Source organism: Variovorax glacialis, assembly GCF_051216375.1.
GTDB lineage: Bacteria > Pseudomonadota > Gammaproteobacteria > Burkholderiales > Burkholderiaceae_C > Variovorax.
Genome location: NZ_JBPJZT010000025.1, coordinates 1 through 50,585, shown reverse-complemented (window position 1 = coordinate 50,585; position 50,585 = coordinate 1). Strand labels below are relative to the sequence as shown.

Annotated in this window: 45 protein-coding genes and 2 tRNA genes; 21 read left to right on the top strand and 26 right to left on the bottom strand. The window is 65.5% G+C overall.

Translation table 11 applies throughout. From position 1 onward, the window contains the following. Positions 1 to 273 precede the first annotated feature (273 nt). The gene (locus ACSFBL_RS32900) at positions 274 to 2,172 is read left to right on the top strand and encodes an ATP-binding cassette domain-containing protein (protein ID WP_435520017.1); all 1,899 of its coding nucleotides are present in this window, start codon (positions 274 to 276) and stop codon (positions 2,170 to 2,172) included. 74 nt (positions 2,173 to 2,246) lie between these two features. Beyond that, positions 2,247 to 3,995 carry a phospholipase D family protein gene (locus tag ACSFBL_RS32895; RefSeq protein WP_435520016.1) on the top strand — a complete coding sequence of 583 codons (1,749 nt, stop codon included), beginning with the start codon at positions 2,247 to 2,249 and terminating at the stop codon, positions 3,993 to 3,995. Positions 3,996 to 4,010: 15 nt separating this feature from the next. Here ACSFBL_RS32895 and ACSFBL_RS32890 read toward each other — a convergent pair whose 3' ends face one another. Then, complete coding sequence (locus ACSFBL_RS32890; protein WP_435520015.1) at positions 4,011 to 5,435, bottom strand: aminotransferase-like domain-containing protein; 1,425 nt, start codon at positions 5,433 to 5,435, stop codon at positions 4,011 to 4,013. 102 nt (positions 5,436 to 5,537) lie between these two features. Here ACSFBL_RS32890 and ACSFBL_RS32885 point away from each other — a divergent pair, with 102 nt between their 5' ends. From ACSFBL_RS32885 to ACSFBL_RS32850, 8 genes are all read left to right on the top strand, one after another. Beyond that, on the top strand, positions 5,538 to 6,137 hold the full coding sequence (locus tag ACSFBL_RS32885) for a LysE family translocator (RefSeq protein ID WP_435520014.1): 600 nt from the start codon (positions 5,538 to 5,540) through the stop codon (positions 6,135 to 6,137). Next, positions 6,134 to 7,063, top strand: coding sequence for a DMT family transporter (locus tag ACSFBL_RS32880; protein ID WP_435520013.1), 930 nt, complete (start codon positions 6,134 to 6,136; stop codon positions 7,061 to 7,063). The genes ACSFBL_RS32885 and ACSFBL_RS32880 overlap by 4 nt, the downstream gene beginning before the upstream one ends. Before the next feature lie 24 nt (positions 7,064 to 7,087). After that, the gene (locus ACSFBL_RS32875) at positions 7,088 to 8,302 is read left to right on the top strand and encodes an aminotransferase-like domain-containing protein (RefSeq protein ID WP_435520012.1); all 1,215 of its coding nucleotides are present in this window, start codon (positions 7,088 to 7,090) and stop codon (positions 8,300 to 8,302) included. Between the two features lie 25 nt (positions 8,303 to 8,327). Then, complete coding sequence (locus tag ACSFBL_RS32870) at positions 8,328 to 8,969, top strand: glutathione S-transferase family protein (RefSeq protein WP_435520011.1); 642 nt, start codon at positions 8,328 to 8,330, stop codon at positions 8,967 to 8,969. Between the two features lie 7 nt (positions 8,970 to 8,976). Then, positions 8,977 to 9,882, top strand: a complete 906-nt coding sequence (locus tag ACSFBL_RS32865; RefSeq protein ID WP_435520010.1) for a PhzF family phenazine biosynthesis protein — start codon at positions 8,977 to 8,979, stop codon at positions 9,880 to 9,882. Between the two features lie 8 nt (positions 9,883 to 9,890). Next, the gene (locus ACSFBL_RS32860) at positions 9,891 to 10,577 is read left to right on the top strand and encodes a VOC family protein (protein WP_435520009.1); all 687 of its coding nucleotides are present in this window, start codon (positions 9,891 to 9,893) and stop codon (positions 10,575 to 10,577) included. Between the two features lie 2 nt (positions 10,578 to 10,579). Beyond that, the gene (locus ACSFBL_RS32855; protein ID WP_435520008.1) at positions 10,580 to 11,212 is read left to right on the top strand and encodes a LysE family translocator; all 633 of its coding nucleotides are present in this window, start codon (positions 10,580 to 10,582) and stop codon (positions 11,210 to 11,212) included. A gap of 170 nt (positions 11,213 to 11,382) precedes the next feature. After that, complete coding sequence (locus ACSFBL_RS32850; RefSeq protein WP_435520007.1) at positions 11,383 to 12,057, top strand: histidine phosphatase family protein; 675 nt, start codon at positions 11,383 to 11,385, stop codon at positions 12,055 to 12,057. Here the strand turns inward: ACSFBL_RS32850 and cutA are convergent. The 3 genes from cutA to ACSFBL_RS32835 form a co-directional block, all read right to left on the bottom strand. Next, on the bottom strand, positions 12,048 to 12,386 hold the full coding sequence (gene cutA, locus ACSFBL_RS32845; RefSeq protein ID WP_435520006.1) for a divalent-cation tolerance protein CutA: 339 nt from the start codon (positions 12,384 to 12,386) through the stop codon (positions 12,048 to 12,050). The two genes, ACSFBL_RS32850 and cutA, sit on opposite strands and share 10 nt — an antisense overlap. Positions 12,387 to 12,502: 116 nt before the next feature. After that, positions 12,503 to 12,844 (bottom strand): hypothetical protein, encoded by a 342-nt coding sequence (locus ACSFBL_RS32840; protein ID WP_435520005.1) that lies wholly within the window; start codon positions 12,842 to 12,844, stop codon positions 12,503 to 12,505. 21 nt (positions 12,845 to 12,865) lie between these two features. After that, complete coding sequence (locus ACSFBL_RS32835; protein ID WP_435520004.1) at positions 12,866 to 13,111, bottom strand: GlsB/YeaQ/YmgE family stress response membrane protein; 246 nt, start codon at positions 13,109 to 13,111, stop codon at positions 12,866 to 12,868. A gap of 142 nt (positions 13,112 to 13,253) precedes the next feature. Here ACSFBL_RS32835 and ACSFBL_RS32830 point away from each other — a divergent pair, with 142 nt between their 5' ends. Then, a complete protein-coding gene (locus ACSFBL_RS32830; protein ID WP_435520003.1) occupies positions 13,254 to 13,883 on the top strand; it encodes a YbhB/YbcL family Raf kinase inhibitor-like protein in 630 nt (209 codons plus the stop codon). Between the two features lie 10 nt (positions 13,884 to 13,893). Here the strand turns inward: ACSFBL_RS32830 and ACSFBL_RS32825 are convergent, their stop codons facing one another. Next, positions 13,894 to 14,712 (bottom strand): creatininase family protein, encoded by an 819-nt coding sequence (locus ACSFBL_RS32825; RefSeq protein WP_435520002.1) that lies wholly within the window; start codon positions 14,710 to 14,712, stop codon positions 13,894 to 13,896. A 9-nt stretch (positions 14,713 to 14,721) separates the two neighbouring features. Further along, complete coding sequence (locus ACSFBL_RS32820; RefSeq protein ID WP_435520001.1) at positions 14,722 to 15,645, bottom strand: LysR family transcriptional regulator; 924 nt, start codon at positions 15,643 to 15,645, stop codon at positions 14,722 to 14,724. An 83-nt stretch (positions 15,646 to 15,728) separates the two neighbouring features. On the opposite strand from ACSFBL_RS32820, the gene ACSFBL_RS32815 reads away from it, so the two are divergent. Then, positions 15,729 to 16,739 carry a zinc-binding alcohol dehydrogenase family protein gene (locus tag ACSFBL_RS32815; RefSeq protein WP_435520000.1) on the top strand — a complete coding sequence of 337 codons (1,011 nt, stop codon included), beginning with the start codon at positions 15,729 to 15,731 and terminating at the stop codon, positions 16,737 to 16,739. A gap of 6 nt (positions 16,740 to 16,745) precedes the next feature. Here the strand turns inward: ACSFBL_RS32815 and ACSFBL_RS32810 are convergent, their stop codons facing one another. Then, positions 16,746 to 18,140: a PQQ-dependent sugar dehydrogenase gene (locus ACSFBL_RS32810; protein ID WP_435519999.1), complete on the bottom strand. Its 1,395-nt coding sequence runs from the start codon at positions 18,138 to 18,140 to the stop codon at positions 16,746 to 16,748. Between the two features lie 98 nt (positions 18,141 to 18,238). Here ACSFBL_RS32810 and ACSFBL_RS32805 point away from each other — a divergent pair, with 98 nt between their 5' ends. From ACSFBL_RS32805 to priA, 5 genes are all read left to right on the top strand, one after another. Then, a complete protein-coding gene (locus tag ACSFBL_RS32805) occupies positions 18,239 to 18,982 on the top strand; it encodes an alanyl-tRNA editing protein (RefSeq protein ID WP_435519998.1) in 744 nt (247 codons plus the stop codon). 46 nt (positions 18,983 to 19,028) lie between these two features. After that, positions 19,029 to 21,224 carry a protein-disulfide reductase DsbD family protein gene (locus tag ACSFBL_RS32800; RefSeq protein WP_435519997.1) on the top strand — a complete coding sequence of 732 codons (2,196 nt, stop codon included), beginning with the start codon at positions 19,029 to 19,031 and terminating at the stop codon, positions 21,222 to 21,224. 105 nt (positions 21,225 to 21,329) lie between these two features. Next, complete coding sequence (locus ACSFBL_RS32795; protein WP_435519996.1) at positions 21,330 to 22,022, top strand: thioredoxin family protein; 693 nt, start codon at positions 21,330 to 21,332, stop codon at positions 22,020 to 22,022. A gap of 58 nt (positions 22,023 to 22,080) precedes the next feature. Next, complete coding sequence (gene hemE / locus ACSFBL_RS32790) at positions 22,081 to 23,184, top strand: uroporphyrinogen decarboxylase (RefSeq protein ID WP_435519995.1); 1,104 nt, start codon at positions 22,081 to 22,083, stop codon at positions 23,182 to 23,184. A gap of 370 nt (positions 23,185 to 23,554) precedes the next feature. Beyond that, positions 23,555 to 25,666, top strand: coding sequence for a replication restart helicase PriA (priA, locus tag ACSFBL_RS32785; RefSeq protein ID WP_435519994.1), 2,112 nt, complete (start codon positions 23,555 to 23,557; stop codon positions 25,664 to 25,666). Between the two features lie 18 nt (positions 25,667 to 25,684). On the opposite strand, the gene ACSFBL_RS32780 is transcribed toward priA, so the two are convergent. Continuing rightward, on the bottom strand, positions 25,685 to 25,891 hold the full coding sequence (locus ACSFBL_RS32780) for a hypothetical protein (protein ID WP_435519993.1): 207 nt from the start codon (positions 25,889 to 25,891) through the stop codon (positions 25,685 to 25,687). Positions 25,892 to 26,097: 206 nt separating this feature from the next. Between ACSFBL_RS32780 and ACSFBL_RS32775 the strand changes: the two genes are divergently transcribed. Beyond that, positions 26,098 to 26,793, top strand: coding sequence for a hypothetical protein (locus ACSFBL_RS32775; protein ID WP_435519992.1), 696 nt, complete (start codon positions 26,098 to 26,100; stop codon positions 26,791 to 26,793). Positions 26,794 to 26,802: 9 nt separating this feature from the next. On the opposite strand, the gene ACSFBL_RS32770 is transcribed toward ACSFBL_RS32775, so the two are convergent. After that, the gene (locus tag ACSFBL_RS32770) at positions 26,803 to 27,813 is read right to left on the bottom strand and encodes an AEC family transporter (protein WP_435519991.1); all 1,011 of its coding nucleotides are present in this window, start codon (positions 27,811 to 27,813) and stop codon (positions 26,803 to 26,805) included. Between the two features lie 100 nt (positions 27,814 to 27,913). Between ACSFBL_RS32770 and ACSFBL_RS32765 the strand changes: the two genes are divergently transcribed. The 3 genes from ACSFBL_RS32765 to ACSFBL_RS32755 are packed head-to-tail and all read left to right on the top strand — an operon-like array spanning position 27,914 to position 31,625. Beyond that, positions 27,914 to 30,013 carry an ATP-dependent helicase gene (locus ACSFBL_RS32765; protein WP_435519990.1) on the top strand — a complete coding sequence of 700 codons (2,100 nt, stop codon included), beginning with the start codon at positions 27,914 to 27,916 and terminating at the stop codon, positions 30,011 to 30,013. Beyond that, on the top strand, positions 30,010 to 30,486 hold the full coding sequence (locus ACSFBL_RS32760) for a hypothetical protein (protein ID WP_435519989.1): 477 nt from the start codon (positions 30,010 to 30,012) through the stop codon (positions 30,484 to 30,486). Before ACSFBL_RS32765 ends, ACSFBL_RS32760 begins: the two co-directional genes overlap by 4 nt. Further along, the gene (locus tag ACSFBL_RS32755; protein ID WP_435519988.1) at positions 30,483 to 31,625 is read left to right on the top strand and encodes a phospholipase A; all 1,143 of its coding nucleotides are present in this window, start codon (positions 30,483 to 30,485) and stop codon (positions 31,623 to 31,625) included. Before ACSFBL_RS32760 ends, ACSFBL_RS32755 begins: the two co-directional genes overlap by 4 nt. A 55-nt stretch (positions 31,626 to 31,680) precedes the next feature. Here ACSFBL_RS32755 and ACSFBL_RS32750 read toward each other — a convergent pair whose 3' ends face one another. From ACSFBL_RS32750 to ACSFBL_RS32670, 17 genes are all read right to left on the bottom strand, one after another. Further along, positions 31,681 to 31,974 (bottom strand): DUF1090 family protein, encoded by a 294-nt coding sequence (locus ACSFBL_RS32750; protein ID WP_435519987.1) that lies wholly within the window; start codon positions 31,972 to 31,974, stop codon positions 31,681 to 31,683. Positions 31,975 to 32,294: 320 nt separating this feature from the next. Continuing rightward, positions 32,295 to 32,370: transfer RNA gene (locus ACSFBL_RS32745), tRNA-Phe, on the bottom strand. Positions 32,371 to 32,388: 18 nt separating this feature from the next. Further along, entirely contained in the window at positions 32,389 to 33,084 is a 696-nt protein-coding gene (locus tag ACSFBL_RS32740) for a response regulator (protein ID WP_435519986.1), read from the bottom strand. Positions 33,085 to 33,161: 77 nt separating this feature from the next. Beyond that, positions 33,162 to 35,495: a sensor histidine kinase gene (locus tag ACSFBL_RS32735; protein ID WP_435519985.1), complete on the bottom strand. Its 2,334-nt coding sequence runs from the start codon at positions 35,493 to 35,495 to the stop codon at positions 33,162 to 33,164. Next, complete coding sequence (locus ACSFBL_RS32730) at positions 35,492 to 36,067, bottom strand: DUF4390 domain-containing protein (RefSeq protein WP_435520019.1); 576 nt, start codon at positions 36,065 to 36,067, stop codon at positions 35,492 to 35,494. The genes ACSFBL_RS32735 and ACSFBL_RS32730 overlap by 4 nt, the downstream gene beginning before the upstream one ends. Positions 36,068 to 36,107: 40 nt before the next feature. After that, positions 36,108 to 37,454, bottom strand: coding sequence for a 16S rRNA (cytosine(967)-C(5))-methyltransferase RsmB (gene rsmB / locus ACSFBL_RS32725; RefSeq protein WP_435520018.1), 1,347 nt, complete (start codon positions 37,452 to 37,454; stop codon positions 36,108 to 36,110). 49 nt (positions 37,455 to 37,503) lie between these two features. Beyond that, a complete protein-coding gene (locus ACSFBL_RS32720) occupies positions 37,504 to 38,085 on the bottom strand; it encodes a LemA family protein (protein WP_435519984.1) in 582 nt (193 codons plus the stop codon). A 93-nt stretch (positions 38,086 to 38,178) separates the two neighbouring features. Then, positions 38,179 to 42,420 (bottom strand): DNA-directed RNA polymerase subunit beta', encoded by a 4,242-nt coding sequence (rpoC, locus tag ACSFBL_RS32715; protein WP_435519983.1) that lies wholly within the window; start codon positions 42,418 to 42,420, stop codon positions 38,179 to 38,181. A gap of 21 nt (positions 42,421 to 42,441) precedes the next feature. After that, complete coding sequence (gene rpoB, locus ACSFBL_RS32710) at positions 42,442 to 46,566, bottom strand: DNA-directed RNA polymerase subunit beta (protein ID WP_435519982.1); 4,125 nt, start codon at positions 46,564 to 46,566, stop codon at positions 42,442 to 42,444. Positions 46,567 to 46,814: 248 nt separating this feature from the next. Then, on the bottom strand, positions 46,815 to 47,189 hold the full coding sequence (gene rplL / locus ACSFBL_RS32705; protein WP_435519981.1) for a 50S ribosomal protein L7/L12: 375 nt from the start codon (positions 47,187 to 47,189) through the stop codon (positions 46,815 to 46,817). A 43-nt stretch (positions 47,190 to 47,232) separates the two neighbouring features. After that, on the bottom strand, positions 47,233 to 47,763 hold the full coding sequence (rplJ, locus tag ACSFBL_RS32700) for a 50S ribosomal protein L10 (RefSeq protein WP_435519980.1): 531 nt from the start codon (positions 47,761 to 47,763) through the stop codon (positions 47,233 to 47,235). A 282-nt stretch (positions 47,764 to 48,045) separates the two neighbouring features. Then, positions 48,046 to 48,747, bottom strand: coding sequence for a 50S ribosomal protein L1 (gene rplA / locus ACSFBL_RS32695; RefSeq protein ID WP_435519979.1), 702 nt, complete (start codon positions 48,745 to 48,747; stop codon positions 48,046 to 48,048). Next, a complete protein-coding gene (gene rplK / locus ACSFBL_RS32690) occupies positions 48,748 to 49,179 on the bottom strand; it encodes a 50S ribosomal protein L11 (protein WP_028252759.1) in 432 nt (143 codons plus the stop codon). 129 nt (positions 49,180 to 49,308) lie between these two features. Next, positions 49,309 to 49,905: a transcription termination/antitermination protein NusG gene (gene nusG, locus ACSFBL_RS32685; protein ID WP_435519978.1), complete on the bottom strand. Its 597-nt coding sequence runs from the start codon at positions 49,903 to 49,905 to the stop codon at positions 49,309 to 49,311. Then, a complete protein-coding gene (gene secE / locus ACSFBL_RS32680; protein ID WP_435519977.1) occupies positions 49,905 to 50,288 on the bottom strand; it encodes a preprotein translocase subunit SecE in 384 nt (127 codons plus the stop codon). The genes nusG and secE overlap by 1 nt, the downstream gene beginning before the upstream one ends. Before the next feature lie 103 nt (positions 50,289 to 50,391). Beyond that, positions 50,392 to 50,467, bottom strand: a tRNA-Trp gene (locus tag ACSFBL_RS32675). An 11-nt stretch (positions 50,468 to 50,478) separates the two neighbouring features. Continuing rightward, on the bottom strand, positions 50,479 to 50,585 hold a 107-nt coding region (locus ACSFBL_RS32670), incomplete at its 5' end, for an EF-Tu C-terminal domain-related protein (protein ID WP_475539795.1).

The following is a 50,585-nucleotide window of genomic DNA, read 5'->3' as shown; positions in this document are numbered from 1 at the left end:
TTTTCAATCCCGCCAAGTCCGAAGACTTTTTTTCTCCGCCTCCTCCAACCCCCTCATCACCACCCCCACCAGGGAAGCAGCAGCGCTGGGTCGTTTTCAGCTGAGCCTTGGATTATGACGTGTTTTTTTCAACCTCGTCAATCATCTTCGGATTTTTCTCGGCTTCGTCAGAGAGGCACAAGAGCCAAGCTCTGACCGGGCACGCCTTCGCGTTTCCAGCCGAGCCGACGAGTATAGGCCATGCCGAGCGGTCGATCCGATAATCCGGCCCACATGGCACTCATCACACTCCTCGACGCCCAACTGGCGTTCGGTCACGTCCCGCTGCTCGATCATGCGGACTTCGCTCTCATCGAATCAGAGCGCATCGGCCTCATCGGCCGCAATGGCGCCGGCAAGTCATCCCTCCTCAAGATCCTGGCGGGACTCGAGAAGCCTGATGACGGAACACTGCAAGTGCAGCAAGGCGTGCGTGTCACTTATGTCGCGCAGGAACCCGTCCTCGACATGGACGCCGACGTATTCACCGCAGCAAGTGCAGGACTCTCGGAAGTCATCGCGGTTCGCGACCAGTACCTCTCGGGCGCTCCGGGCCTCGACCTCGACGCGCTCCAGTCTCAGATCGAAGCGTTCGACGCATGGAACTGGGAGCAACGTGTCGACGAGACGCTGCATCGCCTGCACCTCGACGGCACCGCCCGCATCGGCTCCCTGTCCGGCGGCACCCGCAAACGCGTCGCCCTCGCGCAGGCCCTTGTCGCCGCACCGGATGTGCTCCTGCTCGACGAACCGACCAATCACCTCGACCTCGACTCGATCGAATGGCTGGAGCAACTGCTCATCGATTTCAAGGGAAGCGTGGTGACCATCACCCACGACCGCAGCTTCCTGAATCGCGTCGCCACGCGCATCGTCGAACTGGATCGCGGAAGGCTTGGCTCGTACCCAGGCAACTTCGAACAGTACCTCGTTCAGAAGGAAGAGCAACTCGCACAGGAAGCCGTCATCAACGCGAAGGCCGACAAGCTGCTCGCACAGGAAGAGGTATGGATCCGCAAGGGCGTGGAGGCCCGCCGCACGCGCAGCCAGAGCCGCGTCGGCCGCCTCGAGGCACTGCGGGCGAGCCGGTCCGCGCGGCGCGAGGTTCTCGGCAGCGTCAACATGGACGTGGCCACGGGTCAGTCCAGCGGCAAGATCGTGGCCGAACTGACCGACGCTTCGAAGTCGTTCGGCGAGAAGACCGTCATCCGGAAATTCAGCGGCACGATCCTTCGCGGCGACAAGGTCGGGTTGATCGGCCCGAACGGCGCCGGCAAGACGACCCTGCTGAAGCTGATCCTCGGCGAGTTGGAGCCCGACAGCGGCAAGGTCCGACGCGGCGCCAACATTCAGGTGGCCTACTTCGACCAGATGCGCAATGCGCTGAATCTCGACGCGACGCTGGAGGACTTCATCAGTCCCGGGAGCGAATGGATCGAGATCGGCAACCAGCGAAAGCACGTCAAGAGCTACCTGGCCGACTTCCTCTTCTCACCCGCACGTGCGCATTCCCCGGTGCGTTCGCTCAGCGGCGGCGAGCGCAATCGCCTGCTGCTCGCGCGCCTCTTCGCGCGTCCCGCCAACGTGCTGGTTCTCGACGAACCCACGAACGACCTCGACATCGATACGCTCGAACTCCTGGAAGACCTGCTGCAGAACTACGACGGCACCGTCTTCCTCGTCAGCCATGACCGCACCTTCCTCGACAACGTGGTGACAAGCACGATCGCCTTCGAGGGCGATGGCCGCTGGCGCGAATACGAAGGCAGCGTGCAGGACTGGCTGATCCAGTCGAAACGCGCCCGCGAAATCGCCGAGCAAAGGGCCGCGGCATCGCCTGTCGCGCCGACCGCCCCAACGCCCGCGCCGCCGGCGGCGGACACGCCCCGCGCAACACGGAAGAAGCTCAGCTACAAGGAACAGCGAGAGCTCGAATCGCTTCCCGCGCAAATCGCCGCCCTGGAGGACGAACAGAAGCGCATCACCGGAATCCTCGAACTCGACGGCGGCTCCATCTACGCCAGCGATGCCTCGCGCGCGGCGGAGCTCGGCGAACGCCATGCCCGCATCGATGACGAACTCCTTGCCGCACTCGAACGCTGGGAAGAACTCGGCACTGTGCGCCAGGGATAACGGCGCCTTTGTCCGACTTGCGGCACGGGCGGGCCGCGCTATATATGCGGGACCTCAGGCTCACCCTACACCGCATGTCGTCACTACTCAGGCACGTCGCCGCCGTGCTGCACCGCTCCCTTGCGATCGGGGCAGTCGTGTTCTGCCTCTCCTCGTGCGCGGAGCTTCCCAAGAACGTCGATCGGCCGGTTACTACTGCCCTGGCGGCACCAGCGGGCACGCCGCTGGCGACGCTTGTGCAAAGCCGCCGCGAAGCCGCGAAGGGCGGATACGACTCCGGCTTCATGCTGCTGGACGGTGCGCCCGCGGCCTACGGCAGCAGGCTCGCGCTGGTCGAGGGTGCACAGAAAACACTCGACCTCCAGTATTACGCGATCCACGCCGACGCCAGCACCGCACGCCTGCTGACAGGCGTACGCGACGCGGCACGGCGGGGCGTGCGCGTACGCATCCTCTTGGACGATTTCCACAGCACCGGCCGCGACGCACTCGTGATGCGGCTTGCCTTCGAACCCAACGTCGAGATGCGGATGTTCAACCCGCTCGCCGGCGCGCGGGCCTCGACGGTGGGGCGCCTCTTCAACTCGCTCGACGACGCGTCGCGCATCCAGCAGCGCATGCACAACAAGCTCTTCATCGCGGACAACGTGCTGGCCGTCACGGGTGGCCGCAATCTCGGTGACGCCTACTTCGGCAATGCCAACAAGGCCAACTTCATCGATCTCGATGTCCTGGTCGCGGGGCCCATCGTGCAGGATCTCTCGCGCAGTTTCGATGCCTATTGGAACAACGAACGCGCCTATCCGGTTCAGTCACTGGTGACCCGCGAGGAACTCGATGAGATGCGCGAGCGCACACGACAGTCCGACGCGGCCCAGCGCGACCGAACGGACGCCAACGGTTCGCCAGCGCCAGCGAACGATGACAAGCCAGACCAGGCGCCGACCGCCGAACAGCGCGCCCATGCTTGGGACCAGAAAGCGCTGGACCTGAGCACGGCGAATTTCGTGTGGGCGCCCGCGGCCGTTCTGGCCGATCGTCCGGGCAAGATTCCAGCGGACAACGCCAGCCAGAACGCCGATACCGGCAAGGCACCAGGCCTGGTGGTGTCGCGGCCGTCAGGCCGCCCGTCCGGGGCGCCAGCCAGCGATTCGCTTGGCGCCGCCGCCAGTACCGCCGCGAGCGGGGACACCGTGGTCGAAGGCCTGCTGCAAATGATCGGGCTGGCCCGGAACGACCTCCTGATCATCTCGCCCTACTTCGTCCCCGGCCCCGACATGAAGCAGGCATTCGCTTCGGCACGAGCGCGCGGCGTACGGATCCGGGTGCTGACGAATTCGCTCGCTTCGAACGATGCGCCCGTGGCCCACGTGGGCTATGCGCGGCATCGCGAAGAGTTGCTCGCGATGGGCATCGAGCTCTATGAACTCCGCAGCGAGCAGGCGGGACTGAGCAACGCGTTCGGCAGTTCCGGTCGCAACGTCTCGGGCGAATCGCGATCGATGCTGCATTCGAAGGTGCTGGTGATGGACGGTCGCTTGCTGGTCGTGGGCTCGATGAACCTCGACCTGCGCTCCCAGTTGCAGAACACAGAAATTGCGCTGCTCATTCGAAGCGACGAGCTTTCACACGTGGCCGCCGGCAAGATCGAGACCGCACTCACCGAGGGTGCATGGCATGTCGAGCTCGACGGCGGGCACCTCGTCTGGCGCGCGCCGCAAGGCAGCGGACTCCAGGACACGACCACCGAGCCCGACGCCAGCGCCAGTCTCCGGCTGATGCTCAAGATGTTCGGACCACTCGCGCCCGACAGGCTCCTGTGAGCCCCGACGCCCCGTTCAGACCTGGCCTTTGACGCGCGCGAACACCTTCCAGAACGTCGCATCCTGCGCGGTCGCGAAGTTGATTCGCATCAGGGTACTGGGCGGCCTCCTCGCATGGAACAGGGAACCCGGCGCCAGGAGGTAGCCCTCGTCGAGCATGCGCTGCGTGAGCGCGTCGGTATCGACGCCGGTGTCGACCCAGCCGAAGAGTCCGGCCGGCTCCGAGGCGAGCTTGCAGCCGGCAGCCAGCGCCAGCTTCACGGTTCGCCCCCTGGCCCCATCCAGACGCAGTCGAATGCGCTCCGCGTGGCGACGCAGTTGCCCCTGGTCGATGCACCAGGCCAAGGCCCGCTCGAACAGCGAGGGGGTCGTCAACGTGGCAAGCAGCTTGGTTTCGAGCAGGCGCCCGACCAGCGGGGGCGATGCCGCGAGGAAGCCGATGCGCCAATTGGGCGCGAGGATCTTCGCGAAGCCGCTCACGTAGATGGTGCGCTGCAGGCCATCGAGTGCGCTCAACCGGGTCGCATGTTCGGGCGCCAGGTGGCTGTAGGTGTCGTCCTCGACGATGTGAAAGTCGTGCTTGTTCGCGAGTTGGAGCACGCGGTGCGCGCTGCCCGGGGTGAGGCTGTAGCCGGTCGGGTTGTGCAGCACGCTGACGCTCACGAAGAGCTTGGGCTTATGGCCTTCACCGGCGTTGCAGTAGCGCTCCATGACCTCCAGATCAGGGCCGTCGGCCTTGCGGGGCACGGGAAGGATGCGCATGCCCAGCGCTTCGAGGCGCGCGAATTCGAGCGCCCAGCCCGGCTCCTCGACTATCACGGGATCACCGGCGCGCAGCAGGGTGCGGCTCACGATGTCGAGCGCGTGCGTCGCGCCGACTGTTGTCAGGATCTGCTCCGGCCCCGCGGGCACGTTGATGCTGCCCAGCTTGATGGCGAGGCTGCGACGCAGCCCGCTGTCCCCTTCGGGCTCGCCGTACTGCAACGAAAACTCCTGCAGGGACTTCGTACCGGTGACGCGTCGCACCGCGGCGGGCATGAAGGTCGACTCCATCCAATCGGGCGGAAAGACGCCCATGCCGGGTTGGGGCTTGTCGCTCGGCCGGTGGAACATGCCGCGGATGAGCGTGCTGGCATCCGCGACGACCGTCGGGCGCGGCGGTAGCGGGGCCACAGGATTCGTGCTCGATACAGCCGCGCCGGTGGCAGCCACAGCGTCGCGCACATAGAAGCCGCGTTGCCGGCGGGCTTCGACCAGGCCCTGGGCGAGAAGCTGATCGTAGGCTGCAACCACGGTGTGCGGGCTCACCCCCTGCTGGCGCGCACACTCGCGCACCGAAGGCAAGCGCGCGCCGGGGGCGAGCAGGCGATTGCGAATACGCTCCGCAAATCGGTCTGCGAGTTGCTCAGTCAGGGACTGCGTGGAGGTGCGTGTCAGCATGCGCGTCGGCGTTCTGTGTCGATGGTCAGGCCGATACAGACACGCCTCTTGTATGGCAATCTGTACTGGAACTGTAATGGTGCTCAGTTTAAAGTGTGTCTCATGAACTGGCAAGAATTCACTGCGCTGCTGGTGTTGGCCACGGCGATGAGTTTCTCACCGGGCCCGAACACCACGCTCTCCACTGCGCTGGGGGCCAACGGCGGTCTGCCGCGGGCCATGCGTTTCATCTTCGCGGTGCCCGTCGGCTGGACGCTGCTGCTCGCACTGTGCGCCGCCGGCATCGGCGCCCTCGTCGTCGCGGTGCCTTCGCTCCGCTGGATCATCAAGGCGCTCGGCATCGTCTACCTGCTGTGGCTGGCGTGGAAGCTCAGCGGCAGCGCGGCGCTCGGACAGGCGGACGGCGAGCAACTCCAGGTCGGCTTCAAGCAGGGCGTGATGCTGCAGTTCCTCAACATCAAGGCATGGCTCCTGGCCCTGACACTCGTCGCAGGCTGGATCGCGGGCCAACCGGATGCGTTGCGGCGTTTTGCGATCGTGGCGCCGGTCATGCTGGTCTACGCATTCGCCAGCAACTTCGTCTATGCACTGGCCGGCGCGCTGCTGCGCAACTGGCTGGCCCGGGGGCGACGGCTCCTGTGGTTCAACCGCGCGATGGCGGCGGTCCTCGTGCTCACCGCCTGGTGGATGATCAGCGTATGAAGATCAAGGACGAAACGCTCGGCATGTGGCTCGGCGTCCTGGGGGTGGCCTTCTTCGCCGTCACGTTGCCGATGACGCGCCTCGCCACCGGCACGCAGGCCGCGCCGCAACTCTCGCCCTTGTTCGTGACACTCGGGCGCGTAGGACTGGCAGGCGTGCTGTCGGCCATCTTCCTGCTCGTCACGCGCGCACCCAGGCCTAAGCGCCATCAATGGAAGCCATTGGGCATGGCGGTGCTCGGCAATGCGATCGGTTTTCCCTTGCTGCTGGCCTACGCGCTGCGCGTGGTCAGTGCCAGCCATGCAGCGGTGATCACGGCCCTTCTGCCATTGGTCACGGCGGCCTGCGCCGCATGGGTGCTGCATCAGCGCGCGCGGCTCGGCTTCTGGCTGTGCGCGATCGCAGGCAGCCTGCTCGTGGTCGTTTTCTCTCTGCTTCGCGCACAGTCGCATGGCGCGGGCTTCGGTTTCGAGTGGGCGGACGTTCTGCTTGTCGGCGCAGTCTTCGCCGCTTCCCTGGGCTACATCTACGGCGCGCAGGTCACGCCGGCGCTGGGTGCCGAGCGCGTGATCTGCTGGGTCTGCGTGCTGGCATTGCCCGTCTCGCTGCCGGGCACGTTGTGGCTCTGGCCGGAGCAGTCGGTCGCCGTGTCCGCATGGGTCGGCTTCGTCTATGTCGGCGTGTTCTCGATGTGGGTGGGCTTCTTCGCCTGGTATCGCGGCCTCGCTTTGGGCGGCGCGCTGCGCGTAAGCCAGACACAATTGCTGCAGCCATTTCTCTCCATACTCGCCGCCGTGCCGCTGCTCGGCGAGCCCCTCGACATCGTGACCCTCGGCTTCGCCGCCGCCGTGGTCGCGACGGTGGTCGCGGGGAAGAAGCTCTCGCAGCCGCGCACTCCGGCCGTCCTCGCGACGGCCTCGCGATAACGAATCGCACATCAAGGAAACGACATGAACTGGAAACTCGCCGCCCGCGCCGAAAAGATGAACCCCTCGGTGATCCGTGAAATCCTCAAGGTGACTGAGCGCCCGGGCATCATCAGCCTCGCGGGCGGTCTGCCGTCGCCCAAGACCTTCCCGATCAGCGACTTCGCCGAAGCCTGTGCGGAGGTGCTGCACAAGGACGGCCAGGCGGCGCTGCAATACGCCGCCAGCGAAGGCTACGGTCCGTTGCGCGAAGCCGTCGCCGAGATGCTGCCCTGGGCGGTCGATCCCGCACAGGTGCTGATCACCACCGGCTCGCAACAGGGCCTCGACCTGATCGCCAAGGTGCTGCTCGATCCGGGCAGCCGAGTGCTGGTCGAGACACCGACCTACCTCGGCGCGCTGCAGGCCTTTTCGCCGATGGAACCGGAGCCGGTCAGCGTGGCCAGCGACGACGAGGGGGTGATCGTCGAGGACCTCGTCGCCAAGGCAAAGGACGCGCGCTTCGTCTACCTGCTGCCCAACTTCCAGAACCCGACGGGCCGCACCATGACCGAGGAACGCCGCGCGGCGGTATCGGCCGCGGCGGCGAAGGCCGGGCTGCCGATCGTCGAGGACAACCCCTACGGCGAGCTTTGGTTCGACGAAGCGCCGCCGCTGCCGCTCACGGCGCGCAATCCGGAAGGCTGCATCTACCTCGGCTCGTTCTCGAAGGTGCTGGCGCCGGGCCTGCGTCTGGGCTTTCTCGTTGCGCCCAAGTCGATCTACCCCAAGCTGCTGCAGGCCAAGCAGGCCGCCGACCTGCACACGCCGAGCTTCAACCAGCGCATGGTCTCCGAAGTGATGAAGGAAGGCTTCCTGGCGCGGCACGTGCCGACCATCCGCTCGCTCTACAAGAGCCAGCGCGATGCCATGCTGGCCGCCCTCACGCGCGAAATGCAGGGGCTGGAAGTCGAGTTCAGCAAGCCGGCCGGCGGCATGTTCCTGTGGGTGCGCATGCCAGAGGGCATCGATACGGTCGCGCTCCTGCCGAAGGCGGTGGAGCGCGGCGTCGCTTTCGTGCCGGGCGCGCCCTTCTATGCGGGCGCCAGTGACCCGCGCACGATGCGTCTGTCCTTCGTCACGGCGAGCGTCGACGAGATCGACACAGCGATCGCCGCGCTGGCCGAGACCGTGCGTGAACAACTGGCGCAGAACGCGGCGGCCGAGGTGCAGCGTCAACTGGCCGCGAGCCCGACCTGAGTCGAACGATCACGGAGCGACCGACATGCTCAACATCTGGGGCCGAATCAGCTCGATCAATGTCCGCAAGGTGGTGTGGTGCGCACAGGAACTCGGCCTGGACTTCCAGCGCACCGAGGCCGGCGGCAAGTTCGGCGTGGTGCAGACGCCCGAATACCAGCGGATGAATCCCAATGCGCTGGTGCCCGCCATCGACGACGGCGAAGGCGGGGAACGCGTCACGCTCTGGGAGTCGAACGTGATCGTGCGCTATCTCTGCGCGAAACATTCGCTGGGCAAGCTCTACCCCGATCTGCTGGCGGAACGTTTCGATGCCGAGCGCTGGATGGACTGGCAGCAAACCACGCTGAACCCGGTCAGCGCCGGCGCCTTCCGTCAGTGGGTCCGCACGCCGGCAGCGCAGCGGCAACCCGAGGTGATCGCGCATTCGGTCCATGCCACCGAACCCCTGTTCGCAATGCTCGACGCCCACCTCGCCACGCGCGCCTTCATGATCGGTGACCACTTCACGATGGCGGACATCCCGGTCGGCTGCGAGGCGCACCGCTGGTTTGGCCTGCCCCAGACCGAATACACGCGCCCTGTCTGGCCCAACGTCGAACGCTGGTTCGGCGACCTGCGCACCCGCGCGGGCGCGCGCGGCGTGCTCGACCTCGCACTCGAATGAACACACCATGAAAACCCGTCCCTTCAAGCAGGTCGACGTCTTCACGTCGACGCCGTACTTCGGCAACCCGCTCGCGGTGGTGCTCGATGGCACCGATCTCGACGACACAGCGATGCAGCGCTTCGCCGCCTGGACCAACCTTTCCGAAACCACCTTCCTGCTGCCGCCGACCGAGCCGACGGCCGACTACCGCGTGCGCATCTTCACGCCGGGCGGCGAGCTGCCTTTCGCGGGTCATCCGACGCTCGGAAGCTGCCACGCATGGCTGCAGGCCGGCGGCAAGCCGAAGGCCGGCTCGCACATCGTGCAGCAGTGCACGCAAGGACTGGTGCCCATTCAGCGCGACGGCGAACGCCTGGTCTTCGCCTCGCCGCCGTTGAAGCGGAGTGCGCCCAGCCCCACGCTCCTTGCCAAGATCGCTGCCGCACTCGGACTGCGCGCGCAGCAGATCCTCGCGGCACAGCTGCTCGACAACGGACCAGTCTGGCTCGGCCTGCTGCTCAACGACGCGGACACCGTGCTCACGCTCAAGCCCGACCACCGCATGCTGCGCGAGCTCGGCCAGAAGGTCGGCGTGGCGGGGATCTGGCCCCGGGACGAATCGCCGCCGCTGATCACCCGCTCGAACCGCGAGGCCCGCGCCTTCGCGCGCACCGAGGAAACCGCTGCCGGCGTCGAGGTGCGGGTTTTCGCAGCACCTGTCGGCATCGAGGAAGACCCCGTCACGGGAAGCTTTAATGCCAGCCTCGCGCAGTGGCTCATCGCCGAGGGCCTGCTGCCGGAGCGCTACATCGCCGCGCAAGGCCAGACACTGGGCCGGGCGGGACGCGTTCACGTCCATCGAGATGCGGACGGCCAGGTCTGGGTCGGCGGGTCATCGGTGACCTGCGTGGACGGGAGCGTCACGCTCTAGGAGGCGTCGTGAACGCGCGCGTCGATCACCTCGTCATTGCCGCCCGCAGCCTCGACCAGGGCGTGCGCTGGTGCGAGGCGACTTTCGGCGTCGAACCAGACGCTGGCGGCGTGCATCCGCTGATGGGCACGCGCAATCGCCTGCTCAAGGTTGCGACCGCGGACTTTCCACGCGCGTATGTCGAGATCATCGCCATCGACCCGAAGACCAGGCCTGCCCGGGCGGCCGGCACTCACCGCTGGTTCGACCTGGACGACGCGGCGCTGCAGATGGCCCTGGCGCGCGGTGGTCCGCGGCTGATCCACTTCGCCGCCGAAGTGCCCGACGCCGATGCCGCCGCGCAGGCGCTGGCCGATGTGCGCATCGATCGCGGAGAGGTGCTCGAGGCATCGCGCGACACGCCGGCCGGTCGACTGGCGTGGAAGATCACGGTGCGGGACGACGGCCAGCGCCTTTTCTACGGCGCGCTGCCAACGCTGATCGAATGGGGTCCGGTGCATCCGATCGACAGCATGGCCGAGTCGGGCGTCAGGCTGCGCTCGCTGGATCTCGCCCATCCGCGCAAGGCGGACCTGGCCGTCGCACTGCAAGCCATTGGCCTTGAAGGCGTGTCGCTCGCGACGGGCGCGCCGAATCTCCGCGCCGTGTTCGACACGCCGCGCGGCATCGTCACGCTCGAATCCGGAGGAACCTGAACATGCTGACCGCCACCGAGCTCGCCTGGTTTTCGGTTGCTGCACTGGTGCTCGTGCTGACGCCGGGCCCGAACATGATCTATTGCGTCTCGCGCACGCTGTGCCAGGGGCGCGCCGCCGGGCTGATCTCCCTGGCCGGCGTGCTGCTGGGCTTCGTGGTGCATCTGATGGCGGCCGCGCTCGGCCTGACGGCGCTTCTGGTCGCGGTGCCCTTCGCCTTCGATGCGATTCGCCTGGCCGGCGCCGCCTACCTGCTCTGGCTCGCATGGCAGGCCGTCAAGCCCAACGGTACGGCGCCCTTCGAGGCCCGCCTCCTGCCGGACGACCCGCCGGCCAAGCTCTTCAGCATGGGCTTCCTGACCAACGTGCTGAATCCCAAGGTGGCGATGTTCTACCTGTCGTTCTTCCCGCAGTTCCTGCATCCGGAGCGCGGCTCGGTGCTGCTGCAGAGCCTGGCCCTGGGCGCCGTGCAGATCGGCGTCAGCGGTGCGGTGAACGCGACGCTCGTGATGACTGCCGCCAGCATCACCGCCTTTCTCTCGAAGAGCGAAGGCTGGCTGCGCGCGCAGCGCTACGTGATGGGCAGCGTGCTCGCGGCGCTGGCCGTGCGCATCGCCCTCACCGATCGCAAGTAGCGCGCCGCCGCCGCGCCAGCCCTACCAGCGCACATGCACGCCGACGGCGCCCTCGATCGAGGCTTCCACCTTGCACGTACCGAGGGCGTGATTCCAGACACTGCCTGAATCGATAGCACGCGTCGCCGTCGCGACGGGCGCGTCCGCGGTTCGTAGGCAGAATTCCGCGCATGGGAACCCTCTACCTCGTGCGCCACGGACAGGCCAGCTTCGGCGCGGCGGACTACGACAACCTCAGCGAACTGGGTCGCAAGCAGTCCGTCCGGCTCGGCGAGTACTGGCGCGAGCGCGGAATGACCTTCGATGCGGTCATCACCGGCACCTTGAGGCGCCACCGCCAGACATGGGCAGGGATCGCGGAGGGCCTGGGCCTGCAGCGCGAGGACGTGCTCCCCTGGCCGGGCCTCAACGAATACGACGCCGAGGCCGTGATCGCGACCATCCATCCGGAAAAGCTGCAAAAGGCCGACACGCCGGAGCTGTACCGCCATCACTTCCGGCTGTTGCGCAAGGGTTTGGGCGCGTGGATGCAGGGCCACGCGGCGCCGCGCGGGATGCCCAGCTACGTCGACTTCCTGGCCGGCGTGACCTCCGCGCTCGACCATGTCCGCGACAGGCACCACGGCGCCAAGGTGCTGGTCGTGTCGAGCGGCGGCCCCATCAGCACCGCCGTCGGGCACGTCCTCGGCACCAGTTCGGAAACCACGATCGAGCTGAACCTGCGCATGCGGAACACCGCGGTCACGGAATTCGCATTCACGCCGAAGCGCCACATGCTCGTGACCTACAACACCCTCCCCCACCTCGACGGCCCGGCCTACGAAGGTTGGGTGACCTATTCCTGAGCTGCCTCCGGCGGCGTGCTCCCGGCTTCAAGCCAACGCAGGTAGTCGACCGAACCCGCCGTGATCGGCACCTGCACGATCTCCGGCGTCTGGTAAGTGTGCCGTTCCCGGATGAATGCTTCGAGCGTTGCGTAGCGCGCGCGCAGCGTCTTGATCTGCAGCACCCATTCCGGTTCGCGATGCAACGCGCCCTCCCAGACATAGAGGCTCCGCACCCGCTGAATCTGCACGCAAGCCGCCAACCGCGCCGCGACCACAGCCGCCCCAAGCGCCTCAGCCTCGTCTTCGGTCCCGATACTGGTCATCACGAAACAAGCAGTGCTGTCCATAACAAGCGCCTCATCCAGTTCCAGAAATACCGCGGAACCGGCTCCGCCGGGCCGCAGGTATTGCCCCCTGCAAGGGGGTGGAGAGTGACACGAAGTGCACGAGCCTGGGGGTGTGCTCATGCCTGCCAAACGCCATACCCCGCCTCCCGCAACGCGATGCCCAGCTCGACCTCCATGTCGCGCGCGGCTTCGTACGGCATCGGGTTGTACATCGCATAAAGCGCCGGCAACAGTCGCAGCCCGTACTCGCGCACGAAGCTGTTGGCCTGGATGCCGGCCTTGTGCTTGTCGAAGCGCACATCCGGATCGAGTCCGGTCATGCCCACGTAGACGAAGGGCATGCCCAGCCGGTAGTCAGGATTGGCCCGTCGGAAACGCGCCACGTTCCACACGCGGTCGTCGAGTTCGACCACGTAGACGTGGTGGTGGTGACGACCGCGCGTCTTGCGAACCGGCATCCGGCGCGCCGTCCGCCGATCTCACTTGCGCTTGATCAGTCCGTAGATGAAGAGCAGGACGATCGCGCCCACCACCGACGCGATGAAGCCCGCGCCCTGGCCGGCGGTGTACCAGCCCATCGCCTGGCCCACATAGGTCGCGATGAGCGAACCGGCGATGCCGATCAGCGTGGTCACGATGAAGCCGGCCGAGTCGTCGCCGGGTTTGATGGCGCGCGCCACCAGGCCCGCGACAAAGCCGATCAGAATGGTCCAGACGATGCTCATACGGATCCTTGGTGTGTTTTTGCGGGCCGAGGCACCGCGGGACGCGGTGCGATTTTCATGATAGCGGAGCCCGGATGCGTAGCGCCCGCTCTGCTGCCCCCGTCCTACACGCATCCGGAGCATCCCACGCTATACCTTCCGAATGCTCGAAAAGCTTCCTGACGCGATCGGCCACGCGCTCCACGACGTGCGCGCCGGCCTGGACGAAATCGCATTCAACACGCTGGGCCTTCGCGAGGGCATGGCGTCCATCACCGTGTCCAGCCTCGCCTTCGCCGACCACGCGCCGATACCGCCGCGCTACACGGCCGACGGTGAGGGCATATCGCCGCCGGTGCAGTGGATCGGCGTGCCGGCCGGCGCGGCCTCGCTGGTGCTGATGGTCGAGGACGCCGATTCGCCGACGCCGCATCCCATGGTGCACGCGATCGCGGTCGATCTCCCTGCAGGCGACGGGAGCCTGCAGGAGGGCGCGTTCCCGAGCGGCGATCAGGAGGGCAGCGGTCTCCATGCCGGACGCAATTCGTATCTACAGTCCGCGTGGCTGCCGCCCGACCCCCCGCCAGGTCATGGCGTGCATCGATACGCCTTCCAGGTCTTTGCGCTCGACACGCCGCACGAGTTTTCGACGACGCCCGGCCGGGACGAAGTGTTCGATGCGCTCAGGGCGCATGCCATTGCGAGCGGCCTGCTCATCGGCACCTGCGAACGCCCGGACGGTTCGATCAAGATCGAGGATGCCGCGCCCGCGGGGCCAATGATCGCGGGCTGAGGCCGGCGCGTCAGCGCAAGGGTTCCGTGTGGGCCGTGCTCAGCGGCAGGCGGGAAACTTCGGCGAGCAAGGCTGCCAGCTGGGTGGCGGCGGCGCCGACCAGCGCTCGCCCTTTCTCCGCCGTTGCCGCGGCCGCGTTGCCTGCGGCGCCGTCGGGGTTGTAGTCCTCCATTGCCCAGCCCAGCTTCGCGCTGCGGCCATTGCCGAGGATCGCGTAGTCGGCGGCTCGCTGGCGGGAGGTCGAGCCGAAATCACGCGCGGCCCCCATGGCCACCCTTTCGGGAGCGAGCGCTAGCATCATCGAGGTCTCCATGTCCCCCGCATGCACGCCAAAGCGATGCTCGTCAGCGCTGAACTGCGCGCCCGCATCGCCGAGCGGCAGGTTGAACCAGCTCACGCTGTAGACGATGAGGCCGTGCGCCGCGCGCAGTTCGCGGGCGACGATGTCCATCGCGCCGGTGTGCCCGCCGTGCGCATTGAAGAGCACCAGCTTCCTGACGCCCGATCGCGCCACGCCGGCGCCGATCTCGCTCCAGAGGCGGATCAGGGTCTCGGACGAGAGCGTCAGGGTGCCGGGGTAGCGCGCATGTTCCGGACTCAGGCCGATCTGCTGCGTGGGGAGAAAGAGCACCGGCAAGTGCGCGGCCAGCAGCGGCAGCGCGGCTGCCACGATGCCGTCGGCCAGGGTCGAGTCGACATTGAGCGGCAGGTGCGGGCCATGCTGCTCGGTCGCGCCCAGCGGCAGCACGGCCACCGTTGTCGCCGGGTCGAGCGCGTCGAAATCGCGCGTCGTGAGTTGGGACCAGAAGCGGCTGGCAAGTGCGGTCATGCAGTGATCTTAGTGTTCCCGGCCGGCGAGCGGCGCCGGCAGGGCCGCGAACTTGAGCGCGAGGAAATCGACCAGCGCCCGCACGCGCGACGGCACGAAACGGCCGCTCGGGAGCAACGCGTGCAGGGGATAGGGTTCGGTGTCCCATTCCGGCAGCAGGCGGACCAGCGCACCGGACGCTTCGTCCTGCCGGACGTCCAGGAAGGACTTGAGCGTGATGCCGCGGCCGGCCACCGCCCATTCGCGCGCCAGCGCCGCATCGTCTGCCACGCGATCGCCGTCGACGCGCACTTCCGTCCACTGGCCATCCCGCGCAAAGCGCCACAGTCTCTGGCGACGGCCGCTGCGGTGGAAAGTGAGGCAGTTGTGCTGAAGCAGATCCTGCGGCGTCCGGGGTGCCGGGTGGCCGCGCAGGTAGTCGGGCGAGGCGCAGAGGACGGGGCGGGAATCGGCGAGCCGCCGCGCCACCAAGCGCGAATCCGCGAGCGCGCCGTAGCGCAGCGCCACGTCGACCTCGTCGCGGGTGACATCGAGCGGCCGGTCGCCGACGGAAAGTGCAAGCTGCACGCCCGGGTGGGCATCGAGGAATTCGTCAAACCAGGGCAGCAAGGTGCTGCGGGTCAGATCGGATGGCGCGGCGATCCGCAAGGTTCCGACCAGCGCACCCCGGTCCGCGGCCACCAGCGATTCGCCCTCCGCCAGCAACTCGAAGGCGCGCACGGCGTAGTCGAGCAGCGTCTGGCCCTGCGGCGTCAGTCGCATGGCGCGGGTCGAACGCTCGAAGAGGCGCGCGCCGAGCTGGGCCTCCAGGCGCTTGAGGGTGGCGCTGGCCGCGGCCGGCGTGACGCCTAGCGCGCGCGCAGCGGCGGTCAGCGTGCCAGTTCGTGCGGTGTGAACCAGCACCTGCAGATCAGCCAGATTTTCAATCTTCATTTGAAAGTGAAGCTATTCGAAGCCAGCTTATCAAAAGTCGGGCAGACGCCTAGAGTCAGGTATCCAACCAAACAGGTCCCTTCATGAAAGCTGTCGGCTACCGCCAATCCCGCCCCATCGACGACCCCGCCTCGTTGGAGGATCTGGATCTGCCAGATCCGAAAGCAGGTCCGCGCGACCTGCTCGTTCGCGTGAAGGCGATCTCCGTGAATCCGGTCGACACCAAGGTGCGCAAGAACGCTGCCCCGGAGCCGGGGCAGGCGAAGGTACTGGGTTGGGACGCGATCGGCATCGTGGAAGGCGTCGGTTCGGCGGTCCGTCAATTCAAGCTGGGCGACCGCGTGTATTACGCCGGGTCGATCACCCGGCCAGGCGCGAACAGCGAACTGCATGCGGTCGACGAACGGATCGTCGCCCTCGCACCCAGGAGCCTCGACGATGCACAGGCAGCGGCGTTCCCGCTCACCACCATCACGGCCTACGAGCTGTTGTTCGACCGCCTGCGCGTACCCAAGGGCGGCGGCGCGGGCCAGACCTTGCTGGTCACGGGCGGCGCCGGCGGCGTCGGTTCCATCCTCATCCAGTTGGCACGCCAGCTCACGCAACTCCGGGTGATCGCGACGGCTTCACGGCCCGAGACCCGTCAGTGGTGCCTGGCGTTGGGCGCGCATGCAGTGATCGACCACTCGAAGCCGCTGTCCGCCGAACTCAAGGGGGCCGGCATCGGCGAGGTCGACATGGTCGCAAGCCTGACGCAAACCCAGCAGCACTACGCGGAGATCATCGAGAGCCTCAAGCCCCAGGGCCAGCTTGCGGTGATCGACGACATGCCGGTGCTCGACGCGATGGCGCTCAAGACCAAGTGCATCTCGCTCCACTGGGAAATGATGTTCGCGCGGTCGCGGTTCGAGACGCCGGACATGGCGCGCCAGGGCGAACTGCTGGCCGAGGTCGCGGAACTGGTCGATGCCGGCCGCATCCGCACGACGGCCAATGCCAGTTTCGGCACGATCAACGCAGCCAACCTTCGCAAGGCGCATGCGCTGATCGAAAGCGGCAAGGCGCAGGGAAAGGTCGTGCTCGAAGGGTTCTGAGCGGCGCTAGTTTCTCTTCACGCGCCAGACGGCGTTGCCAACGTCGTCCGCCACCAGCAGGGCGCCATGCTTGTCGAGCGTCACGCCGACGGGGCGGCCCTGTGCCTTGTCGTCGGCATTCAGGAAGCCGGTGAGGAAATCCACCGGCGCCCCGCTCGGCCGGCCGCCGATGAAGGGGACGAACACCACCTTGTAGCCCGACAGCGGCTTGCGGTTCCATGAGCCGTGCTGGCCGATGAAGACGCCGCTCGCGAACTCGGCGGGCATGCCCCGCGCGCTGGAGAAGGTCATGCCGAGCGGCGCCACGTGCGAGCCCAGCGCGTAGTCGGGCACGACGGCCTTCGCCACCATGTCCGGCCGCTGTGGATTCACGCGGGCATCGACATGCCCGCCGTAATAGCTCCAGGGCCAGCCGTAGAAGGCCCCTTCCGTGACCGAGGTGAGGTAGTCGGGCACGAGGTCGCTGCCGATCTCGTCGCGTTCGTTGACCACGGTCCACAGCACGTTGGTGTCGGGCTCCCAGCCCATGCCGTTGGGGTTGCGCAGGCCGCTGGCGAAAAGCCTTTTCTGGCCGCTGGCGACGTCGACCTCCCACACTGCCGCGCGCCCCTCTTCTGCCGGAAGGCCGTTCTCGCCGACGTTGCTGTTGGACCCGACGGTCACATAGAGCTTCGTTCCTTCGCGGTTGGCGATGACGTTCTTGGTCCAGTGATGGTTGATGCCGGCTGGAAGGTCGATCACCTTGGTGGGCGCGGCGGCGATCGTGGTCTGCCCCTCGGTGTAAGGAACCTTGACCAGCGCGTCGGCATTGGCGATGAACAGGTCATTGCCGACGAGCACCACGCCGAAGGGCGAATTGAGGCCTTGCATGAACACCTGGCGCGTCTCGGCGACGCCGTCGCCGTCGGCATCGCGCAGCAGAGTGATCCGGTTGGGGCTCGGCACGCCCGCGCCGGCGCGCTTCATGACGGAACCCATCACCATCGCGCGGACCTGGGCCATGAGGCCCTCGCCGCCGTCGTGGCTGCCTTCGGGCTCGGGCGGCTTGTTGCTCTCCACCACCAGGACATCCCCGTTGCGCAGGACGTACACCCAGCGCGGGTGATCGAGGCCCCGGGCCAGCGCCGTCACCGTGAAGCCCTCGAGGGCCGTCGGCACGGCGGTGTCGGTCCAGCCGACCGCGGGTGCGATGTTCACGGTGGGCATCAGGGTCTTGTTGGGCGCCGGGAGCTGCGGCGTGGGGCCGATGCCGGCTTCCGGTGCCAGCCGGGCAGCTTCCCCGCAGGCAGTCAGCAGCAAGGCGGCGGTCAATGAAAGAAACAGCGACGCGGCGCCCGCGGTGCGGGTGACGGGTCTCCGGGTCCAAAGGCCTTGGAAGAGTGGGCGCGGGTGGGATTTCATCGATCCGATGATCCGGGCACGACCGCCGGCGGCTGTCGGCTGTGGGCGCTTTCCGGCGTGGGCGCACCCCCGGGCGGTGTCGCCGCTACCATCGGGCGATGACCGACGACCTGTTCCGTTCCGACGCCTACCTGCGCGAGTGCGAGGCCCGCATCCTGCGTATCGAAGACGATGGCATCGTGCTCGACCGCACCGTGTTCTATCCGCTGGGCGGTGGACAGGCAGGGGACAGCGGCTGGCTGGTGCTTGCCGACGGACGCGAGATCGCGGTTGCCGACACCCGCAAGGCCAAGGATGCCGAGGGCAAGCCGACCGACGAGATCCTTCATGTGCCGGTGCCCGGGCAGGATGCGGCCGGCGCGCTGAAACCGGGCGGCACGCTCTCCGCACGCATCGACTGGGAGCGCCGGCACAAGCTCATGCGCTTTCACACGGCCACCCACCTGCTGTGCCACCTGGTGCCGCAGCCGGTCAATGGCTGCTCCATCACGCCCGAATACGCGCGGCTGGACTTCCACATGACCGACCCGCTCGACAAGGAAGCGCTGACTGCCGGGCTGATCCGCCTGGTGGAAGCTGGCCATCCACTTGCCGTAGGCGCGATCACCGACGCCGAGCTCGATGCCAATCCGGCGCTGGTCAAGAGCATGAGCGTGCAGCCGCCACGCGGCACGGGCACGGTCCGCACCATCCGCATCGGCGGCGACACGGCATCGATCGATTTCCAGCCCTGCGGCGGCACGCACGTGGCGAACACGCGCGAGATCGGCGCCGTGGTGGTGACCAGGATCGAGAAGAAGAGTGCGAACAGCCGGCGGGTCGTGCTCGGATGGGCCGCTTGAGCATGGGCCGGAACTTCGACCCTGCGACCTGCTCCGATTGACCGGCATGGCGCTTTTCTCCCCCCTCCGTTCCCCTCTCCGTCTCGCGGGCTTGCTCCTCGTCTCGCTGGCGGCGTGCGTGCCGGCCGCCGCGCAGTTGTCGTCTCGCGTCGGGTCGGTCGTCACGACACCGCACGTGCGGGCCGAGTTGATGGCCCACGCGCCGGATGGCGTCTCCCCCGGCGCACCCGTGTGGGTGGGTCTCCAGATCACGCATCAGCCCGAGTGGCACACCTACTGGAAGAACGCCGGCGACTCCGGCTTGCCGACCGAACTCGCCTGGTCGCTGCCGCCCGGCGTCTCCAATGGCGACATCGCGTGGCCGGTGCCGCGGAAGATCCCGATCGGCAACCTCGCCAACTACGGTTACGAAGGCACGGTGCTGCTGCCGGTCCCGCTGACCATCGCGCCGGACTTCAAGCCGCCCACGGCGCTCACGGGCGCGGCCGAACTGGACGTGCGGCTGAAGGCATCCTGGCTGGTCTGCCGAAAGGAATGCATCCCCGAGGAGGGCGAGTTCCAGCTCAAGTTGCCGCTGCATGGATCGACGGCGCTCCACAAGACCGAATTCGATGCCGCGCTCGCGGCCCAACCCTCGCCGCTCCAGAAACCCGGCGTGATCGCGATTGACGGAAACAAGCTTCAGATCCGGCTCGAAGGCCTGCCGCCAGCGGTGCAAGGCAAGACGCTGGAGTTCTTCCCGGAAACGCCTGAGGTGATCCACACCGCAGCCGTTCTCGACAAGGACTGGACGCAATCCTGGCAAGGCGATGCCTGGACCGCGACCGTGCCGCTCGCCGACCAGCGCAGCGGCAGCCCCACGGTGATGCCGGTGGTCGTCGCGTTGTCGGAGGCCGATCGGCAAGCCGGCCAATCCGGCGCCTGGCGCGCCGAGGCGCCTGTGAGCGGCGCATGGCCGACCGTCGCCGCCAGGGCGCAGGTTTCGCCGGCGCTGCAAGCGGCACTCGAAGCCAACACCGCCCCACCGCCGCTCACGCAATCCAGCGGCACCCTGTTCGCCGCATTGCTCGGCGCCTTCATCGGCGGCCTGTTGCTGAACCTGATGCCTTGCGTGTTCCCGGTGCTGGCGATCAAGGTGCTTAGCTTCACGCGGCACGCGGAGGACCGCCGGGGACACCGCATGGCGGCCATGGCCTATGCGGGCGGCGTCATCCTCTCCTGCCTCGCGCTCGGCGGCGCCATGATCGCGCTTCGTGCGGCGGGCACACAGTTGGGTTGGGGTTTCCAGCTGCAGTCGCCCGCGGTCGTGGCCGTGCTGGCGGGCCTGTTCACGCTGATCGGCCTCAACCTGGCAGGCGTCTTCGAGTTCGGCCGCGTGGCGCCGACTTCGCTCGCCACCGCGCAGGCGCGACATCCCGTGGTCAACGACTTCCTGTCGGGCGTGCTCGCCGTGGTCATCGCCTCCCCTTGCACGGCGCCGTTCATGGGTGCGTCGCTCGGCTTTGCGATCGGGCTGCCCGCCGCGCAGGCCTTGCTGATGTTCGCGGTGCTCGGTTTCGGTCTGGCGCTTCCCTATCTCGCGGCGGGTTTCGTTCCGGCGGTCGCCCGTTTGCTGCCCAAGCCGGGCCGGTGGATGAACACCCTGCGCCGTCTCCTGGCGTTTCCGATGTTCGCGACCGTGGCCTGGCTGGTCTGGGTCCTCGGCCAGCAGAGCGGCATCGACGGCGCGGGCGCGCTCCTGGGCTTGCTGGTCTGCCTGGCGGCCGTCGTGTGGGCGCTGACCCTACGTGGCCGCACGCGCATCGTGATCGCGGGCCTGATGGTCGCGACGACGGCGGCGCTGGCCGGGGCGATCGGCGGCAACGTGCTCCGGCCCGCGGAGCCGGTCGCGGCGGCGGCGAACGAGCGCTGGCAACCCTGGTCCACCGCACGTGCGAACGAGCTTGCAGCCGCGGGCCGGCCGGTGTTCGTGGACTTCACGGCCGCCTGGTGTGTAACTTGCCAATACAATAAGAGAAGCACACTGGCCGACGCCGAATTGCTGGCCGAGTTCGATGCGAGGAACGTCGCCATGCTGCGCGCCGACTGGACGCGCAGGAATCCCGCGATCACCGCGGCCCTGGCAGCGCTCGGCCGCAGCGGCGTCCCGGTCTATCTGCTCCAGGCGCCCGGCAAGGCACCGGTGATCCTGACGGAAATCCTGAGCAAGGACGAGGTGCGCGAGGCACTGGCCTCGCTGTGACAATGCTTAGACCCTGAGGCGGTACGGGTTGTCACAAGCGGATGAAGAATCCGCTCTAAGCTGTGGTGGTTGTTGAGATTTATCCACAGGAGGTCAAAGCTGACCATGGCTTCACCGTCATCTTCCGAATCGCGTTCCGTCCGCGCCGCGCGCAATGCCCGCGCCGCCCTCGACCGGGCTTCCCGCCGGGCGATCATGACCGCCGCGGTGGCCCTCGGCGCCACGTTCCTGATGAATTCGCAGGCCCTCGCCGCACCCGCCGTGGGCCAACCGGCCCCCGATTTCGTCGGCGTCGACACCGCCGGCAAGCAGCACCGCCTCTCCGACTTCGCGGGCAAGTTCGTGGTGCTCGAATGGACCAACCCCGGCTGCCCCTTCGTGCGCAAGCATTACGGCAGCGGCAACATGCCTGCCACCCAGAAAGCGGCGACGGCCAAGGGCGTGGTCTGGCTGGCCATCAATTCGACCGAACGTGCCGCCAGCGACTACCTGAAGCCGACGGCGCTCGATGCCTGGATGAAGGACCAGTCCGCCGCACCGACGGCCGTGCTCATGGACGAGGACGGCGTGATCGGCCGCACCTATGGCGCCCGGACGACGCCCCACATCTTCATCGTCGACCCGAAGGGCACGCTGGTGTATGCGGGCGGCATCGACAGCATTGCGTCATCCCGGCCCGACGACATCAAGACCGCCACCAACTACGTCAACCAGGCACTCGGCGAGGCTTACGACGGCAAGGGCATCAGTGCCGCAACGACGCGGCCCTACGGCTGCTCGATCAAGTACAAGAGCTGAACCTGTCGGTCGTCGTCCTTCCCGCATGGCCCGGCGGGGCCCCTGCGACAATCGCGGGATGCCATTCGCCCCCCTGAAGAACGATACCTTCCTGCGCGCCTGCTGGCGCCAGGCCACTGACCACACGCCCGTCTGGCTCATGCGACAAGCCGGGCGTTACCTTCCGGAATACGTGGCGACGCGTGCGAAGGCAGGCAGCTTCATGGGCCTCGCGACCAACACCGACTACGCCACCGAGGTCACGCTGCAGCCCCTCGAGCGCTATCCGCTGGATGCGGCGATCCTTTTCTCGGACATCCTGACGGTGCCCGACGCCATGGGCCTCGGCCTGTCGTTCGAAGCGGGCGAAGGTCCGCGCTTCGCGCGACCGGTGCGCGACGAGACATCGATTTCCGCTCTCGAAGTGCCCGACATGGACAAGCTCCGCTATGTCTTCGATGCGGTCGCGTCGATCCGCCGGGCGCTGGACGGCCGCGTGCCACTGATCGGGTTCTCGGGCAGTCCCTGGACGCTGGCCTGCTACATGGTCGAGGGCGCGGGGTCGAGCGACTACAGGCTGGTCAAGACGCTTCTCTACAGCCGACCGGACCTGATGCACCGCCTGCTCGCAGTCAACGCGGATTCGGTGGCCGCCTACCTCAATGCGCAGATCGACGCGGGCGCGCAGGCCGTGATGGTGTTCGACAGCTGGGGCGGTGTGCTCGCCGACGGCGCCTTCCAGGAATTCAGCCTCGCCTATACGGCGCGCGTGCTGTCGCAACTGAAGCGCGAAGGCGCCGACGGACGACCCGTGCCGCGTATCGTGTTCACCAAGGGCGGCGGCCTCTGGCTGCAGGACATGCGCAAACTCGACTGCGAAGTTCTCGGTCTGGACTGGACCGTCAATCTCGCCGAGGCGCGGGCACGCGTCGGCGAGGGACCCGAGGGCAAGGCGCTCCAGGGCAACATCGACCCCAACGTCTTGTTCGCGCAGCCTGCGCAGATCGAAGCGGAAGTGACGAAGGTGCTGCAGAGCTTCGGTCGACCGCACATGGACCCCGCGACGAGTGGCCCCACGCACATCTTCAACCTCGGCCACGGCATCAGCCAGTTCACGCCGCCGGACCACGTCGCCGCCCTCGTTGCGGCGGTTCACGCCCAATCTCGCGCGCTGCGCGCATGAACGTATTGTTATCACTTGTAAGCACCGAGAACGACTGTCCGGCGCTTGTCAAGGACTAAAAAGCGTGAGGAGGGACTGACTTATGCACAAATCGCTTGTTGCGGTGCGAAAAAAAAAATTTGCGCGTTCGCAGCTGCTCCTAAACCGATAGCGCGGCTAAGTCGTTGATTCATATAGCTTTTGAACTTTGCTTTTTTTGCGTGCATTCCAGCGAGGCCCTTGATTTTCAAGGGCTGGCGGCGAGTCAAGCCCCGATATCAACAAAGTTATCCACAGAAAATCTGGATGGACTGCAAAGCGCAGATAAATCAACAACTTAGGTCGTTTTGCTCAAAGTCGCTTTAACAAACCGCCGTAGCGGGAGCCCGTCTTGAAGTGGCGCGTCGACGTCGCCGTGCAGACTCCGGCGCACAGTGCACTAGGGGATGTCCTTAGCTACGTGAGTGTTGTGCCGATGGTTCGCGGCGCCCTGGTTCGGGTGCCGCTGGGGCGTCGCGAGGTCCTGGGCGTCGTCTGGGCGGTCGAACCGGACGATGGCGAAGGTTCGAGCGATATCGAACTCAAGCCGGTCAGTGCAGTGCTGGATGCCCTTCCTCCACTCGGGGACGCGTGGCGCGACCTGGTGGCTTTCGCCGCCCGCTATTACCAGCGTTCCCTGGGCGAAATCGCGCTGGCGGCGCTGCCGCCGCAACTCAGGGACCTGACCGCCGTTCAGCTGGCACGGCGACTGAAGCGCCAGGGGCCTTCGGGCGTAGCGGAGGCCACGGGAGAGATTCCACAGCCGGTCGCGCTCACCGAGGAGCAGTCCCGGGTGCTGGCCCGCTTCGACGCAGAAGCCGGTCCCTTCCTGCTGTTCGGCAGCACGGGCAGCGGCAAGACGGAGGTCTACCTGCGCGCCGTAGCGACGCTGCTGGCGCAGGATGCGAACGCCCAGGCGCTGGTGATGGTGCCCGAGATCAATCTGACGCCGCAGCTGGAAGCCCGCTTCAAGGAACGTTTCGAAGGCCTGTTCGGCGCCTCGGCGGTGGTGTCGCTCCACAGCGGCATGACGAACCCGCAGCGGCTGGCGAGCTGGCTCGCCGCGCACAGCGGCACGGCGCGCATCGTTCTCGGCACGCGCATGGCGGTGTTCGCCTCGATGCCGGGTCTGAAGCTCATCGTCGTCGACGAGGAGCACGACCCCAGCTACAAGCAGCAGGAAGGTGCACGGTATTCGGCGCGCGACCTGGCGGTGTGGCGCGGCCAGCGCGAGGACGCGAAAGTGATCCTCGGCTCTGCCACTCCCTCGCTCGAAAGCTGGCACCAGAGCCGTCCGGCGCAAGAAGATGATCCGGGCGGACGCTATGTCCGGCTGGCAATGCCCTCGCGCATCGGCACGAGCACCCTGCCGGCGGTGCGGCTGGTCGACATGAACCTGCAGCCCCCGAGGACAGTACTGTCCGGCGCGCTGCTTGATGCCATCGGCCAGCGGATCGCACGCGGCGAGCAGAGCATGGTGTTCCTGAATCGGCGGGGCTATGCACCCGTGCTCGCCTGCGGCGACTGCGGCTGGAAGAGCGAATGCCCGCACTGCAGCGCCTACCGGGTGTTCCACAAGATCGACCGCACCCTGCGTTGTCATCACTGCGGCTTTACCGAGCGTGTGCCGCGCGCCTGCCCGGCCTGCGGCAACCTGGACATCGCGCCGGTGGGGCGCGGCACGGAGCGGCTCGAAGAACACCTGGGCGAACTGTTCTCCGCCGTGAGGCGGCCCGATGGCGGGGAAGTCCGCGTCGCCCGCATCGACGCGGACAGCACGCGCAAGCAGGGTGCGCTCGAATCGCAGCTCGCGGCGGTCCACGCCGGGGAGGTCGACGTGTTGGTCGGCACGCAGATGATCGCCAAGGGTCACGATTTCCGGCGCATCACGCTTGTGGCGGCGATCAATCCCGACGGCGCGCTGTTCTCGAGCGACTTTCGGGCCCCGGAACGCCTGTTCAGCCTGCTCATGCAATCGGCCGGGCGGGCGGGACGGGATGCGGCGTATCTGGCCGCGCAGGGCGCGACGGCGGAGATGTGGATCCAGACACATCACCCGCAGCACCTGCTTTTCGCGGCGTTGCGCCGGCATGACTACCCCGCCTTTGCTCAACGTGAACTGGAAGATCGCGTCGCCGCAGGCATGCCGCCTTTTGCTTTTCAGGCGCTGTTGCGGGCCGATGCCCGTAGCCAGGATGCAGCCCAGGCGTACCTCAACGCGGCGAGCGCGTCAGCCGATGTGCTGGAGGGGGCCGACCGTGTGACGCGCTATCCGGCCGTTCCGCTGGCGATCCAGCGCGTGGCGAATGTGGAACGTGCGCAGATGCTGATCGAAAGCGCGTCGCGCGCAGCGCTCCAGCGCGTTCTCTCGGGCTGGCAACCGTTGCTGCACAACCTGCGTCGTGCACCCGAAGGCAAGGGTGTGATTCGCTGGCTGGTCGACGTCGACCCGCACAGCATCTGATTCAGCCTGCGCCTCGCTTCAGAGCAGGCCGACCGGCTCCTTGCCGACCTCGACATATTGAAGGGCGGAACGGCGTCGTCGATGCGCACCCGGCCACATCAACAGCACGAAGCTGAGCACGCCCGTCGCGAGCGCGCTGCCCGCGCCAAGGGCGCCTACATGCCATAGCCAGATGGTGCTGACGAGCCAGACCATCCACAGGACCCCGCGCAACCATGTCGTCATGCCAACTCTCCCGATTCAGGGATTCACTTTAGCAGCGCTTTTGAAAACCTAAGCACTACCCATAAGCAATAGCTACGACTATTGCCCTATTTGCGAACCCTGGGCGTAGGAAATACTCTGAAACAACAGTTGACGATCCGCCGACGCGCTGTCCAATCTACGAATCTGGCGGGATTCAACTGAAACTCGCGAAAAGGGGGTGCGTCGTGAAATCGCCATTCAGGTTCATGTGGGTTTTTTCCCTCGCGTGCATGGCATGGAGCGCATACGGGGCCGAGCTGGAACTGGATGGCACCCGGCTGGTCGTCAACGGGATGCTCGACGGCAGCGCCATCAAGGAATTCGAGGAGCACCTGGCCACCGGCAAGGTACGGACCGTGGTGTTCGAGAATTCGCTCGGAGGCACCCCCGAGGTTGCGCGCGACTACGCCGAAGCGATCCGCGCGACCGGCGTGAACACCGAGGCGAAAGGCCAGTGCCATGCCGCCTGTGCCTACGCCTTCCTCGCCGGCAAGGAGCATCGCTTCGGCCGCGGCTTCCAGGTGAATGGCCTGCTGCTGCCAGTGTCCCAGCGCCCCCGGCCCTCGGACCTCGTCAGCCGCTGGAACGGGGAAGACAGCTACCGGACCTTGGCTGAATTCACCGGCCCGGCCGCCAATCCGGCGTCGGCCGGTGCGCCGCCAGCGACCGTGACGGCATCGAACACCCAGGGGGCCGCCTCGCCGCCCACGACGAGGGAGGGCTGGCAGCCGGACCAGGGCGTGCTTTTCACTTCCACGCCCACGTTGTTCGGCCGTGTCTACAACAGCTTCTATTGCGATGGCACGCAAGGCCGCGACATGTCGCGCTGCGAGCTGCTGCCTGACGCCGACCCGTACAAGCTCGGCGTGTTGACGCCGTAGGCTGTTCGCCTAGCGCATCCAGCCGACCGCCAGCGGAAAGCTGAAGAAGGCGGCGACGGTCGTCCAGAGGATGATGCGGGCCACGCGACCGTTGTCGGCCCCGAAGCGCTCGGCGAGCATCGAGACGTTGCTCGCACTCGGCAGCGCGGCGATGAGCACGATCGTGACCAGCGCCGTGCGGTCCAGCGGCAGGCCAAGCGCCATCACGCCCGCGGCGACACCGTAGACGAGCAGCGGATGGACCAGCAGCTTGATCGAGACCACCGGCAGCACGTCGCGCAATGGCGCCTGTTGCGGCGCAGCCGTCGCACTGCCCATTGCGGCTGCAACCACCGCGCTGGCGCGATGCTCGCGCGCCAGCAGGGCCGACCGCGCCAGCACGGCACCAATCGTGAACAACGCCACCGGCGATGCCGCCTCGGCCAGCATCGCGACCGTGTGATCCACAGGGCCTGGCAGTGAAAACCGGCTCGCCGACGCCGCGGCGCCCAGCAGGATGGACCAGGGCATCGGGTTCTGCAGGATCCCGCGCAGTGCCTGCCGCGCAGCCTTGGCGGCGCCGTGCTCGTCCGCGCCATCGAGGCGCGACAGTGCGATGCACAAGGACGAGGTCACGATCATGTCGAAGGCGATGGTGATGATCGTGGGCGATGCCGCCTGCGCGCCGAGGATCGCCACCAGCAGGGGAATGCCCATGAAACCGGTATTCGGAAAGGCCGCCACCAGGGCGCCGAAGGCTGCGTCGTTCCAGCCGACGCGCTCGTTGCGACTCAAGGCGACCGTCGCGCCGACCACGATCAGTGCGCTCACGCCCCATGTCAGCGCGACCGTGCCATTCAACAGCTGATCGATCGGGGCGCCCGCGCCGAAGCGAAAAAGCATGCAAGGCAATGCGAAATAAAGGACGAAGACATTCAGCCCTGGAATCGCCGCCATCGGCAACGCGCCGCTCCGGCCAGCGGCATAGCCAGCGGCGATCAGCGCGAAGAATGGAAGGGTGACAAGAAATATCTGGAGCACGCGGCGATTGTGCTTGGCACGCCTAGCACATCGGCCAGGCCGGGCGCGCGCGACGCGACCCGTATCATTGGCCGCTTTGCGCCCCTCCGTTTCCCCATCCATGTCTTCCGGTCTCAATCTAGCGCAGCAAGAAGCGGTCAACTACATGCACGGACCCTGCCTCGTTCTCGCGGGCGCGGGCTCGGGCAAGACGCGGGTGATCACGCACAAGATTGCGCGCCTGATCCAGGCCGGGCTGGAACCACAGCGCATCGCCGCCATCACCTTCACCAACAAGGCGGCCGCCGAGATGCGCGAGCGCGCCAAGGGGCTGATCGGGCGCGATGCCCGGAAGGTGGTGGTCTGCACCTTCCACGCGCTCGGCGTGCGGATGATGCGCGAGGACGGCGCCGTGCTGGGCCTGAAGCCCGCCTTCAGCATCCTCGACAGCGACGACGTGACGAAGATCCTGAAGGACGCCGGCGGCACCACCGACGCCGCGACCGCCCGCATCTGGCAGTGGACTATCAGCAAGTGGAAGAACATGGGCCTGAACGCCGCGCAGGCCGAGGCGCAGGCGGCGGACGACAACGAACGCATCACCGCCCGCATCATGGGCCGCTATGAAGAGCGGCTCGCCGCCTACCAGAGCGTGGACTTCGACGACCTGATCGGCATGCCGCTCAAGCTGCTGCAGGACTTCGACGAAGTGCGCGCCAAGTGGCAGGCCGCCCTCGGCCACATCCTCGTGGACGAATACCAGGACACCAACGCCACGCAGTACGAAGTGCTCAAGGCGTTGGCGGGGGAACGCGGTCGCTTCACCGCGGTGGGCGACGACGACCAGTCGATCTATGGCTGGCGAGGCGCCACGCTCGACAACCTCCGCAAGCTGCCGATCGACTACCCCAGCCTGAAGGTCATCAAGCTCGAGCAGAACTACCGCAGCACGAGCTCGATCCTGCGCGCGGCCAACAACGTCATCGGCCCCAATCCCAAGCTGTTTCCCAAGACGCTGTTCAGCGAACTCGGCGAAGGCGAGCCCGTACGCATCGTCGATGCCGACAACGAGGCGCACGAAGCCGAGCGCGCGGTCGCCCGCATCCAGAGCCTGCGCGCCGGCGATGCCACCTCGCAGGGGCCGCATTTCAAGGAATTTCGGGACTTCGCGATCCTCTACCGCGCCAATCACCAGGCGCGTGTCTTCGAGCAGGCGCTGCGCAAGGCCCAGATTCCGTACAAGGTCTCCGGCGGCCAGAGCTTCTTCGATCGCGCCGAGATCAAGGACCTGTGCGGCTGGTTCCGGCTCTGGGTCAACAACGACGACGATCCTGCATTCCTGCGCGCAGTGACGACGCCCAAGCGCGGCATCGGGCATACGTCGCTCGCCAGCCTCGGGACTTTCGCGAGCCAGTACAAGCTCAGCCTGTTCGAAGCCCTCTTCAGTTCGTCCCTGCCGAGCGTCATGCCCAAGCGCGCCCTGGAAGGCCTGCATGAGTTCGGCCGCTACATCAACGACCTCGAATACCGGGCCCGCCGCACGATGGGCGCCGAGGATGCGCGCGCATTCCTGGCCGAGTGGCTCAAGGAAATCGACTACGAAAAGCATCTGTACGACGGCGAGGACAGCGAGCAGGCCGCCGCGAGCCGGTGGACCAACGTGCTGGAGTTCTGCGACTGGATGTCGCAGCGCTGCGGCGGGCAGATCGACGACGCCTCGGGCGCCACCGTCGAAAGCGAACGCAAGAGCCTGCTCGAAGTCGCGCAGACCATTTCGCTGCTGTCCACCATCAGCGAGCGGGAGCAGGACCAGAACATGGTCACGCTGTCGACGCTGCACGCTTCCAAGGGCCTGGAGTGGCCACACGTGATGCTCGTCGGCGTGACCGAGGGCTTGCTGCCCTTCAAGCTCGACGACGACGAAGGCCGGCAGGAAAAACTCAGCGAGAACACGCTGGAGCGGCTTCAGGAAGAACGTCGCCTGATGTACGTGGGCATCACGCGCGCGCAGCGCAGCCTGGCCGTGAGCTGGACCAAGCGCCGCAAGAAGGGCCGCGAGATGGTCGCGGCGCAGCCGAGTCGCTTCATCGCCGAAATGGCGCTCGACAAGAAGACGATGAAGGAAGACCCGCGCGAGAAGCTCAAGGCACTGCGCGCGGAATTTGCCAAGAAGGCGCAGGACAACGCTGCGGCTGCCGCGGCGGCCGCATCGGCGCCATGAAATACGCGTGGATGGCCAGCCTGGCCGCTGCCGCCTGCCTCGCTTGGGGCGGCGCCGCAGCCGGTGGCCGGCAAGAGACGCCAGCCGCAGCATGCCCGACGCGCGGCAGCGAGATGCCGCTCGAAGCACTGTTCGGCACGTGGGAGGCGCGCATAGACGGCCAGAAGGGCGTCGCAAAAGTCAGGCTGAACAAGCATCCGGACTACGCAGGGGTGCGCGGAACAATTTCGCGGGGCGGGGACGGTTCGCCCACCGCGGTGGCCCAATTGGCGGGGGACATCGACGACGAAGGCATGCTGAGCCTCGACGAATCGCAGGATGGCCGCGCCATCAGCGGTGTCTGGCTGGGCGAATTGCAGCCGTGGTCGTGCGGCAAGGAGTGGAAGGGCATCTGGCGTGACGCTGCGAGCGACACGACGCATCCCTTCGTGCTGAACAAGATTGGCAGCAGCAACCCGGCAACTGAACGATGAATCAACGCATACATCTTTTCTGCGCTCTTTTCACCGTGATCTGCGCCACCGGCGCGCAGGCCCAGGCCGTCGACAAGCCGCCCAGTCCCCTGGCCGAAGCCCAACTGACATGGCAGACCTGCCAAAGCCTCGCGGGCAGCGCCAACAACGAGGCTCGGCTGGCCTGTTTCGATCGCTGGGCCCAGCAGCAGACCTTGCCCGCCGCGGCGGTGCCGGCAGCGCCACCCGTCCTCGCCGAAACCCTGCCGCCGGTCAATTCCGAGATACCGGCGACGCGCGTGGTCACCATTGCCACGGAGGACGGCTGCCGCGACCGCCAGTACTCGCATCTCTCGCGCTTCTGGGAACTCGAAGCGGGGAGCAGTTGCGGCACCCTCGGCTTCCGTGGCTACCGTCCGCTCAGCGTCGGCATTGGCGTAGCGGCCCGCGATCCCGAGACCGCGATGTCGCCGGCGCCCAACCACAACGGGGTCGACCGGCCCTACCAGGCCCAGGACATGCGCATCGGCCTGTCGCTGCGCACCAAGCTCGCACAGGGAATGCTCACGGGGGACAACCCGGCCAAGAAAGACGGGCTCTGGTTCGCCTACTCGCAGGCGTCGACCTGGCAAGTGTTCAACGAAGATCTCTCGCGGCCCTTCCGCACAACCGATCATGAGCCGGAGCTGATCTACAGCTACCCGACCGACGTCCAATTGCCGGGCGGCTGGCGCATCCGCTACACCGGCCTGGGCCTGGTGCACCAGTCCAACGGCCAGGACCTGCCTTACTCGCGCAGTTGGAACCGGGTCTACCTGATGGGCGGGATGGAACTGGGCGACCAGTTCGTCATCACCGGACGCGTCTGGAAACGCATCTCCGAAAACCCGGCCGATGACGACAACCCCGACATCACCAAGTACCTCGGCAACGCGGATATCCGGGCCGCCTGGCAAGTCGACCGCCTCAACCAGCTTGCCATCTCGGCGCACGGTGGCAAGGGCGCGGTCCGGCTCGAATGGTTCAAGGCGATCGGCGACCCGGTCAAGAGCAATCTGCGCTTCACGGCATCGCTCTTCTACGGCTACGGCGACACGCTGATCGACTACAACCGGAAGCGCACGGTGTTCAACATCGGGCTCGCGCTGGTCGACTTCTAGACGAACTTCCGAACCGGGCGCGCAGCGTCGGCGCTGCCGTCTGCGCGCTGGTCGGTCATTTCTTCTCGGCGAGCAGCTTTCGCAGGTCTTCCTCGGCGCGGTCCAGGTCGATGCGCATCTGAAGAATCACGTTCTTCTGGCGCATGACGCGCGCCTCGTGCGTGTCCTTGGCGGCGATCTCCTCGCATCGCGCCTGCAGGGCATGCAGGTTCTCTTCGATCTGCCGCCTGCGCAGCATCTGCCCCCGGGATCGCGCCGCGCGCATGTCCTTTTCCAGCGCGGCCTGTTGCGCGTAGCAATCGGCCTCGGTCGGTTTCGGCTGAGCGGACGCCGGTGTTGCGAAGAGCATCGCGACCGCAACCGAAGCAATACACAAGTGAATACGCATGGGGCTATACCAAGTCGAGGGAAGCGCCATCTTGCACCAAGAGTCGGCCTTCCAGCCAGTGCGTCGGACGGCGAGCGAGGTTCGCAATGTTCGATCTGCCGCAACGCGTTGGAGTGATATGCCATGCAGAGCGATCCGAATCCTTCGCTCACGATCCGCCGTTTGATCGAGGGCTACCAGGTGTCCCCGGTGCGGTGATCGACGCGGGGGTTTCGCCGTGAACGAAGCGATCCCGCAATGACAAAGCCCCTGAGTCGAGGACGAATCAGGGGCTTGGAATTTGGTGGCCTGGGGCGGAATCGAACCACCGACACGCGGATTTTCAATCCGCTGCTCTACCAACTGAGCTACCGGGCCTTGGTGTGCAGCCTGCGATTATACAGCGCTCCGACGCCCTCTCGAAAGATCGACGCCAAGTTGCTTCAGTTTTCGATAAAGGTGGGTGCGCTCGAGACCGGTCTTTTCGGCCACGCGCGTCATGGAACCGTTCTCCATGGCGAGGTGGAACTCGAAGTAGGCCTTTTCGAAACCATCGCGCGCATCTCGCAGCGGGCGATCCAGGTCGAAGCTCTGCGTGGACTGTGGGCCCAGGTCCGCCGCCGGCAATTGCGGCGCAGCGGGTACCAGTGCGCTGTCGCCCACGGTCGTAACGACGGCGGCGAAGCTGCTCGCGGGTGGCACCACGCTGGCTGCGGCGCGCCTTGCGCTCTCTCGTGCAAGACCCTGCTCCACAGCCTTCAACAGCTTCTGCAAGGTGATCGGCTTCTCGAGGAACGCGAAGGCACCGATGCGCGTGGCATCGACCGCGGTATCGATCGTCGCGTGGCCGCTCATCATGACGACCGGCATGCTCAGAAGGCCGGCTGCGGACCACTCCTTGAGCAGCGTCACGCCATCGGTGTCGGGCATCCAGATGTCGAGTAGGACGAGGTCGGGTCGGGCACGCTGTCGAGCGGCGCGCGCTTCGGCTGCGTTCTCGGCGAGTTCCACGTTGTGGCCTTCGTCATTGAGAATTTCGAAGAGCAGGTCTCGGATGCCCAGCTCGTCGTCGACCACGAGGATGTTTGCCATTGTGCTTAGTTGTGCGCCGTCTGTCTTATAAGGTAATGGTTCGCTTGCCGGTCCGCCGTCTGCGCGCTCAACGTGCTTCAGGTGACGGACGACTTCGAATCTTCGGTGTGAGCGACCGCTCCCTGCGGCTCAGCTGCAAGCGCGAATGATAACGAGACTTGCGCGCCAGCCACAGCCCCATCGGAGACCCGATTGGAAAGTTCGATGCGTGCGCCGTGCTCATCGGCGATTTTCTTGACGACCGCCAACCCGAGTCCGGTGCCCTTGGCCTTGGTGGTGACGTAGGGCTCGAAGGCGCGCTTGAGGATGTGCTCGGCAAAGCCGGGGCCGCTGTCCTGCACCGTGAGGCGTACCCGCCGGCCGGAGTCCGCGAGCCGCGTACGAATGACGACTTCGCCCGGATGGCCCGTGCGATGCGCTGTCGCTTCCGCCGCATCCTGGGCGTTTTGCAACAGGTTGTGAATGACCTGGCGAATCTGCTGCGCATCCGCGCGAATCGGCCTGCAACGTTCGTCCAGTTCGGATCGCAGCACGACGGTGGCGCTGTCCGGCGGATAGAGGTGCAGCACATCGGCGACGAGCGCATTCAAGTCGACGGGCTTCAGCTCGGCCGCGGGCAGGCGTGCGTAGTCGCGGAACTCGTTCACGAGGCGCTTCATGGCATCGACCTGGTCGACGATCGTCTTGACGGACTTGGTCAGGATCGCCTGCTCGGGCTGTGCGACCTTGCCCGAGAGCTTCATCTCCAGCCGCTCGGCCGAGAGCTGGATCGGTGTGAGCGGATTCTTGATCTCGTGTGCAAGGCGCCTCGCGACCTCCCCCCAAGCCTGTGCGCGCTGCGCCGAGACGATTTCCGATATGTCGTCGAAGACGAGAAGCCTGGCCGCATCGGGCAGTTCGGCGCCGCGGGCGACGATGTTGATCGTGTCCTGGTCCATCGCATCGCCTTCGGGGTGAAGTTCGAAGGCGTGCTGCCAATGGTCGAGCCCGTGCTGCATCCGCTCGACCTCGAAGTCGTCGAACTGCTGCTGCACGTTCTGCGCGAACTCGCCAAGCCCCGGCACGTCGGCCAGCCGCTGACTTTCGAAGGCGGCCAGCGGCGCACGCAGTACGCGGGTGGCGCCCGGGTTGGTGGACATGATGACGCCCTGAGTGTCGAGGACGATCACGCCCGAGGTCAGGTTGTCGAGAATGGTCTGCAAGTTGGATCGGGCCGCGTCGAGCTCACCCATGGTCTTTTCGACCGCGCCGCGTGCATCGGACAGCTGCTGGGTCATGACGGCGAAGGATCGCGTGAGGCCGCCCAACTCGTCCTTGCCCTGCAGCACGGCAGTGGGTCGCAGGTCGCCGCCGGCGACCTGCCGCACGCCATCGGCAAGCACCAGCAGCGGTCGCGCCAGCTGGTTGCCGAAAAGCACCGCAAGGAGCACCGCACCAAAGACCGCGAGGAACAGCGTCAATGTCAACGTGCCGATGTACATCCGGCGCAGGCCCTCGCGGGCAAGCGCTCTTTCCTGGTACTCGCGGTTGGCTTCCTGCACGGCGAGCGCGTTCGCGACGACCGCCGGCGGCAGCGGCTGGGTGACCTGCAGGAAGCGCGGCTCGGTATTGAATTCGAAGCCTTGCCGCTGAACCAGCGCCAGCGCACGGACGTTGGCCGGGGGCGGCGCTGCGGCGCCCGGTGCAGGCGTTTCGTCCAGACCTTCGATGTGCGCAACCGCCCGGTCGGCCCGCACCTGCCGAAGCTGCTGCGGCGTGGGTCGCTGGTCCGGATTGAGCTGGAAGCGCGACAGGCCGGCGCCCGCGACGAGTTGGCCATTGCCCGTCCAGAGGACGACATCGGTGGCGCCGAGCTGGTCGCGAATGCGCTCGAGCACAAGACCGGCGCCCGCATCGGACACGTTGGCCAACTGGCCGCTCGCCGACTTGGTCTTGTTCATCAGGTCTTCCGACAGCGAATCCAGCGTGGCACGACCGAGGTTGAGGCCGGCGTCGAGCGCGCCCTCGACCTTGACGTCGAACCAGCTTTCGATCGATCGCGCGACGAACTGATAGGACACGACGTACACCAGCATGCCGGGCACGACACCCACCAGCGCGAAGATCGCGGCCAGCTTGATCAGCAGGCGGCTGCCGAACTTGCCCTGGCGCAGACGCCGCAGGAGCCTGAACGCCACCCAGCCGATGACGAGGATGAGCACCACCGCGACGACGACGTTGATGCCGAAAAGGCGCGCGTAATTCCGCTCGTAGAAGGCCCGGTTGTTGGTGGCCTGCGCGAGGAGGAACATGAGCACGAGACCGATCGCGGTCACCAGCGCCGCGCCGACGCCAATGGCCCAGCGGACCGCACGCGAACGCCGACGCACCGCCTGCGGCGGCCGGGTGCCACCGCGCGATTCGTTGCTCACTTCGCCTTCTCCAGCGGAAGCTTCGCGCTCTTCTCGATGGATATGTTCCAGTCGGACTGGCCGACGGCGCCGATCTGGAAGGGCCTCGGAAGCTGGGAGGTGTCGAGCCTGAAGCGAAAGGTCACGGGATGGGTCGCTTCGTCGCCGATCTCGGTGGCATCGCCGAGGCGCATCCTTCCGACCCTGCGCACGCCGTCGAGAGCGTCGGCCAGGGTGTCGAAGTTCTGGTTCAGCGAGACGCCGAAACCTGCATTGGTGATGGGCACGGGAGATACGTTGAGGCGCCAGCGGCGACTCAATGGCTGGTAGGCGAGTCGCATGTGCCGCGCGGCCTGTGCAACTTTGAGGTCCGTCCAGTACCAGCGTTCCCGGTAGATCTCGGCCTCGGCCACGAAATAGATGGCTATGCCCTTGTCGAGCACCTCCTCGATGGCGGGCGGCAGCTCGAACTGCACCTGCGAGGTGAGATAGACGCCGTCGTCCGCCTGCTCGAGGCGCATCTGCGTGACCGCCGTCGCGTGGGGGTCGGCGGCCGCGGTACCGGGCAGCCATCCCAGCAGTCCGGCGATCATGATCCACGCGGCCAGCCAGGCCGGCGCGCGGCGGCCGGTCCTAGTGCTTCTCAAGCAATGCGTAGAAGAAACCGTCGTGATCACCCAACGGATTGTCCGGGACGCCACGGGCATTCACCCCGCTTTGGGGGAGCAAATGGCCCGGCGAGGGCAGCAAACGGGCATCGGTGTTGTGTGCAAGGAACGCCTCGATCTGGTGCGAGCCTTCCTCCCTGAACACCGAACAGGTGCAATAAAGCAGGCGGCCACCTTGCCGCACAAGGGGCCACAACGCCGCCATCAGCATCGCCTGCTGGAGCGCAAGCTGCTCGATGTCGCTTTCCCTGCGCAACCACCGGACGTCCGGGTGCCGGCGGACGATCCCCGAAGCGGTGCATGGCGCGTCCAGAAGGATGCCGTCGAACAGCACGCCATCCCACCACGCGGCGGGACGCGAGGCGTCGGCAACGATCACCTTGGCGCTCAACCCGAGCCTCGAGAGCGTTTCGTCGATGCGCCGGCTTCGCGCGGCGTCGACTTCCAGGGCCGTGACTTCGATGGCCCCGGGAGCGGCAAATTCGAGGAGGTGCGCCGTTTTGCCGCCAGGCGCCGCACAGGCATCGAGCACCTTCATCGGTGAGGCGTCTTGCGGGCTAAGGCCCTCGAGCAGGAGTGGCGCGGCGAGCTGGGCAGCAGCGTCCTGCACCGAGAACTCGCCGTCGAGGAATCCCGGAAGCTGCTGGACCGGGCGGGCGCGGGTCAATTGCAGCCCGGAGGCGCCCACGGGAATCGCATGCAGGCCACCTGCCTCCAGCGCGCGCTGGAAGGACCCGACGTCTGTCTTCTGCGCGTTGACCCTGAGAGTCATCGGCGCCTGCTGGTTGTCGGCGGTCAGGACACGCTGCCACTCGCGCGGATGGTGTCGCTTGAGCCGCTCGATCCACCAGCGCGGATGATTCCATTGCGCGACGGGCTCGCGTTCCGTCGTCGCGACGAGTTCGTCGCGCTCCCGCAGGAAGCGCCGCAGGCAGGCGTTGACGAAGCTCGCCTGGGCGCGGGTGCCGGGATTGCGCTTGGCGGCCTCCACGGCCTGGTCGACCAGCGTGAAGGGCTCATAGGGGGAACGCCCGGCATCCCAGGCAAGGGCGAGCGCGGTGCAGAGAAGCGCATCGGCCGCCGGCGGCGGCGTGCGCTTGGCCAATTGGCGACGCAGCGCCTCTGCGCGACCAAGCCAGCGCAGCACCTGAAAGCCCAGTGCCTGCACGCCCGGCCGCAGGGTCGGATCGACCGCCTCGAAGGCGACCGATCCAGACACGCCGCTGCGAATCGAGGCGAGCGCCGAAGCGGTGAGCTGCAACTGGCGCCAAAGGGGGGGCGAATCGGGAAGGGAGTCTGAAGGATCTGGCAACTTGAGTCGATGGTAATGGCAGGACGCGGCCCACCGCACCGTGCGGGGCCTAGCGCAGCGGGGCCGCGGGTCGGAGCTGCATGATCCACGCCACCAGCAAGGCCGGAAACTGTGAAATGGCCGCGTTGTAGTGGGCGACTGCCAGATTGAACTGACCGCGTGCAATCTCCGCCGCTGCCGAGGGCTCGGGCCATGCGATGGGGGCCGCACCCTCGGTCGGCTCGTCATGGCCATTCAGCGGGGCGGGCCTGGACAAGGTTCCGTCCGCCTCGAAGCTGATCACGGCATCGGGGTGCATGTGCTGCCATGCCACGACCAGGACATGCGTCGCCGTTCCGAGCGCGGCGATGCCGGCCGGATCGAGCGGTCGCACACGCGTCGCCGCAAGGAGGGTCGCGAGCTGGGTGGCCGCTGCGTTGATCGAGGCACCCGGCTGAAGGCCCGGCGCAGCGGTCTCCTCGGTCTGGCCAAGCCGCGACTGCACGAAATCGAGTTGACGCACCAAAGCAGCGTCAAGGGCTGCATACGCCTGCAATGCGGCCGAGCGCAGCCGGACCAGGCGGTTGTACGCGCCGACGAACCAGAAGAGCGCCAAGGCCCCGGCGACCCAATACGGCAAGGAATCGGGCATCTGGCTCACGGTGGCGTCGGGCAGAAAAAAGCCCCCGATCCGCGGGCGGAAGGGGGGCGTTCGAGACCGGTCATGGCCGGTGATGCTAACCAGTTATTCGGTGGCAGCGCCTTCGCTGGCGTCGACCGTGGTTGCATCGTCGGCGTCGGCGGCGGCGGTGGATCCGGACAGCTCGGCCGCTTCCGCTTCGGCGATCGCGCGCCGCTCGGCTTCGTCCATGGCGTCCTTGACCTTGCGGGCCTGGTGGTACGCCATGCCGGTGCCTGCGGGGATCAGGCGGCCGACGATGACGTTTTCCTTCAGGCCGCGCAGTTCGTCGCGCTTGCCCATGATCGCGGCTTCGGTCAGCACGCGCGTCGTTTCCTGGAACGATGCGGCGCTGATGAAGCTGTCGGTCGAGAGCGATGCCTTCGTGATACCCAGCAGCAGGTTGGTGAACGTCGCGGGAAGCTTGCCGTCGGCGCGCAGGGCGTCGTTGGTGTTGAGCATCTCGCTGCGTTCGACCTGTTCACCGGCGATGTAGTTGGTGTCGCCCGGGTTCTCGACCACGACGCGGCGCAGCATCTGGCGAACGATCACCTCGATGTGCTTGTCGTTGATCTTCACGCCCTGCAAGCGGTACACGTCCTGCACTTCGTCCACGATGTAGCGCGCGAGTTCTTCCGAACCCAGCAGGCGCAGGATGTCCTGCGGGTCCGCCGGGCCGTCGACCACGCTTTCGCCCTTGTTCACCACCTGGCCTTCGTGCACCAGGATGTTCTTTTCCTTCGGCACGAGGTCTTCCCAGACCTTGCCGTCCGGATCGGTGATCTGCAGGCGGATCTTGCCCTTGGTCTCCTTGCCGAACGACACGGTACCGGTCATCTCGGCCAGCATGCCCTTGTCCTTCGGCGAACGCGCCTCGAACAGCTCGGCCACGCGCGGCAGACCGCCGGTGATGTCGCGGGTCTTCTGGCCTTCGACCGGAATACGCGCCAGCACTTCGCCGGGGCCCACGTCCTGACCGTCACGCACCTGCACCAGCGCACCGATCGGGAAGCCGATCGTCACCGAGTGGTCGGTACCGGGGATCTTGACCTCGGCACCGGAGGCGTCGATCAGCTTCACTTGCGGACGCACGACCTTCGCAGCGCCGCGGCGCTTCGGGTCGATCACGACCAGGGTCGACAGGCCGGTCACTTCGTCGACCTGCTTGGCAACCGTGAGGCCTTCCTCGACGTTCTCGAACTTCGTCAGACCGGCGAACTCCGTGATGATCGGGCGCGTCAGCGGATCCCAGTTGGCCAGCACGTGGCCCGCCTTGATCTGCTGGTCGGCCTTGACCGCCAGGATGGCGCCATACGGCACCTTGTGGCGCTCGCGCTCACGGCCGTGCTCGTCATGAATGACGATCTCGCCCGAACGCGCGATCACGACCAGCTCGTTCTTGCTGTTGGTCACGTAGCGCATCGTGGCGTTGAAGCCGATCACGCCGTTGGACTTGGCTTCGACGCTCGAGGCGACTGCCGCACGCGATGCCGCACCACCGATGTGGAAGGTACGCATCGTGAGCTGCGTGCCAGGCTCGCCGATCGACTGCGCCGCGATCACACCGACCGCTTCGCCGTTGTTGACCAGCCCGCCGCGGCCGAGGTCGCGGCCATAGCACTTGGCGCAGAGGCCGAAGCGGGTCGCGCAGGTCAGTGCCGTGCGAACCTTGACTTCGTCGACGCCTTCAGCTTCGAGCGCTTCGATCACGTCTTCGTCGAGCATGTCGCCCGCCTTGGCCAGCACTGCACGCGTTTCCGGATGCAGGATGTCCTCGGCCGCGGTACGGCCCAGGATGCGCTCGCGCAGCGATTCGATCACTTCACCGCCTTCGACGATCGCGCGCATCACTGCGCCGTCCTGCGTACCGCAGTCCTGCTCGATCACGACCAGATCCTGCGTCACGTCGACCAGACGACGTGTCAGGTAACCGGAGTTGGCGGTCTTCAGTGCCGTGTCAGCCAGACCCTTTCGGGCACCGTGGGTGGAGATGAAGTACTCCAGCACGTTCAGGCCTTCGCGGAAGTTCGCCGTGATGGGCGTCTCGATGATCGAGCCGTCAGGCTTGGCCATCAGACCCCGCATGCCGGCGACCTGGCGAATCTGCGCAGCGGAGCCGCGCGCGCCGGAGTCGGCCATCATGTAGATGGAGTTGAAGGATTCCTGCTCGACTTCCTTGCCGTGGCGATCGGTGGCCCTCTCCTTGGAGAGCTTGGCCATCATGACCTTCGACACTTCGTCGCCGGCCTTGCCCCAGATGTCGACCACCTTGTTGTAGCGTTCGCCGGAGGTGACGAGACCCGAGACGTACTGCTGCTCGATCTCTTTCACTTCCTTCGCGGAACGCTCGATGATGCCGTGCTTCTCGGCCGGCACCAGCATGTCGTCGATCGCGATGGAGATACCGGCCTTGGTTGCCAGACGGAAGCCGTTCTGCAGCAGCTTGTCGGCGAAAACAACCGTTTCCTTCAGGCCGCACTTGCGGAACGAGACGTTGATGAGCTTGGAGATTTCCTTCTTCTTCAACGCCTTGTTGATGTTCGAGAACGGCAGGCCCTTCGGCAGGATCTCGGACAGCAGCGCACGACCCACGGTCGTGTCCACCAGCGAGGTCGACGGGATGAATTCGCCCGTTTCCTTGTCCTTGGTGTACTCGGTGATACGAACGGCCACCTTGGCGGTGAGTTCGACCACATTGGCGTCGAGCGCGCGCTGGACTTCACCGATGTCGGAGAAGACCAGGCCTTCGCCCTTGCCGTTGATGCGGTCGCGGGTCGTGTAGTACAGACCCAGCACCACGTCTTGCGACGGCACGATTGAGGGCTCGCCGTTGGCCGGGAACAGCACGTTGTTGGACGCCAGCATCAGCGTGCGGGCTTCCATCTGCGCTTCCACCGACAGCGGCACGTGGACGGCCATCTGGTCGCCGTCGAAGTCGGCGTTGAAAGCCGCGCAAACCAGCGGGTGCAGTTGAATCGCCTTGCCTTCGATCAGGATGGGTTCGAAGGCCTGGATGCCCAGTCGGTGCAGCGTCGGTGCGCGGTTCAGCATCACCGGGTGTTCCTTGATGACTTCCTCAAGGATGTCCCAGACCACCGGCGTGCCGGATTCAACTTCCTTCTTCGCCGCCTTGATGGTGGTGGCGATGCCCATGGCTTCGAGCCGCGAGAAGATGAAGGGCTTGAACAGCTCGAGCGCCATCAGCTTCGGCAGGCCGCACTGGTGCAGCTTGAGCGTCGGGCCCACCACGATGACCGAACGGCCTGAGTAGTCGACGCGCTTGCCCAGCAAGTTCTGGCGGAAGCGACCGCTCTTGCCCTTGATCATGTCAGCCAGCGACTTCAGCGCACGCTTGTTGGCGCCCGTCATGGCCTTGCCGCGACGGCCGTTGTCCAGCAGCGAATCGACCGCTTCCTGGAGCATCCGCTTTTCATTGCGCGCGATGATTTCCGGCGCCTTCAGTTCGAGCAGGCGACGCAGGCGGCTGTTGCGGTTGATGACGCGGCGATACAGGTCGTTCAGGTCAGAGGTCGCGAAACGACCGCCGTCCAGCGGCACCAGCGGACGCAGGTCCGGCGGCAGCACGGGCAGCACTTCAAGCACCATCCAGTTGGGCTTGATGCCGGACTTGCGGAAGGCTTCCAGCACCTTGAGGCGCTTCGAGTTCTTCTTGACCTTGACTTCGGAGCCGGTCAGGTCGCCGCGCAGCTTTTCGATCTCGCTGTCGAGCTCGATGCCTTCCAGCAGGTCCTTGATGCCTTCGGCGCCCATCTTGGCAACGAACTCGTCGCCGTATTCCTTGCGCTTCGCGTCGTAGTCGTCCTCGGACATGATGCCGAACTTCTTCAGCGGGGTCATGCCCGGATCGGTGATCACGTAGGCTTCGAAGTACAGCACGCGTTCGATGTCGCGCAGTGTCATGTCGAGCACGAGGCCCAGGCGCGACGGCAGCGACTTCAGGAACCAGATGTGGGCGCAAGGCGCGGCCAGGTCGATGTGACCCATGCGCTCGCGACGCACCTTCGTCTGCGTGACTTCAACGCCGCACTTCTCGCAGATCACGCCGCGGTGCTTCAGGCGCTTGTACTTGCCGCACAGGCACTCGTAGTCCTTGATCGGGCCAAAGATCTTGGCGCAGAACAGGCCATCGCGCTCGGGCTTGAAGGTCCGGTAGTTGATGGTCTCGGGCTTCTTCACTTCGCCGAAAGACCACGAACGGATCTTCTCGGGCGAAGCCATGCCGATGCGGATGGCATCGAAATGCTCATCGGGTGTGAATTGCTTGAACAGGTCGAGTAGCGATTTCATAAGACTCTTTCCCTTTTCAAATTAAGAACGCTCGAGCTCGATGTCGAGCCCCAGCGAACGAATTTCCTTGACCAGCACGTTGAACGACTCCGGCATGCCGGCTTCGATCGAGTGTTCGCCCTTGACGATGCTTTCGTACACCTTGGTACGGCCTTGCACGTCGTCGGACTTCACCGTGAGCATTTCCTGGAGGACATAGGCAGCACCGTAGGCTTCGAGCGCCCACACTTCCATTTCCCCGAAACGCTGACCACCGAACTGCGCCTTGCCGCCCAGCGGCTGCTGCGTGACGAGCGAGTACGGGCCGGTCGAACGGGCGTGCATCTTGTCGTCCACCAAGTGGTGCAGCTTCAGGAAGTGCATGTAGCCGACAGTCACCGGACGCTCGAACTGGTCGCCAGTACGGCCGTCGTACAGGTACGCCTGCGTACGCGACTCGGTCAGTCCCTTGAGCTTGGCGATCTCGTCCGGGTAGGCGAGCTTCAGCATGCCGCGGATTTCCTCTTCCGAGGCACCGTCGAACACCGGCGTCGCGAAAGGCACGCCCTGCGACAGGTTCTCCGCCATCTCGAGCACATCGGTATCGCTCAGCTTGCTCAAGTCTTCCTTGCGGCCCGACCCGTTGTAGAGCTCGTCCAGGAACTTGCGCAGTTCGGCCACCTTGGCTTCGGCTTGCAGCATGTCACCGATGCGCTGGCCGACGCCCTTGCCGGCCCAGCCCAGATGCACTTCGAGCACCTGACCCACGTTCATCCGCGACGGCACGCCCAGCGGGTTCAGGCAGATGTCGCACGGCGTGCCGTCGGCCATGTGGGGCATGTCTTCGACCGGAACGATCTTCGACACCACACCCTTGTTGCCGTGACGGCCGGCCATCTTGTCGCCAGGCTGCAGGCGACGCTTGACGGCCAGGTAGACCTTGACCATCTTCAGCACGCCCGCAGGCAACTCGTCGCCTTGCGTGAGCTTCTTGCGCTTTTCCTCGAAGGCGAGGTCGAAGCTGTGGCGTGTCTGCTCAAGCGAGTTCTTGATCGACTCGAGTTGTGCCGCAACTTCGTCTTCCGCCGGACGGATGTCGAACCAGTGGAATTTCTCGATCGACGACAGATAGGCCTTGTCGAGCTTGGTGCCCTTGGCCAGCTTGTTCGGGCCGCCGTTGGCCACCTTGCCGGTCAGGAGCTTCTCGATCCGGTCGAACGCGTCGGCTTCGACGATGCGAAGCTGATCGTTCAGGTCAAGGCGGAAGCGCTTCAGTTCGTCATCGATGATCTGCTGGGCGCGCTTGTCGCGCGTGATGCCTTCCCGGGTGAACACCTGCACGTCGATGACGGTGCCTTGCGAGCCCTGGTCCACGCGCAGCGAGGTGTCCTTCACGTCGGAAGCCTTCTCGCCGAAGATCGCACGCAGCAGCTTTTCCTCAGGCGTCAGCGTGGTCTCGCCCTTCGGCGTGACCTTGCCCACCAGCGTGTCGCCGGGCTGCACTTCGGCGCCGACGTAGATGATCCCGGATTCATCCAGGCGATTGAGCTGCTGCTCGGCCAGGTTCGGGATGTCGCGCGTGATTTCCTCGGCACCCAGCTTGGTGTCGCGAGCCATCACCACCAGTTCCTCGATGTGGATCGAGGTGTAGCGGTCTTCGGCCACCACGCGTTCACTGATCAGGATCGAGTCTTCGAAGTTGTAGCCGTTCCAGGGCATGAACGCGATCAGCATGTTCTGGCCGAGCGCGAGCTCGCCCAAGTCGGTCGACGCGCCATCGGCCACCACGTCGCCCTTGGCGATCTTGTCGCCGCGCTTGACGATCGGACGCTGATGGATGTTCGTGTTCTGGTTCGAACGCTGATACTTGATCAGGTTGTAGATGTCTACGCCGACTTCACCGGCTGCCGCTTCGGCGTCGTTCACGCGGACCACGATGCGGGTCGCATCGACGTAGTCCACGATACCGCCGCGGGTTGCAGTCACCACGGTGCCCGAGTCGACCGCGGAGACGCGCTCGATGCCGGTACCGACGAACGGCTTCTCCGGACGCAGGACAGGCACGGCCTGGCGCTGCATATTGGCGCCCATCAGCGCGCGGTTCGCATCGTCGTGTTCCAGGAAGGGCACGAGCGAGGCAGCCACCGAGACAATCTGCGCGGGGGACACATCCATGTACTGCACGCGTTCGGCGCTCACCAGGATCGATTCGCCGGTTTCGCGAGCGGAAACCAGGTCGCCGGTCAGCTTGCCGTCCTTGTCCAGCGCTGCGTTGGCCTGAGCGATGACGTATTTGCCTTCCTCGATGGCCGAGAGGTAATCGATATCCATCGTGACCTTGCCGTCCACCACGCGACGGTACGGGGTCTCGATGAAGCCGTATTCATTCAGGCGGGCATACAGCGCCAGCGAGTTGATCAGGCCGATGTTCGGGCCTTCAGGCGTTTCGATCGGGCACACGCGACCGTAGTGGGTCACGTGCACGTCGCGGACTTCGAAGCCTGCGCGCTCGCGGGTCAGACCGCCCGGGCCAAGGGCCGAAACGCGACGCTTGTGCGTGATCTCGGACAGCGGATTGGTCTGGTCCATGAACTGGGACAACTGCGAGGCACCGAAGAATTCCTTCAGCGCAGCCGAGATCGGCTTGCTGTTGATCAGGTCGTGGGGCATCAGCGGCTCTTGCTCCGCTTGGCCCAGACGCTCCTTCACGGCCTTTTCAATCCGCGCGAGACCGGTGCGGTACTGGTTCTCGGCGAGTTCGCCAACGCAACGCACGCGACGGTTGCCCAGGTGATCGATGTCATCGACTTCGCCGCGACCGTTGCGCAGGTCGACGAGGATCTTGACGACAGCGAGGATGTCCTCGTTGGTCAGCACCATCGGGCCGGTCGATTCGTCGCGGCCGACCTTGGCGTTGAACTTCATGCGTCCGACGCGCGACAGGTCGTAGGTATCTGGGTTGTAGAACAGGCGCTGGAACAGAGCCTGCACCGCATCTTCCGTCGGTGGTTCCCCGGGGCGCATCATGCGATAGATGGCAACGCGCGCGGCGAATTCATCCACCGTTTCGTCGATTCGCAGCGTTTGCGAAATGTAGGCGCCCTGGTCGAGTTCGTTGGTGTAGATCGCCTGGACGTCCTGCACGCCGGCGGCGCGCAGCTTCTTCAGCAGCGCTTCGGTCAACTCGTCGTTGGCCTTTGCCAGGATTTCGCCCGAGTCGGGGTCGACGATGTTGCGGGCGATGACACGGCCGACCAGGAAGTCTTCCGGCACGCTGATATGCGTCGTGCCCGACTGCTCGAGTTCGCGCGTGTGGCGCGCGGTGACGCGCTTGTCCTTGGCAACCACGACCTTGCCGGACTTGTCGGTGATATCGAAACGCGCAACTTCACCACGCAGGCGCTCGGAGACAAACTCCATCTGCGCGCCGCTGTCCATCAGGCGGAAGTTGTCGTTCACGAAGAAGTTCGCCAGGATCGATTCCGGGTTCAGGCCGATGGCCTTCAGCAGGATCGTGACCGGCATCTTGCGGCGACGGTCGACGCGGAAGTACAGCATGTCCTTCGGGTCGAACTCGAAGTCGAGCCACGAACCGCGGTAAGGAATCACGCGCGCCGAGAACAGCAACTTGCCCGAGCTGTGCGTCTTGCCCTTGTCGTGCTCGAAGAACACGCCCGGCGAACGATGCAACTGCGACACGATGACGCGCTCGGTGCCATTGATGATGAACGAGCCTTTTTCAGTCATGAGCGGAACTTCGCCCATGTAGACCTCTTGCTCCTTCACTTCCTTGACCACCTTCGACTGCGAAGTCGATGATTCGCGGTCATAGATGATCAGTTGGACCTTCGCGCGAACGGCCGAGGCGAAAGTCAGGCCGCGGGTCTGGCATTCCCTGACATCAAAGGCAGGTTTCGCGAGGTTGTACTCGAGGAATTTCATCTCCACAAAACCGTTGTGCGAGACGATCGGGAACGCCGCGTCAAACGCTGCCTGAAGACCTTCCACGGTCCGTTTCTGGGGAGGGACACCGGCTTGCAGGAAAGCGGTGTATGCGTCCTTCTGCATTTGCAGGAGGTAGGGAATTTCGACGACGCTATCGCGATTGCCGAAGTTCTTTCGGATGCGCTTGCGTTCGGTGTAACTGTACGTGGACGTTTGGGCCATGAGAGCTCCGGAGCTTGAGATCTTCAGCGACTTGTCAGCGGCGCTTTCGCGCCTCTGCTTGGCGGCTGGCCACTACCAGCCGATGGCGGACAGTGATGCGTTGCACATCACCCGAACCAAGGGGTCTTCTGCAGTCGGGGTCAGAAGACACTCAAAAATCGCTGAAAACGGCGGCTTTTGGGTGCGCTCTGAAAGCGGCAAAGGCTGGAGGGCCTTGCGGCACACTCCAGCCCTCCGGTGGGACCGAATTACTTCAGTTCCACCTTGGCGCCAGCATCTTCCAGCTTCTTCTTGGCGGCTTCGGCGTCTGCCTTCGGCAGGCCTTCCTTGACGGCCTTGGGAGCGGCTTCCACCAGATCCTTGGCTTCCTTGAGGCCCAGGCCGGTGATTTCGCGCACGGCCTTGATCGCCGACACCTTGTTCGCGCCTGCGTCGAGCAGAACAACGTTGAACTCGGTCTTTTCTTCGGCGGCCGGGGCGGCAGCGCCACCGCCAGCAGCGGGAGCGGCCATTGCAGCGGCGCTCACGCCGAACTTCTCTTCGATGGCTTTCACCAGGTCGTTGAGTTCCAGGACCGTCATGCTGTCGAGCGCGGTCAGAAATGCGTCTTTATCGAATGCCATTTTGATTTCCTAACAATTGGGTTGAATATTTCGAACGCAAGGCCTAAGCAGCTTGCGCTTCAGCCGGAGCTTCGGCCGGTGCATCGCCACCACCACGCTTCTCTGCCAGCGCGGCCAGAACACGGGCCGTGCGCGAGATCGGGGATTGCATCAAGCCCAGCAGTTGCGCCAGCAGCACTTCCTTCGAAGGGATGTTGGCCAATTGCTTTACGCCTTCGACGTCCAGGGCCTTGCCACCGAATGCGCCACCGCGAATCACCAACTTGTCGTTGGTCTTCGCGAAATCGGCCACCACCTTCGCGGCGGCCACAGCGTCTTCGGAGAAGCCATAGATCAGCGGACCGGTCATCTGGTCACCAACAATCTCAAAAGCGCTACCCGCGACAGCACGGCGTGCCAGCGTGTTCTTCAACACGCTGAGGCTCACGCCTTTGCTGCGCGCATCGTTGCGCAGTTTGGTCATATCGGCCACCGTGATGCCACGGTATTCCGCCATCACGAGCGTTTGAGCTTTTGCGGCGAGGCTGGTCACATCACTGATGACCGCTTCTTTCTCACTGCGATTCAGACTCAAGGTCTACTCCTTTTAATGCGCCCTTCAGCTTGAGCCTCCGAGCGCGCTTCATGCAGCGACCAACTGTTTCGGAAACAAATTCCTCTGCAGCGGGATCGCCATCTGCGCTGGCTGCCTCACGAAATGCGAAGCGATTAAGTGCAGCACGCACCGCACACCAGCGGTCTTGGATGGCCCGAGGCCGCTCGTCGCAGCCTCGACCCACCACATCGCCCCGCTGACGCTTTACCGACAAGGGGGCAAATTCTCAGGGCCTCGCATCCGCGAGGACCTTCCATACACTCAGCCCTGCTGAGCGATGGTTTGCGTGTCCACGCGGACGCCCAAACCCATCGTCGACGACACGGCAACCTTGCGCAGATACACACCCTTGCTGGTCGCCGGCTTGGCCTTGACCAGGGCTTCGATCAGCGCAGCGAGGTTGCCCTGCAGCTTTTCGTTGTCGAACGAACGGCGACCGATCGTGCCGTGCACGATGCCCGCCTTGTCGACGCGGAATTGCACCTGGCCAGCCTTCGCATTCTTGACGGCGGTAGCGACATCGGGCGTCACGGTGCCGACCTTCGGGTTGGGCATCAAACCGCGCGGGCCGAGGATCTGACCGAGCGTACCGACGACGCGCATTGCATCCGGTGCGGCAATCACGACATCGAAAGGCATGTCGCCAGCCTTCACCATCGCAGCCAGATCGTCCATGCCGACGATATCGGCACCGGCTGCCTTGGCTTCTTCGGCCTTGACCCCTTGTGCGAACACCGCGACGCGCTTGGTCTTACCTGTGCCGTTGGGCAACACGACGGCGCCGCGCACCACCTGGTCAGACTTCTTCGCATCGATACCGAGCTGAACAGCCACGTCGATCGACTCGTCGAACTTCGCAGTCGCGGCTTCCTTGATGATGCCGATGGCGTCGGCAAACGCGTACAGCTTGTTGCTGTCAACCTTGCCTGCAAGCGCCTTTTGCTTCTTGGTGATCTTGGCCATTTACACGCCCTCCACATTCACGCCCATCGAGCGGGCAGAACCGGCAATAGTGCGAACCGCGGCGTCCAGATCGGCGGCCGTCAGGTCCTTCATCTTGGTCTTTGCGATCTCTTCCAACTGAGCGCGCGTGATCTTGCCCACCTTGTCCGTATGCGGCCGAGCAGAACCCTTTTCGAGCTTGATGGCCTTCTTGATCAAGGTGATCGCTGGAGGCGTCTTGATGATGAAGGTGAAGCTCTTGTCGGCGAACGCGGTGATCACCACCGGCAGCGGCAGACCGGGCTCGACGCCTTGAGTCTGCGCGTTGAACGCCTTGCAGAATTCCATGATGTTCAAACCGCGTTGGCCCAGTGCGGGACCGATCGGCGGTGACGGGTTGGCCTTACCAGCTGGTACTTGCAGCTTGATGAAGCCGACGATTTTTTTCGCCATGCTTTGCTCCTTGCGGGTGATGACGCCTCGGCCTCAGCCTTGGCTCCCCGGGGTTAAACGACTCTTCGATCTAGGCCGCGCGCCGAGTCGGACAACGCGCAGCCGGAATTGGTTCCAATTCGCTGAGACTCAGGTCTTTTCGACTTGACTGAATTCGAGCTCAACAGGCGTGGCACGTCCAAAAATCATGACCGACACACGCACTTTGCTCTTTTCATAGTTCACTTCTTCAACGGTGCCATTGAAGTCGGTGAACGGACCTTCCTTGACGCGCACGAATTCGCCGGCGACGAACTCCACCTTGTGCCGCGGCTTCTCGGTGCCTTGCTGCATCTGGCTGACAATATCTTCAACTTCCTTCTGGGAAATTGGCGCAGGTCGGTTTTTTGCACCACCAACGAACCCGGTCACCTTGTTTGTGTGCTTCACAAGGTGCCAGCTTTCGTCGTCCATGATCATCTCGACGAGGACATAGCCGGGGAAGAAACGACGCTCGGTCGTCCGCTTCTGGCCATTCTTGATCTCGACCACCTCTTCGGTCGGCACCAGGATGCGGCCAAACTTGTCCTGCATGCCGGCCCGGGCGATGCGCTCGGTGATGTTGCGCTCCACGGCCTTTTCCATGCCGGAGTACGCGTGCACGACGTACCAGCGAAGATCCGGATGTGCGGGCGCGGCAAGCACTGAAGTGCTCTCCGGTGTGGCTTCGACAGCTTCATCAGTCATTATTTTCTCCAGCCCAGAATGAGGTCGAAAAACACCCATTCGAGCGTCTTGTCGGTGAGCCAAAGGAAGATCGACATGATCGCAACGAAGGCAAACACGTAGGCCGTCATTTGGATCGCTTCCTTGCGGGTAGGCCATACGACCTTTTTGACTTCCCGCCAAGAGTCACGACCAAAAGCCCACAACTGCCGACCGCTTTCCGAACTCGCGAAAGAGCCTACCGCGGCAGCAAGACCAACCAACAACGCCGCCCACTGCACGATTGCCCCTTGGCGAGCGAGCAAATAGAACGCAACAATGGCGCCAACCGCCAGCACGGCGGCAACGGCCAGCTTGGCCTTGTCCGCACTGGTGCTCACGGTTTCAATTTGAGAAGTGGCCATCTTGGGCTTTGTTCCTGAGGCCTTGAGGCCTTCAATTCAATACTTCGCTGGAGACGCCAAAGCCCGTCAGGACATGACGGGCTTGCTTTGGGGCCACCTTAGGTGGCAGGGGCAGTAGGAATCGAACCTACAACCTTCGGTTTTGGAGACCGGCGCTCTGCCAATTGAGCTATACCCCTATGCGATCCAATCAGATGTCGAGGATCTTCGCCACGACGCCCGAGCCCACGGTACGGCCGCCTTCGCGGATGGCGAAGCGCAGGCCTTCTTCCATCGCGATCGGGTTGATCAGCTTCA

What these genes read in the sequence shown, in the direction of transcription:
- ACSFBL_RS32830 (WP_435520003.1), top strand. Translation starts at nt 13,254, where the DNA reads ATGCTCGAAAAGCTTCCTGACGCGATCGGCCACGCGCTCCACGACGTG.
- ACSFBL_RS32840 (WP_435520005.1), bottom strand. Translation starts at nt 12,844, where the DNA reads ATGCCGGTTCGCAAGACGCGCGGTCGTCACCACCACCACGTCTACGTG.
- ACSFBL_RS32865 (WP_435520010.1), top strand. Translation starts at nt 8,977, where the DNA reads ATGAAAACCCGTCCCTTCAAGCAGGTCGACGTCTTCACGTCGACGCCG.
- nusG (WP_435519978.1), bottom strand. Translation starts at nt 49,905, where the DNA reads ATGACTGATGAAGCTGTCGAAGCCACACCGGAGAGCACTTCAGTGCTT.
- ACSFBL_RS32755 (WP_435519988.1), top strand. Translation starts at nt 30,483, where the DNA reads ATGAATCAACGCATACATCTTTTCTGCGCTCTTTTCACCGTGATCTGC.
- ACSFBL_RS32890 (WP_435520015.1), bottom strand. Translation starts at nt 5,435, where the DNA reads ATGCTGACACGCACCTCCACGCAGTCCCTGACTGAGCAACTCGCAGAC.
- ACSFBL_RS32870 (WP_435520011.1), top strand. Translation starts at nt 8,328, where the DNA reads ATGCTCAACATCTGGGGCCGAATCAGCTCGATCAATGTCCGCAAGGTG.
- rpoC (WP_435519983.1), bottom strand. Translation starts at nt 42,420, where the DNA reads ATGAAATCGCTACTCGACCTGTTCAAGCAATTCACACCCGATGAGCAT.
- ACSFBL_RS32875 (WP_435520012.1), top strand. Translation starts at nt 7,088, where the DNA reads ATGAACTGGAAACTCGCCGCCCGCGCCGAAAAGATGAACCCCTCGGTG.
- ACSFBL_RS32780 (WP_435519993.1), bottom strand. Translation starts at nt 25,891, where the DNA reads ATGACGACATGGTTGCGCGGGGTCCTGTGGATGGTCTGGCTCGTCAGC.
- ACSFBL_RS32810 (WP_435519999.1), bottom strand. Translation starts at nt 18,140, where the DNA reads ATGAAATCCCACCCGCGCCCACTCTTCCAAGGCCTTTGGACCCGGAGA.
- ACSFBL_RS32750 (WP_435519987.1), bottom strand. Translation starts at nt 31,974, where the DNA reads ATGCTCTTCGCAACACCGGCGTCCGCTCAGCCGAAACCGACCGAGGCC.
- ACSFBL_RS32800 (WP_435519997.1), top strand. Translation starts at nt 19,029, where the DNA reads ATGGCGCTTTTCTCCCCCCTCCGTTCCCCTCTCCGTCTCGCGGGCTTG.
- rplA (WP_435519979.1), bottom strand. Translation starts at nt 48,747, where the DNA reads ATGGCCAAGATCACCAAGAAGCAAAAGGCGCTTGCAGGCAAGGTTGAC.
- ACSFBL_RS32855 (WP_435520008.1), top strand. Translation starts at nt 10,580, where the DNA reads ATGCTGACCGCCACCGAGCTCGCCTGGTTTTCGGTTGCTGCACTGGTG.
- hemE (WP_435519995.1), top strand. Translation starts at nt 22,081, where the DNA reads ATGCCATTCGCCCCCCTGAAGAACGATACCTTCCTGCGCGCCTGCTGG.
- secE (WP_435519977.1), bottom strand. Translation starts at nt 50,288, where the DNA reads ATGGCCACTTCTCAAATTGAAACCGTGAGCACCAGTGCGGACAAGGCC.
- ACSFBL_RS32900 (WP_435520017.1), top strand. Translation starts at nt 274, where the DNA reads ATGGCACTCATCACACTCCTCGACGCCCAACTGGCGTTCGGTCACGTC.
- ACSFBL_RS32895 (WP_435520016.1), top strand. Translation starts at nt 2,247, where the DNA reads ATGTCGTCACTACTCAGGCACGTCGCCGCCGTGCTGCACCGCTCCCTT.
- ACSFBL_RS32815 (WP_435520000.1), top strand. Translation starts at nt 15,729, where the DNA reads ATGAAAGCTGTCGGCTACCGCCAATCCCGCCCCATCGACGACCCCGCC.
- ACSFBL_RS32720 (WP_435519984.1), bottom strand. Translation starts at nt 38,085, where the DNA reads ATGCCCGATTCCTTGCCGTATTGGGTCGCCGGGGCCTTGGCGCTCTTC.
- rpoB (WP_435519982.1), bottom strand. Translation starts at nt 46,566, where the DNA reads ATGGCCCAAACGTCCACGTACAGTTACACCGAACGCAAGCGCATCCGA.
- ACSFBL_RS32730 (WP_435520019.1), bottom strand. Translation starts at nt 36,067, where the DNA reads ATGATCGCCGGACTGCTGGGATGGCTGCCCGGTACCGCGGCCGCCGAC.
- rplK (WP_028252759.1), bottom strand. Translation starts at nt 49,179, where the DNA reads ATGGCGAAAAAAATCGTCGGCTTCATCAAGCTGCAAGTACCAGCTGGT.
- ACSFBL_RS32760 (WP_435519989.1), top strand. Translation starts at nt 30,010, where the DNA reads ATGAAATACGCGTGGATGGCCAGCCTGGCCGCTGCCGCCTGCCTCGCT.
- ACSFBL_RS32805 (WP_435519998.1), top strand. Translation starts at nt 18,239, where the DNA reads ATGACCGACGACCTGTTCCGTTCCGACGCCTACCTGCGCGAGTGCGAG.
- ACSFBL_RS32885 (WP_435520014.1), top strand. Translation starts at nt 5,538, where the DNA reads ATGAACTGGCAAGAATTCACTGCGCTGCTGGTGTTGGCCACGGCGATG.
- ACSFBL_RS32795 (WP_435519996.1), top strand. Translation starts at nt 21,330, where the DNA reads ATGGCTTCACCGTCATCTTCCGAATCGCGTTCCGTCCGCGCCGCGCGC.
- ACSFBL_RS32850 (WP_435520007.1), top strand. Translation starts at nt 11,383, where the DNA reads ATGGGAACCCTCTACCTCGTGCGCCACGGACAGGCCAGCTTCGGCGCG.
- rplL (WP_435519981.1), bottom strand. Translation starts at nt 47,189, where the DNA reads ATGGCATTCGATAAAGACGCATTTCTGACCGCGCTCGACAGCATGACG.
- ACSFBL_RS32825 (WP_435520002.1), bottom strand. Translation starts at nt 14,712, where the DNA reads ATGACCGCACTTGCCAGCCGCTTCTGGTCCCAACTCACGACGCGCGAT.
- cutA (WP_435520006.1), bottom strand. Translation starts at nt 12,386, where the DNA reads ATGGACAGCACTGCTTGTTTCGTGATGACCAGTATCGGGACCGAAGAC.
- ACSFBL_RS32765 (WP_435519990.1), top strand. Translation starts at nt 27,914, where the DNA reads ATGTCTTCCGGTCTCAATCTAGCGCAGCAAGAAGCGGTCAACTACATG.
- ACSFBL_RS32820 (WP_435520001.1), bottom strand. Translation starts at nt 15,645, where the DNA reads ATGAAGATTGAAAATCTGGCTGATCTGCAGGTGCTGGTTCACACCGCA.
- ACSFBL_RS32835 (WP_435520004.1), bottom strand. Translation starts at nt 13,111, where the DNA reads ATGAGCATCGTCTGGACCATTCTGATCGGCTTTGTCGCGGGCCTGGTG.
- ACSFBL_RS32740 (WP_435519986.1), bottom strand. Translation starts at nt 33,084, where the DNA reads ATGGCAAACATCCTCGTGGTCGACGACGAGCTGGGCATCCGAGACCTG.
- ACSFBL_RS32880 (WP_435520013.1), top strand. Translation starts at nt 6,134, where the DNA reads ATGAAGATCAAGGACGAAACGCTCGGCATGTGGCTCGGCGTCCTGGGG.